45 protein-coding genes and 1 CRISPR repeat array (2 of these 46 only partly in view) are annotated in these 57,671 nt (G+C 69.2%); of the genes, 15 read left to right on the top strand and 30 right to left on the bottom strand.

What is annotated here, in order from left to right:
- Positions 1–537, top strand: partial view of a cytochrome P450 gene (locus tag G6O69_RS18320; RefSeq protein ID WP_172304793.1) — the end only. It extends 792 nt beyond the left edge of the window; only the last 537 of its 1,329 coding nucleotides appear in the window; its start codon lies off the left edge, out of view; its stop codon occupies positions 535–537.
- A 10-nt stretch (positions 538–547) separates the two neighbouring features.
- On the opposite strand, the gene G6O69_RS18315 is transcribed toward G6O69_RS18320, so the two are convergent.
- Positions 548–1,327, bottom strand: coding sequence for a hypothetical protein (locus G6O69_RS18315; RefSeq protein ID WP_176396938.1), 780 nt, complete (start codon positions 1,325–1,327; stop codon positions 548–550).
- On the opposite strand from G6O69_RS18315, the gene G6O69_RS18310 reads away from it, so the two are divergent.
- Positions 1,326–1,469: a hypothetical protein gene (locus G6O69_RS18310; protein ID WP_172304791.1), complete on the top strand. Its 144-nt coding sequence runs from the start codon at positions 1,326–1,328 to the stop codon at positions 1,467–1,469. The two genes, G6O69_RS18315 and G6O69_RS18310, sit on opposite strands and share 2 nt — an antisense overlap.
- Positions 1,470–1,493: 24 nt before the next feature.
- Here G6O69_RS18310 and G6O69_RS18305 read toward each other — a convergent pair whose 3' ends face one another.
- From G6O69_RS18305 to G6O69_RS40315, 8 genes are all read right to left on the bottom strand, one after another.
- Positions 1,494–2,531 carry a hypothetical protein gene (locus G6O69_RS18305; protein WP_172304790.1) on the bottom strand — a complete coding sequence of 346 codons (1,038 nt, stop codon included), beginning with the start codon at positions 2,529–2,531 and terminating at the stop codon, positions 1,494–1,496.
- Positions 2,528–5,431, bottom strand: a complete 2,904-nt coding sequence (cas3u, locus tag G6O69_RS18300; RefSeq protein WP_172304789.1) for a type I-U CRISPR-associated helicase/endonuclease Cas3 — start codon at positions 5,429–5,431, stop codon at positions 2,528–2,530. The genes G6O69_RS18305 and cas3u overlap by 4 nt, the downstream gene beginning before the upstream one ends.
- Positions 5,428–7,128 carry a type I-U CRISPR-associated protein Csb2 gene (gene csb2, locus G6O69_RS18295; RefSeq protein ID WP_172304788.1) on the bottom strand — a complete coding sequence of 567 codons (1,701 nt, stop codon included), beginning with the start codon at positions 7,126–7,128 and terminating at the stop codon, positions 5,428–5,430. The genes cas3u and csb2 overlap by 4 nt, the downstream gene beginning before the upstream one ends.
- Positions 7,129–7,142: 14 nt before the next feature.
- Positions 7,143–8,342: a type I-U CRISPR-associated RAMP protein Csb1/Cas7u gene (cas7u, locus tag G6O69_RS18290; protein ID WP_172304787.1), complete on the bottom strand. Its 1,200-nt coding sequence runs from the start codon at positions 8,340–8,342 to the stop codon at positions 7,143–7,145.
- A 17-nt stretch (positions 8,343–8,359) separates the two neighbouring features.
- On the bottom strand, positions 8,360–8,659 hold the full coding sequence (gene cas2 / locus G6O69_RS18285) for a CRISPR-associated endonuclease Cas2 (RefSeq protein WP_172304786.1): 300 nt from the start codon (positions 8,657–8,659) through the stop codon (positions 8,360–8,362).
- Position 8,660: 1 nt separating this feature from the next.
- A complete protein-coding gene (gene cas1 / locus G6O69_RS18280) occupies positions 8,661–10,328 on the bottom strand; it encodes a CRISPR-associated endonuclease Cas1 (RefSeq protein ID WP_176396937.1) in 1,668 nt (555 codons plus the stop codon).
- A 160-nt stretch (positions 10,329–10,488) separates the two neighbouring features.
- A CRISPR array of direct repeats spans positions 10,489–12,645; the repeat unit is 36 nt; unit sequence GCTTCAACGGGGCCGCCCTCAAACGAGGGCGGAAGG.
- Positions 12,646–12,917: 272 nt separating this feature from the next.
- Entirely contained in the window at positions 12,918–15,203 is a 2,286-nt protein-coding gene (locus G6O69_RS18275) for a heparinase II/III family protein (RefSeq protein ID WP_176396936.1), read from the bottom strand.
- Between the two features lie 20 nt (positions 15,204–15,223).
- Positions 15,224–15,811, bottom strand: coding sequence for a hypothetical protein (locus G6O69_RS40315; RefSeq protein WP_255215811.1), 588 nt, complete (start codon positions 15,809–15,811; stop codon positions 15,224–15,226).
- A gap of 54 nt (positions 15,812–15,865) precedes the next feature.
- On the opposite strand from G6O69_RS40315, the gene G6O69_RS18265 reads away from it, so the two are divergent.
- Positions 15,866–16,402, top strand: coding sequence for a hypothetical protein (locus G6O69_RS18265; protein ID WP_176396591.1), 537 nt, complete (start codon positions 15,866–15,868; stop codon positions 16,400–16,402).
- Positions 16,403–16,528: 126 nt separating this feature from the next.
- On the opposite strand, the gene G6O69_RS18260 is transcribed toward G6O69_RS18265, so the two are convergent.
- From G6O69_RS18260 to G6O69_RS42230, 6 genes are all read right to left on the bottom strand, one after another.
- On the bottom strand, positions 16,529–17,107 hold the full coding sequence (locus tag G6O69_RS18260; protein WP_176396935.1) for a hypothetical protein: 579 nt from the start codon (positions 17,105–17,107) through the stop codon (positions 16,529–16,531).
- Positions 17,061–17,636, bottom strand: a complete 576-nt coding sequence (locus G6O69_RS18255) for a hypothetical protein (protein WP_176396934.1) — start codon at positions 17,634–17,636, stop codon at positions 17,061–17,063. The genes G6O69_RS18260 and G6O69_RS18255 overlap by 47 nt, the downstream gene beginning before the upstream one ends.
- A gap of 264 nt (positions 17,637–17,900) precedes the next feature.
- Entirely contained in the window at positions 17,901–18,650 is a 750-nt protein-coding gene (locus tag G6O69_RS18250) for an ATP-binding protein (protein WP_172304781.1), read from the bottom strand.
- Positions 18,651–18,661: 11 nt separating this feature from the next.
- Positions 18,662–19,255, bottom strand: a complete 594-nt coding sequence (locus tag G6O69_RS18245) for a hypothetical protein (protein ID WP_172304780.1) — start codon at positions 19,253–19,255, stop codon at positions 18,662–18,664.
- Positions 19,252–25,926 (bottom strand): RHS repeat-associated core domain-containing protein, encoded by a 6,675-nt coding sequence (locus tag G6O69_RS18240; RefSeq protein WP_176396933.1) that lies wholly within the window; start codon positions 25,924–25,926, stop codon positions 19,252–19,254. The genes G6O69_RS18245 and G6O69_RS18240 overlap by 4 nt, the downstream gene beginning before the upstream one ends.
- 113 nt (positions 25,927–26,039) lie before the next feature.
- Entirely contained in the window at positions 26,040–27,983 is a 1,944-nt protein-coding gene (locus G6O69_RS42230; RefSeq protein ID WP_172304778.1) for a S9 family peptidase, read from the bottom strand.
- A gap of 445 nt (positions 27,984–28,428) precedes the next feature.
- Between G6O69_RS42230 and G6O69_RS18230 the strand changes: the two genes are divergently transcribed.
- From G6O69_RS18230 to G6O69_RS18220, 3 genes are all read left to right on the top strand, one after another.
- On the top strand, positions 28,429–30,087 hold the full coding sequence (locus tag G6O69_RS18230) for a M66 family metalloprotease (protein WP_172304777.1): 1,659 nt from the start codon (positions 28,429–28,431) through the stop codon (positions 30,085–30,087).
- Positions 30,088–30,095: 8 nt separating this feature from the next.
- Complete coding sequence (locus G6O69_RS18225) at positions 30,096–31,472, top strand: PQQ-like beta-propeller repeat protein (RefSeq protein WP_172304776.1); 1,377 nt, start codon at positions 30,096–30,098, stop codon at positions 31,470–31,472.
- Between the two features lie 100 nt (positions 31,473–31,572).
- Entirely contained in the window at positions 31,573–33,114 is a 1,542-nt protein-coding gene (locus G6O69_RS18220; RefSeq protein WP_172304775.1) for an SGNH/GDSL hydrolase family protein, read from the top strand.
- 60 nt (positions 33,115–33,174) lie between these two features.
- Here G6O69_RS18220 and G6O69_RS18215 read toward each other — a convergent pair whose 3' ends face one another.
- The 8 genes from G6O69_RS18215 to G6O69_RS18180 form a co-directional block, all read right to left on the bottom strand.
- Positions 33,175–35,388 (bottom strand): serine/threonine-protein kinase, encoded by a 2,214-nt coding sequence (locus G6O69_RS18215; RefSeq protein WP_172304774.1) that lies wholly within the window; start codon positions 35,386–35,388, stop codon positions 33,175–33,177.
- A 41-nt stretch (positions 35,389–35,429) separates the two neighbouring features.
- Positions 35,430–36,422 (bottom strand): PEGA domain-containing protein, encoded by a 993-nt coding sequence (locus G6O69_RS18210; RefSeq protein ID WP_255216396.1) that lies wholly within the window; start codon positions 36,420–36,422, stop codon positions 35,430–35,432.
- Between the two features lie 209 nt (positions 36,423–36,631).
- Entirely contained in the window at positions 36,632–36,973 is a 342-nt protein-coding gene (locus G6O69_RS18205; RefSeq protein ID WP_172304772.1) for a PilZ domain-containing protein, read from the bottom strand.
- A gap of 108 nt (positions 36,974–37,081) precedes the next feature.
- On the bottom strand, positions 37,082–38,431 hold the full coding sequence (locus G6O69_RS18200; RefSeq protein ID WP_172304771.1) for a hypothetical protein: 1,350 nt from the start codon (positions 38,429–38,431) through the stop codon (positions 37,082–37,084).
- Positions 38,412–39,848, bottom strand: coding sequence for an SPFH domain-containing protein (locus G6O69_RS18195; protein ID WP_172304770.1), 1,437 nt, complete (start codon positions 39,846–39,848; stop codon positions 38,412–38,414). The genes G6O69_RS18200 and G6O69_RS18195 overlap by 20 nt, the downstream gene beginning before the upstream one ends.
- A gap of 9 nt (positions 39,849–39,857) precedes the next feature.
- Complete coding sequence (locus G6O69_RS18190) at positions 39,858–40,937, bottom strand: SPFH domain-containing protein (RefSeq protein ID WP_172304769.1); 1,080 nt, start codon at positions 40,935–40,937, stop codon at positions 39,858–39,860.
- A gap of 59 nt (positions 40,938–40,996) precedes the next feature.
- Positions 40,997–41,188, bottom strand: coding sequence for a hypothetical protein (locus G6O69_RS18185; RefSeq protein WP_176396932.1), 192 nt, complete (start codon positions 41,186–41,188; stop codon positions 40,997–40,999).
- A gap of 149 nt (positions 41,189–41,337) precedes the next feature.
- Entirely contained in the window at positions 41,338–42,288 is a 951-nt protein-coding gene (locus G6O69_RS18180; RefSeq protein WP_172304768.1) for an A24 family peptidase, read from the bottom strand.
- A 132-nt stretch (positions 42,289–42,420) separates the two neighbouring features.
- Between G6O69_RS18180 and G6O69_RS18175 the strand changes: the two genes are divergently transcribed.
- Genes G6O69_RS18175 through G6O69_RS18165 form a run of 3 tightly spaced genes read left to right on the top strand, consistent with a single transcriptional unit; the run spans position 42,421 to position 44,558 of the window.
- Positions 42,421–43,419 (top strand): hypothetical protein, encoded by a 999-nt coding sequence (locus G6O69_RS18175; RefSeq protein ID WP_172304767.1) that lies wholly within the window; start codon positions 42,421–42,423, stop codon positions 43,417–43,419.
- A gap of 21 nt (positions 43,420–43,440) precedes the next feature.
- Entirely contained in the window at positions 43,441–44,130 is a 690-nt protein-coding gene (locus G6O69_RS18170; RefSeq protein ID WP_172304766.1) for an RsfS/YbeB/iojap family protein, read from the top strand.
- On the top strand, positions 44,130–44,558 hold the full coding sequence (locus G6O69_RS18165) for a 23S rRNA (pseudouridine(1915)-N(3))-methyltransferase RlmH (protein ID WP_172304765.1): 429 nt from the start codon (positions 44,130–44,132) through the stop codon (positions 44,556–44,558). Before G6O69_RS18170 ends, G6O69_RS18165 begins: the two co-directional genes overlap by 1 nt.
- Before the next feature lie 225 nt (positions 44,559–44,783).
- Here the strand turns inward: G6O69_RS18165 and G6O69_RS18160 are convergent, their stop codons facing one another.
- Both G6O69_RS18160 and G6O69_RS18155 read right to left on the bottom strand, forming a co-directional pair.
- Entirely contained in the window at positions 44,784–45,290 is a 507-nt protein-coding gene (locus G6O69_RS18160) for a YceI family protein (RefSeq protein WP_172304764.1), read from the bottom strand.
- Entirely contained in the window at positions 45,287–46,045 is a 759-nt protein-coding gene (locus G6O69_RS18155; protein WP_172304763.1) for a hypothetical protein, read from the bottom strand. The genes G6O69_RS18160 and G6O69_RS18155 overlap by 4 nt, the downstream gene beginning before the upstream one ends.
- Positions 46,046–46,405: 360 nt before the next feature.
- On the opposite strand from G6O69_RS18155, the gene G6O69_RS18150 reads away from it, so the two are divergent.
- Both G6O69_RS18150 and G6O69_RS18145 read left to right on the top strand, forming a co-directional pair.
- On the top strand, positions 46,406–47,155 hold the full coding sequence (locus G6O69_RS18150; protein ID WP_172304762.1) for a hypothetical protein: 750 nt from the start codon (positions 46,406–46,408) through the stop codon (positions 47,153–47,155).
- Positions 47,156–47,447: 292 nt separating this feature from the next.
- Positions 47,448–48,524, top strand: a complete 1,077-nt coding sequence (locus tag G6O69_RS18145; RefSeq protein ID WP_172304761.1) for a glycosyltransferase family protein — start codon at positions 47,448–47,450, stop codon at positions 48,522–48,524.
- Positions 48,525–48,548: 24 nt separating this feature from the next.
- Here the strand turns inward: G6O69_RS18145 and G6O69_RS18140 are convergent, their stop codons facing one another.
- Positions 48,549–49,472, bottom strand: coding sequence for a zinc-dependent peptidase (locus tag G6O69_RS18140; RefSeq protein WP_172304760.1), 924 nt, complete (start codon positions 49,470–49,472; stop codon positions 48,549–48,551).
- A gap of 130 nt (positions 49,473–49,602) precedes the next feature.
- On the opposite strand from G6O69_RS18140, the gene trmA reads away from it, so the two are divergent.
- Positions 49,603–50,697, top strand: coding sequence for a tRNA (uridine(54)-C5)-methyltransferase TrmA (gene trmA / locus G6O69_RS18135; RefSeq protein WP_172304759.1), 1,095 nt, complete (start codon positions 49,603–49,605; stop codon positions 50,695–50,697).
- 7 nt (positions 50,698–50,704) lie between these two features.
- Here trmA and G6O69_RS18130 read toward each other — a convergent pair whose 3' ends face one another.
- The gene (locus tag G6O69_RS18130; RefSeq protein WP_176396931.1) at positions 50,705–51,325 is read right to left on the bottom strand and encodes a hypothetical protein; all 621 of its coding nucleotides are present in this window, start codon (positions 51,323–51,325) and stop codon (positions 50,705–50,707) included.
- A 244-nt stretch (positions 51,326–51,569) separates the two neighbouring features.
- Between G6O69_RS18130 and G6O69_RS18125 the strand changes: the two genes are divergently transcribed.
- The 3 genes from G6O69_RS18125 to G6O69_RS18115 all read left to right on the top strand — a co-directional run bounded on the left by G6O69_RS18125 (position 51,570) and on the right by G6O69_RS18115 (position 54,966).
- Positions 51,570–51,887, top strand: a complete 318-nt coding sequence (locus G6O69_RS18125) for a hypothetical protein (RefSeq protein WP_172304757.1) — start codon at positions 51,570–51,572, stop codon at positions 51,885–51,887.
- Positions 51,888–52,246: 359 nt separating this feature from the next.
- Positions 52,247–53,347, top strand: coding sequence for a histidinol-phosphate transaminase (locus G6O69_RS18120; protein WP_172304756.1), 1,101 nt, complete (start codon positions 52,247–52,249; stop codon positions 53,345–53,347).
- Complete coding sequence (locus G6O69_RS18115; protein WP_172304755.1) at positions 53,344–54,966, top strand: glycerol-3-phosphate dehydrogenase/oxidase; 1,623 nt, start codon at positions 53,344–53,346, stop codon at positions 54,964–54,966. Before G6O69_RS18120 ends, G6O69_RS18115 begins: the two co-directional genes overlap by 4 nt.
- A gap of 204 nt (positions 54,967–55,170) precedes the next feature.
- Here the strand turns inward: G6O69_RS18115 and G6O69_RS18110 are convergent, their stop codons facing one another.
- The 3 genes in view from G6O69_RS18110 to G6O69_RS18100 are tightly spaced (at most 28 nt apart) and all read right to left on the bottom strand, a layout consistent with a single transcriptional unit that may run on beyond the window.
- Complete coding sequence (locus G6O69_RS18110; protein WP_172304754.1) at positions 55,171–56,943, bottom strand: HAMP domain-containing sensor histidine kinase; 1,773 nt, start codon at positions 56,941–56,943, stop codon at positions 55,171–55,173.
- Positions 56,940–57,617: a response regulator transcription factor gene (locus G6O69_RS18105; protein ID WP_172304753.1), complete on the bottom strand. Its 678-nt coding sequence runs from the start codon at positions 57,615–57,617 to the stop codon at positions 56,940–56,942. Before G6O69_RS18105 ends, G6O69_RS18110 begins: the two co-directional genes overlap by 4 nt.
- A gap of 28 nt (positions 57,618–57,645) precedes the next feature.
- Positions 57,646–57,671 carry the end of a protocatechuate 3,4-dioxygenase gene (locus G6O69_RS18100; RefSeq protein ID WP_346017060.1) on the bottom strand. Its footprint extends 949 nt past the window's final position, so 26 of the gene's 975 nt are visible here — the last part of the coding sequence; the start codon falls outside the window, past its right edge; it ends in the stop codon at positions 57,646–57,648.

Raw genomic sequence — 57,671 nt, 5'->3', positions numbered from 1 at the left:
TGGGCCCTCGACGCCGTCCACCGCCACCCGGAGGTCGAGGCCCGGCTGCTCGACGAGCTCGACGCCCTCGGCCCCGACCCCGCCCCCGAGGACATCGCCAAGGCCCCCTACCTCGGGGCCGTGATCGACGAGCTCCTGCGCATGTACCCGCCCGCCGAGATCGTCTCCCGCAAGCTCGGCGAGCCGTGGCACTTCGCCGGCTACGACCTGCCCGCCGGTATCACCGTGATGGCGGCCGTCGCCACCGTCCACTACCGCCCCGACCTCTACCCCGAGCCCGAGCGCTTTCGGCCCGAGCGCTTCCTCGAGCGCAAGCCCGGCCCCTTCGAATACCTGCCCTTCGGCGGCGGCCAGCGCCGCTGCATCGGGGCGGCCTTCGCCCACTACGAGGCGCGTCTGGCCCTCGCGACCATGCTCCGCGAGTGGACATTCGAATTGCGCGAACCGGGGCCCGTGGCCATCACCCGGCGCAACGTGACCTTGGGCCCCAAGACCGGCGTGCGCATGGGCATGGTCGGCCCCCGCTCCGCGCGTTAGCGGCTCGAGCTCAGCCAAAGCAGCAGGTGTAGATCAGGTCGGCGTCGGAGCTCCCGCAGATCTCTTCTTGGAGCGCGCAGGTCGTGAGCTCCGCGCCATCCTCGAAGCAGATGCAGCCCTCGGCGTCACACTCGACCGAGTAGAGGGGATCGCCCTCGCAGTCGATGCTCAGCTCGCACTCTTGCGACTCCTCCCCGACCCCCGCGGCCACGGTGCACACCTCTGGCTCGCAGGCCGCCTCCTGCTCGGCCTGGCAGGGGTAGGGCTGCGGCTCCTCGAGCATCATCTGCTCGACCTCCCCGCAGGTCAGGCCGCCGATGCACTCCGTCAGCGCCTTGCCGGCGTCGAGGCACTCTTGGTCATCGGAGAAGCCCCCGAAATACTCGACGCAGCTCTCGAAGCAATCGATGTTGTCTTGGCCGCAGCTCTCGAACAGCTCGCAGGCCGTGGTGCACAGCGCCTCGGCCTCGGGGTCGATCTCCTCGTTCCCGCCGGTGGTCTCTTCGTCCTGCCCCTCGGTGCCCTCGTTTATCGGGTCACCCGACTCCCCCGGCTCCTCCTCGCCGGTCTCGGTCTCGTCTCCGGTCGTCGACTCCGAGCCCGTGTCGGTCTCGTCAGTCGTCTCGTCAGCGGTCTCGTCGACCTCCTCGCCTTCGTCCTCGGCGGCCACGTCGGGACAGGCAGTCAGCAGCAGGGGGAGCGTCATGGCCGCAATGAAGGGGCCAAGCTTGTGGATCAAGTCAGTGGTCACGGCGGAGTAGTCTCGGCCGACCGCGAGTGGTTCACTCATGCCCGCGCCAACCTTGACGACCTCGACCTCGACCAGCGAGCTCTCCGCGCACTTCGCCGCGACCGGGACCTTGCTGGCCTATCGCATCCCCGCAGATCTCGACCGCGACGCGCTCGCGGCTCGGCTACAGGCGATGGCCTGAGCGCGGCGTGGACCCGAGCTGGGCTCAGTGTCGCGTCGGCCGCGAGAAGGCCCCGTAGCCGCCCTGCTCGGAGCGGGAGATCCGGCAAGTCAGCACCTCCACCCCGCGCGGCAAGCTGCGCAGCGCGCTGGCGGAGGGCTTCTCGCAGACGGCGGGGTGACGCAGCAGCGAGCGCACCAGGTCTTCACCGAGCGGCCGCGGCCACAGCGGATAGCTGAAGCGCCCGTCCTTCCAGCGACCCTCGACCCCGCCCGTGCGGATCCCCCACCGCCTGCCCGCGCTCGAGGGCGCGCTCGACAGCAGCACCAGCCCGCGCAGCGCCAGCCAGTCCGCGCCCGGCGTGCCGAGCTTTTGATCGCTCGAAGGGTCGATCGCCCGCAGCGCGTAGGGACGGTCTTGCGTGGGACTCCAGCTGAACACCTTGAGCTGGCGATCGTTGGGCCACGGCCCAAACACCGCGGCGCGCAGGTCCTCTCGGTCGACCCCGCGCTCGCGGGGCTTGCTCCCGGCCCCGTGCATGAGCTCGTGGGCGATGGTCAAAAAGCGCTGCTGCCCGGCGGTGAAGTGCAGCGCGAAGGGCTTGGCGTTGCCATTGTTGTCGGTGGCCACGTCCGTGAGCACCGCCGCCGCCCAGTCCACGCTGCGCCGCGCCCCTGGCTCGGCCGCGGCGATCCACTCCTGCGCGACGCGTCGAAAGTCCGCGGGCTTGGGCTTGAGGTCCCGGACCTGGTTGCCCTTGTCGTCCGCGTAGGAGAAGGCCAAGAAGGGATCCGGCCCGTCTTCTTCATGGTCACGGTCACGGTCACGGTCATGGTCACGGCCGCGGCCCGCGAGGGCGTCGAGGTCGGCCTGGAGCAGCTCGATCACTGCGTCGCCATCGGCCAGCGCGCTGCACAGCACCGGCACCGGTATCGCCGCGTCGAGCTCGAAGTACATCGCGGGCTCGGGCTCCCCCGCCCGGCGAAGCTGCTCCGTGAGCGCGGCCAGGCAGCCCAGCGCAGCCAAGAAGCCCAGCGGGTCCTGGGCGTCGAGGCCAGTCAGGCGAATCTCGTGGGTGCTCATGACGGCTCCTTCTTCGGTCGCAGCGTTGGCCTGGCGCTGGCGCGATGGTCTCCGAGGCGCAGCAGCGCCTCGAGGTAGGCGAGGCCGTGCCAGCCATAGCGGCGACACAGGCGACGAAAGCGGGCCGCGCAGGCGCTCGTGAACGCGTCGTCGAGGGCCGCGGTCGAGACCTCCGCGGTGATGCCCGCGACCTCGACCCTGACCCGCTGCGGCTTGGGGTCGCGGGTGGTCGGCGCCCAGGGCCGGCACCAGCCGTGGTGGCTGGCCACCAGGTGGCGCACGAGCTCGAGGTCGCTGGCCTTTTGTTGCAGCGCCTCGCTGGCGTCGAGCAGGGCCAGGGAGACCAGCTCGTGGCGCAGCCCCAGCGGCCAGCCGCTGCGCGCCTGCGCCCGCGCCCGCTCGCTTCGCGAGCCAAACTGCTGCGACTTCGCCAGCAGGCCCGAGCCCGCCGCGCGGATCAGGTCTCCCCCGCGCAAGAGCGCCTGAAAGCGCGGATCCGCCTTGCCCAGATCGTGGAGCAGACCCGCGAGGGCGAGGTCTCGGGCGAGCGCCTCGGGCAAGCCTGCCTGCCGCGCGAACTCGCCGGCCCAGGCCTCCACGTCTTCGAGGTGATCCTTCAGCGAGACCTCGAGACCCGTGAAGGACGAGACCGCGTCCTCGCTCGAGACCTCGAGCGCCACACCTTGGGTGGGCTCGACGACCACCCGCCACACCAGGCCCTCCTCCCCCTCGGCGATCGTCAGCGCTCGCGCCTCGGGCGTCGACTCGCCGATCGCCGTCAGCAGCGCTCGCCATGACGCCGAGAGCTCGCCCGCCTCGCCGAGGGCCGGCGCCCGCTCGACCAGGTCGACCAGGTCGACCAGGCCGTCGAGCCAGCGCCCCGCGACCTCGCGCGCAGCCTCCAGCGCCTCCGGATCCCCCGAGCGCGAGGGCGCAGGCAAGCCCTCCCTCAGCGCGGGCGGCAGACAGCGCGCGTCGATGCGCAGCCGAGCTTGCCCGCGCAGCGCGAACAGGGCCTGCTCCGCGACGTCCTCCACGGCTGCGCTCGCGGCGGGGTCCCAGGTCCCGCTGCCCAGGCCCCCGCGGCCCGCCGGGACGACGACCGTATCGCCGACCCCGAGCGTCTCGACAGCCACGCTCTCGAGGCCCTCGGCCGTCCACCGCCACGCGAAGCCCTGCTTGCCCAGCCAGTCGACGAGCTCCCTCCTGGGCACGCTCACCGCCTCCTCGGCGACCGGCGGCAAGAACTCCACCGCCTCCCTCGCCCACTCCAGCTCCCGCCCGCGGGGCTCGGCCAGCGGCGCGGGGACATCGGCCCGAAACACCACCTGAACGTCCCGCTCCTCGTGCTCGCGCTTGCCGTGCAGCCACAGCGCGGGGTCTGGATCTGGGTAGGGCGCCGGTCGGGTCTCCGACCACATGTCGAGGTAGCTGGGGAAGAGCAGCGGGGCCTCGGCGCGCGGGGGCAAGAGCGCCTCGCGTCGCGCCGGGTCCTCGAGCTTCTCGAGCTCTTCGAAGGCCGAGAGTCCAAAGTCGACGACCTTGGCCTTGCCCTCGCTCGACGCGACCTCCTCGAGGTACGCCCAGGTCTCGCGCAGCGCCGCGCCATAGATTGGGTCGTCGGCGGCCTTGCTGCCCAGCTGATCGCTGCATCCCAGCACCCAGGCGGCCGTGTGCTCGTGCCTCCCCAGGCGATTGAAGCGACCAAAGCGCTGGCGCAGCGCATCGAGACTCGCGACCTCGGTGACCAACGCGTCGAAGTCGAGGTCCGCCCCAGCCTCGATGCAGCTGGTTGCGACCACGAAGGTGGGCCTGCGCTCCTGATCGAGCCTCACCCCCGTCGCCACGCTCCGCGCGAGCTCGGCCTCCACGGCGCGACGCTCGAAAGGCCGCATGCGCCCGGTGATCAGCAAGACCTCACCGAGCTTCATCGCCTTCAGGCGAGCCGCGATCCGCCTGGCCGTATCGACGCGGTTGACGACCACGCCGATCCCCCGCGCCCCCCTCTCCTGCACGGCCTGGCGCGCGTGCTGACAGGCGGCCAGCGCCAGCTTCTCGCGGTTGCGCGCGCGCGCGTCCGGCTCCTTGCTGCGCGCGGTCTTGACCTGGACCAGGCTCGCCAATCGCGGGGCATTCAGACGCTTTTCGAGCTCGGGGTGCGCACGGTCGTCATCATCCAGGACAAAACGAGCGCGCGCTGGGTCTCCGCCCGGCGTCGCGCTCATGCGCACCACCCCAAAGCGCCTGCCCGTGTCCTCGCCGCGCGCTGCCCAGCCCGCGTAGCGATCCTCGAGCTGCGCGAGGGTCTCCTCGAAGGCCGTGGCCAGGTGGACCTCATCGAGGAAATAGAGCGTATCCCGAGCGAGGATCCCCGCGTGGATCGGCCGCATGCCCTCGCTGACGCCGTAGCCACGAAAGAGCAGGCGCGAGCCGACCTGATCCACCGTGGACGCGATGATCGTCGGCTGGTCGGGGGCCTGGATCCAGCTGTCGTCACGCGGGATGCCGCCGCGCAGGTGGGCGACGTGCAGCGCGGCCGCCTCGGGGTCCGAAGACAGCGCGCGCAGGCGCTCGGCCACCTTGGCGCTGATCGCCTTGTCTGGATCCGCGGAGTTCAAGGCGTCGAGAGTCTTCTGCGCGAAGCCATCGACCTGGTCGACGATGATCCGCCGATCCACCACCAATGCGATCCGCCGAAAGCCCCGCTGAGGATCCATCGCCAGGTGAAAGAGCGCGATCAACAAAACGGAGGTCTTGCCGACGCCAGTGGGCAAGTCCAGCAGCGCTGGCCAGCCCTGAGCTTGCACCTCGCGCAGCAACCGACGCTGCCAGGGGAAGGGCTCGAAGCCGGTGACCTCGCGCATGAAGGCATCGAAGTCCTCGGGTCGCAACGCGGTCATCGCCCACCTCCAAGCCCAACGCCAAGCCCACCTCCGAGCGGACGAAACAGACCGAGGCCGCGATAGCGCCCCGCCCCGAGCAGCACCGGGCCGCTGACCGGATGCTCGAAGCGCAGCCGGACGTGCATCGGCGGCCGCGGATCGTGGCCCTTGCCCGGGCGACGGCGGATGCTCCGAGCCGCGATCGAGCCGCGAAAGAAGGGCGAAGGACTGAGCTCGATCTCCACCGGCGCCGGCAGCCCGATGCGCTCACAGGCCGCACGGATCGACGCATTCGCCCTGGCCACCGCGCGCTCGCGGTGCTTGCGAAAAGAGCCGGGGTGATGGTCGAGGATCATCGGCGTCGCGCTGGCCCAGACCCTGCTGGCCTTGGTCCAGGTGCGCTCGCGCAGGTTGTGGCTCTCCGGCCTGTCCACGCAGCGCTCGAGCGTCCACACGCCGTAGTCGCCGTCCTTGCCGAGCTTCAGCCACGCCCGCGCCTGCTTGCGCATGCCGTCGTGGGCCGCCTCCCAGCGCGCGATGGCGGCGTAGAGAGGCTCCAGCGCGTCGAGCTCGAGGCCAGCTGGGGGGATCAGCGCGACCCCCAGGAGCTCGCCGTTGCCGTAGCCGCTGCCCACGAAGGGCAAGGGCACCACCGCGAGGTGGTCCCCCTCGAGCGGCAGGTCTCGCTCGCCGTGACCGGAGATCAGCGCTGGCGTCGAATCTCCCCCGTGGCTCATCAACGCCGCGCGGACCGTGTTGGCCACGATCTCCGTGGCCTGCATGGGCAGCCGCGGCCCGGCGACGCGGCGCAGGACCACGAAGTGCCGGGCAAAGCTCGACCTCGAGCGCGGTGAGAGCGGCCGGTGCTCGCGGTAGCGGGCGATCGCGTAGGGCATCACCCGCTGCTCGCCAAAGGGCTCCGCCGCGTGGAGCTCGTCGAGGGCGTCGAGCTGCCCCGGCCGAACCCAGCGCAGGCGCGCGTCGTCCTCGTCGGCCTCTTCGTCTGCGCCGCGCGGCACCCACCTGGGCGCTGGCGCGTCCGCGGTCCAGCACGCCGCCACCATGGAGCTCGAGTGGCCCACGCGGACCAGCGCCGCGGCCAGAGCGTCGAGACCCTCGCGCAGCGCAGGCTCCGGGTCCTCGTCCCAGACGAAGTGGATCACCGGATCGTCGGGCGTGACCGAAGGGAAGGTTCGCTGCTGCTTGGTCCGGCTCGCCGGGAGCACGTGCTCGATCGCGTCTGTGAAGTTCTTGCCGAGCTTCTTGTCCTCGGCCCCGGCTCGCTCATAGGCGGTGCGCAGCGCCTCGTTGGCCTTGGCCAGCGCCTTTTGGGCCTTGTCCGCGGCCTTCTTGGCCTTCGCATCGGGCGTCCCCTCGCCACCAGCGAGCGCCACCAGCTCGCGCTGCGCCGCATGGACCTTGACCCACGCCTTGTGCACCGGCGCCCCGTCGCTGAGCGCCTTGTCATTGACCGGGACGAAGTGCGCCTTGACGTCGCGGCGGGCCGCCTCCGAGAAACACAGCTGCGGCGGCGGCAAGGTCTCGAGCCAGCGCAGGGCTCTGTCTCCCCCCTGCGGCCGACCGCCCTCGTAGTACGCGGCGACCAGCGCCGAGAACACCCGCGCCGGGTGGGGCGGCCACTCGGCGCGCTTGCGATCATTGAACTCCGAGGCCACGTAGCGGCCCGTGAGCAGCTCGAGACGAAGCGCCAGCATCGTGCGGCTCCAACTCAGGCTTCTTCGGCGGTGCCAGCTCGATAGGCTTCGCGGCTGGCCGTGATCAGCTGGATCAGCTTGGGCATCGGCTCGAGGTGGACCTCGTCCTCGGCCCAGTCGACCCCCTGAGCCTTGGCCGCGTTCACGGCCTCGGCGTAGAGAGCGAAGGCCTCGTCCACCGAGATCGAGAGCGCCTCCACGCTGCCCTCGGCGCTGACCAGCTCGAGGCGCGCGGGGCCCTCGGGGACGAGCGAGCAGCGGCTGCGAAAGTCGTAGCCCTCGCGGCGCTGGAGGACGACGCAGAGCACGCCCAGGGCTGCCAGCAAGGTCCGCGCGGCGTCGGTCTGGGCGTCGCTCCAGTCGCCGAAGCGCAGGCGACGGAGGGCGGGGAGCGAGAGCACGGCCGTATGCAGGGCGTAGGTGAAGGTCACGCCGCCCGACTCCTCGTCGCGGGTGGGGGCGATGTTTGAATGGTTGACCTCCGAGGGGCGCTGCTTGGACTTGCCGGACTCGTCGACGCTCCAGTCGTCGGAGTTCTCCTTGGGGATCGTCAGCCGCACGCTCGCGGAGCTCTGGAGCGGGTCGATGCGGCTGGCGACCTTGGCCCCGGCCTCGAAGTCGACGCCGACCACCTCGCTGACCAGCGCGCGCTGGAACTTGTTGCCCATGCCGCCGCGCGGTCCCGTCGAGTCCCAGGCACCAAAGAGCAGCGCCGTGGGACAGTGCGCCAGCATCGAGCGCGCGTCGGCCGTGTTGGTCTCGGTCAGCTGACGGCCCAGTGTCGAAGCGCGGAAAGCCTCGCCCCCGAGGGTGCTGTCGCGCATGATCGCGTCATAGACCCGGTGCGGCGCCTCGAGGGTGCTCAGCAGGCCGAGGTCGGGGAAGTGCGGCCGGAAGTCGACGGCGATCAGCGGCACGCTGGCCTGCCCACGGCGCCGCGCCTCGAGCAGCGCGAGCTCCATGCGGTTGGCCTGCGAGGCCACCGAGTCGAGGAGCACCGTGGGCTTGCGCTCCCCATCGATGACCCGCTGCTCGCTGGCGTAGCGGGTCTCGTGCTTCTTGCCGTCCTGGCCCTCGGCGTAGGTGGGCGGGAAGACCTTGTCGCCGGGGCCACCGGCGGGCTGCAGACGCGCGCGCATGCGCAGGGCCGCGCCGCTGCCTTGTACGGCCTTGGTCAGGAGATCGAGGGAGAGAGGGGTCGCGTCGGTGCTCATGAGTGTGGACTCGTGATTCAGAGGATCAGGGCGCGCTTGGTCTCGACCGCGAGCGGTCGGCCTACGCCTTCGTGCGTGGGGAGCTCGAGCTCGTGGCGCCCGTGGGCGCGGCCGAGGTCGAAGAGCAAGATTTGATCGTGCTCATGGTGAATGACGTGACCGAGCTGGCGGAGGAGCTCGGCCTTTTGGAGGCCATCGAGCTGGGCGAGGAAGACCGAGTACTGCACGGGTTGACCAAAGTCGCGGACGATGCCGTGGACTCTGCGCAGGCGATGCTCGCTGCTTATATCGTAGGTAATCAGATAATGCCTGCGCATGTCAACGTGTCCACATTGCAGAATATTCGTCAATCTCGCCGAGCAAGAACTTGCCGAGTATGCGGACCTCTAGTTCCAGAATTCGGCGATAGGACATGCGGTAGTCGAAGCGGGGGTGGCGGGTCTCCTCGCGCGCTCGCCGTTCGTGGGCGCCAATCAGCTTGCGCCTCCCCACGTCGTTGAGATAGACGGCCGACGAGCCAACGCTGAAGTCTTCGCGCTCGATTCCGCCCGTGGACAACAATCTCAGCACCGCCGTGTCTGCCCAGGCCGGGCGAAATGGCTCGATCAGATCCAGAGCCAAGGCCGGGCGCCCCGGGATCATCGAGTGAAAGAATCCGAGCATGGGATCCAGACCCACGCGGCCGATGGCCGCGATCGCCTCGCGGGCCAGGAGCGTGTAGGCGAAGCTCAGCATGGCGTTGACCCGATCGCGTGGCGGTCGCCGTGAGCGGCCCGCGAGATCGCCTCGCCAGGCCGGCGGGAGCAGCTCCGGGAGCGCACCAAAGTAGGTCCGTGCGGCCTCCCCCTCGTGGCCACGGAGCACCTCGAGGTCGGCGCAACGCTCCGCCCAGCGCAGCGCCGGCTTCATCCGCTCGATCGCAGCTCTGAGCGGGGCGCCATCGTCATCGCCTTGGCGAAGCCCTCGACGGAGCACGGTCCTCTGGTTGCGGATCTTGGCGATGACCAGCCCTCGCGCGACGCTCAGGCAGCGCTGCTCGTCATCGGCCGCGCGGTATTGGGCTCTGCGCATGCCAACGTTGCGCGTGGCCAGGGGCTGGCTGATCCCCAAGAGCGTGCCGGCGCCGGTGTGATGCGAGATCCCGATGCCCTGGCGCAGCAGCCCAGAGAAGGTCTGCGCGGTGACCTGCGACGGCCCGAAGATCGACAAGTGCGAGATGTCCTTGAGCAAGACGCGTACATCTTCACCGTCGCGGGTCTCGATGCGCAAAGCCTGACCATCTTTGCGGACCACCGAGCCGGGGGAGGTCACGTGGACTACGCTGCGCTCGTCTCTGGCGATCGGCAGCCGCCGCGGTGCGGCTTGGTGCTCGAGCAAGGCATAGTGCTCGTCCGGAAGGCAGACGCCATGCAGCGAGCAACCAGGGCACTTCGGGCTGTCGCGCAGCGGCGCTGGAGGTGTCGAGAGCTCGGTGACCTCGCGCGCGCGCCGGATGACCGCGTGCAGGAAACGCTCGAGTTCCTCGGACCACTCGAGGGTCACGGAGGTCCGAGATCGTCGATAGTAGATTCTGCCCTCGGAGACCTCGAGGCCGAGCTCGCGCAGCATCGCCATGTAGAGCCCGAGCTGCGCCGTGTCGGCGGGCCAGATCCCCTCGGGGAGAGCCATGTCCTGCCACTGTTGCGGTCCCGGTCTGGGAGCCTTGCCGTGCTTGGCCTCGACGACGATGGCGCGATTGTCCTCGACCTCGAGGAAGTCGATCTTGCCGCAGACGCCCAGGTTGGACGCGTTCGATTCGAGGGTCCGCGGCAGCTCGGGCCAAGGCGGTGGTTCTGGGGATTGTGTAGACTTGCGCGAGCGTCTGCCTCTACGAGCGGCGCGCTCGTGCTCGGCGCGACCGGTGACGGTATCGGCAGAGTCGACGAAGATGCCCTGGACGTGTTCGAGGTGGAACAGGCGTTCGCAATAGACCAACTCATTGCACATTCGAACGGGGATTAGCTCGGCGTTCGGGTTGGGCGGGATGAACTTGGGGGATTGCATGCGTTGGGCTCGCTGGGGGGAGTGAGCGAGGGGCGGGGATGGATCGAGGGGGGCGGGTGTTTTTTTGTGTGAGGATGCTCCAGGGACGTTGTCGTGGGACGGAAGGATCTTTTCGAACCGCAAGAGCCAGGGCGGAAGGCGGACATGTCCTTCCCCAGCCCCGCTCCGATCGGCGAGCTTCAACGGGGCCGCCCTCAAACGAGGGCGGAAGGACGGGCTACGGCCACGCGAGGGGCCTGTCAAAGCGCTTCAACGGGGCCGCCCTCAAACGAGGGCGGAAGGGCGGGTAGACGAGCAAGGCGGGGACGAACAGGTCGCTTCAACGGGGCCGCCCTCAAACGAGGGCGGAAGGACAGCACCGACTACCCGCCCTTCGCTCCCTACGCTCAGACCGGGCTTCAACGGGGCCGCCCTCAAACGAGGGCGGAAGGCGGACGGGCAGGTGCTCTGCCGCGGCGAGGACGGGGCTTCAACGGGGCCGCCCTCAAACGAGGGCGGAAGGCGGGAGGGACTGGTGGGGAAAACGCAAAAGGGAGTCGGAGCTTCAACGGGGCCGCCCTCAAACGAGGGCGGAAGGGGTGATTCGGTTTTGGCGGGGTGTCTCGGGCAGTTACGGCTTCAACGGGGCCGCCCTCAAACGAGGGCGGAAGGCGCCGCGGCCGAGCGCCGAGCGATCCTGATCCACGAGCTTCAACGGGGCCGCCCTCAAACGAGGGCGGAAGGCAGCAGGTGCCCTCACCACCCGAGGGCGGGATCCTGCTTCAACGGGGCCGCCCTCAAACGAGGGCGGAAGGAAAGTGTACGAGTCCGTCGCCTACCACTCGCCAGCGCTTCAACGGGGCCGCCCTCAAACGAGGGCGGAAGGCACAGGCCCGAGGGTATGACGACAAGTTCAGCAATGCAGCGCTTCAACGGGGCCGCCCTCAAACGAGGGCGGAAGGCTGCCGGCGGAGCCAGCGTGGAGATCGGACTCGAGGTGCTTCAACGGGGCCGCCCTCAAACGAGGGCGGAAGGCCGGAGATCGCCAGCTGGGCAGCCCTGGTGAGGGTGTCGCTTCAACGGGGCCGCCCTCAAACGAGGGCGGAAGGTCGACTATATCAATGGCCGTCGCGGCTCCCGAAAGCTATGCTTCAACGGGGCCGCCCTCAAACGAGGGCGGAAGGTTCACGGCGTGAGCGGCGGGGCTTTCGGGGTATGTCGCTTCAACGGGGCCGCCCTCAAACGAGGGCGGAAGGCCGCAGATTTCTCGGGCGCGCCTCGCACTCGCTCACCGGCTTCAACGGGGCCGCCCTCAAACGAGGGCGGAAGGTCCTCCGCAAGCGCTTAGACGAGGAGGCCGAGGCGCTGCTTCAACGGGGCCGCCCTCAAACGAGGGCGGAAGGCCGAGCCAATCTCCTGCCGGACATCATCGCCCCCGAGCTTCAACGGGGCCGCCCTCAAACGAGGGCGGAAGGGGCCCCGGCCAGGGTCTCGCGCCGCTCCCCCCGCAAGCTTCAACGGGGCCGCCCTCAAACGAGGGCGGAAGGAAACTGTCGCGGATAACGCGACGCTGTTTGGACACTTGCTTCAACGGGGCCGCCCTCAAACGAGGGCGGAAGGCAGCGTCGCGCTGGCGGACCCGGTGCGCGGTTGGGATGCTTCAACGGGGCCGCCCTCAAACGAGGGCGGAAGGACGCCTGCACCGCGAGGGAGTGGTGGCAGAGGTGTTCGGGCTTCAACGGGGCCGCCCTCAAACGAGGGCGGAAGGCTGCAATCGTGTGATCCTGGTCGTCTGCGGATAGCCAGGGCTTCAACGGGGCCGCCCTCAAACGAGGGCGGAAGGCTAAGCTAATGGTGTGTACGGCGCGAGACCTAAGGCTTCAACGGGGCCGCCCTCAAACGAGGGCGGAAGGGCCAGCCCTAAAACTCGCTCCAGTCTGAAAAGTGGGGCTTCAACGGGGCCGCCCTCAAACGAGGGCGGAAGGCCACGGCCCAAAAGCGCATATTCGATGCGGCCACGGCTTCAACGGGGCCGCCCTCAAACGAGGGCGGAAGGAGGCCGATGATGTCGAGGCGGAGCTCGGGCGGCTTCATGGCTTCAACGGGGCCGCCCTCAAACGAGGGCGGAAGGCTGGGAAACAGCGAGGGGTCAGGGACCGGCCTGAGGGGCTTCAACGGGGCCGCCCTCAAACGAGGGCGGAAGGCAACTCTCCTCCTTGATCCCGATGCGGAGCGCGTTCGTGTTGCTTCAACGGGGCCGCCCTCAAACGAGGGCGGAAGGGGCTATTTTCTAACCCCATGAAATTACAAGCTTTCTCAGGCCTTTTGCACGCAGGGCGATTTCGCGCGTGGGTGAACTCCGTTCATGTGTCTCTCTTCAATTTTCAAACAGCCCGCCACACCCACCTCAGACCCCGAATTCGTCATTTTGCACGCAAGACCGGGGTTTGACTGCGTCCAACCCCGCGTGCAACGAACCTACACCTCAATACCCCAACTCGACCCACGCACACAACATGAGAACAATCACAATCAATTCACCCATGCACAAATCTACCCCTCGACCACCGTGATCCCATCAATATCCCCACCATCCACCACCGTCACCGCATCGACCTCCAGCACGCTCCCCCGCGACAACAACACAAAGGCCTCCCCCTCCATCCGCCAAACCACCAGCCGCGCATCGGTGCTCAACAAGCGATCATCCGGCAACAAAAACGGCCCCGGCACATCCGCCTCCCGGCTCATCACCAGATCCACGAAGTCCGGACCAGCCACCCGCCACGCCGCGACTCCAGGCCCGAGATCGAGGGCCGCCACGCTCAGCGGCGCCTCGAGCTCCCCGGGCGCCGCCGCCACGCGATAGGGCGCGACCACGGCCAGGAAGCCCGGCGCGAGCGCGTCGATCACCCCATCGAGCACGGCGTGGTGCCCATGCCCGCTGGTGATCTCGTGAACATGGGGCGCCTCGCCCTCGACGAAGGCCGGCTCCTCCAGGCTCAGGCCAGGCGCGGTGCTGGCCAAGTAGAGCTCGACCCCCGCCAGGCTCCGCTCCCAGCGTGCCCCGGTGCTCGCTAGCTCGAAGCTCCCGCCGGCGTCGTAGCCCGCCCAGCCGCTCACTCGGAAGCGATGCTCCCGAGCCGCGACCGCGCTCGTGCTCAGGGCGTCGGCGACCACGAAGTAGCGCTCGTCGACCATGACCACGGCGCGCTCGACCAGCGTGTCCTGATAGCTCTGCGAGCCCTCGGCGTAGTCGAGGGCCTCGCCGTCGTGGGTCGCGCCCATGAACGCGTCGGCGTCACCAAAGTCCTCGAGCAGGCCCTTGTCGGGGGCCGTGCGCCCGTCGATCAGCACCAGGTTGTGGGCCCAGCTGTCGGCCGTGCGCGCGTTGTCGAGGGGCGAGGGCTTGTAGTAGCCGGGGTCGATGAGCAGGTACTCGCCGTAGGCCGCGACCTGAAACGAGAGGCTGTCCACGTGGTCGTGGAGGGTCTTGCGGACGTCGCCGTGCTCGGCCAGGAAGAGCAGCCAGCGAGCGTCGCGGTCCCAGCCGCTGCGCAGCACGGCCACGCCGCCGGCGTCGAAGAAGCGCGACTCGAAGGCGGGTTCGTGCGCAGGCACGCTGTCGTCGACGTGGACGAGGTGGTGGGCGATGGTCTCGAGCCCGCGGGTCATCGACAGCTCATCGGCGTCGAGCCAAGCCCACAGATACTCGCCGCCCTCGCCGCTGCGCCCGGTCTCGAGCGCGGCGCCAGGGAAGTAGCGCAGGCGCCCGTCCTCATAGGGCGGCCAGTGGCCCGAGGGCATGCGCAAGGCCAGCTGCCAGTCGAGGCCGCGCAGGTAGGGCGGGTGCTCGAAGGCGCTGGTGAAGGTGAAGGCCTCGCCCTGCACGCAGCCGTGGTCGCCCCAGGGATCGGCGTCGTTGCGGTTGATGCAGTCGCGGGTGGCGGACAGGCCCTCGTTGCCGCTCACCGCCATGGCCAGGAAGAACACATAGGAGGCCGAGAAGCCAAACTGGTGATAGTCGGGTCCCTCGGACACGGCCCCGCCTTCGCTCATGTAGTGCCCCTTGGGGCCGAGCAGGTAGTCGAGCTCCGACAAGCTCCAGTCGCGCCAGGCCGCGCCCTCGGTCCGCTCGGGGTAGGCGTTGGCGATATAGGCCATGGCCAGCGCGGTGCGGATCGGGTGGTTGTTTTGCGAGGGCGTCAGGTAGAGCAGGCGCGCGATGTCCTGGACCACGAAGACCTCGTGGATCTGCTCGCAGAGCGCGATGAACTCCTCGATGTAGGGCTCGGCCTCGGCCTCGTCGAGGTAGCCCGCGCCGAGCAGCAGGTCGATGGCGTCGGCGTAGGCGTAGGTGATGTGGAGCAGGCGAATGTTGCTGTCGGTCAGCGGCCCGGTGTCGAGGTCCGCCTGGAACGCGTCGAGGCGCGCGCGGGCGATCTCGGCGTAGTCGGGGTCGTCGAACAACCACGCAAAGAAGGCCGCCCCGCGCACGATCTGGGCGTTGTGGAGCTCGGTGTCGAGGTGCCAGACCTCGGCGTCGGGGCGCTGCGCGGGCGCCTTGTCCACGCGCGCGTGCAGGGCCGCGAGCACGCTGGCGTAGGGCTCTCGCTCGATGCGCTCGAGCACGATGGGCTTGTGCTCGGCGCGGACGAAGAGGTGGGGGTAGTCGGGGTTTGGGGTCGGGGTGTCGGGGAGGTCCGCGGGCGGTGGCTCGCCGGTCTCGCTGTCCGTGGCGGCCTCGTTGGTCTCGGTGCCTCGCTCGCTCTCGTCCGGGTCCGCAGGGGAGCCGTCGTCGGCGCACGCGAGCGCGGCGCTCAGGCTCGCGGCCAACACTGTCCTTTTTTGGGCTCTCCTCAAGGTTTAGTGGATCCAGAATGGGTAGATGTAGGCAGGATACGCATGAATGTCGCCGTAGCATAGAAAGAGCATGGAAACGAGCGAGGCGACCGAGTGGAAGCCGTAGGACCGGCGGGTGATCGTCCGGGCCTTACCGTTGAGGCCCTCGACACGGCCGTTGTCGAGGCGGTCGGGGCGTTGAGCTGGCGCACGAGCGCCGCGCCGCGGGCTCGGGCGCTGTCGTGGAGCTGCTGGATCTGCGCTGCGCTCGGGCCGATGTCGCCGGCTTGCTGATCCGCCCGCGCGCTGGCGCTACCGCCTCCGCCGATGTCGCCTTGTTGGGCTTGGCCGCTGCTGGCGATGCCCTCGGCGGTGCGCGTGCCGACCACGGGCACGGTCATCTCGAAGCCGAAGTCTTGGGGCTCGCTGTCGCTGCTGCTGTCGGGATCGGTGGACGCGGCCGTGGGCATGAAGCCCGAGGGATCCGTGCGCGCCAGCGGCTGGTTGAGGACGTAGGCGTAGCGGTTCCAGCCGCTGTTGCTCAGCGGATCCACCACGAAGGGATCTGCCGACGCCATCCGGCCGGTGTCGACGATGGCAGACATCTGCGGGAATCCGAGCGCGAGCCTGCGCGTAGCGCGGGGCTCGCGACCGGAGATGTGATCGTCTTTGGCGTCGAGAGTCGACCGGTCGGCCCTTATGAGGCCGCACGCGAGTTGATCTCGGCGAGCGTGATCGTGGCCGAGAAGACAGTGATCCGCGCGCGCGTCACCGGTGAGATCCGCTATGCCGAGCACTTCGGGACCAACGCGGGTCACGGCCTGCGCGCAGGGATGGCCGTCGATGTGCCGCGCTCCGTCGTGCTCGGGGCCGGTCGGCCGCAGCCCGCCGAGGGCTACGGCAGCAAGGGGGATCCCGTGGACACCTTCAAGGCCAGCACCGAGACCAAGAAGACCTACAAAATCCACCCGAGCACGCCCTACGACCTTCAGCTTCCCTATCGCACGAAAGAGCTGGAGTGGTACGTGGATCCGCAGCTGGCGACGATGAAGCACATCGGAGAAGACGGGCTGCTCGAACAGATTTCGTTCACCGAGGGCAGCATGCGCGGGGACGTCACGGTGCGAGCGATCGACAACGACCCGATGCAGGGCAAGGTCCTCGTCGGCCGCTGGGACTTCGTGCTGGACGACTGAGCGTCCGCTGGCATGGACAAGCGGGAGCCGCCTTCGTGGCCCATCCGGGTCCAGTCTCGAGAGTGTTGCTCATCGACGGAACTGGAGCTGGCGTTGGTTGGCGTGCTCGTCCCTCCCCTTCGGGGCTCACTTGTTGACTGGGAGTGGAGACAATACGATGGCTGACTGAGGAAACTGCCTCAACGATATTCCTGATTCGTATAACCGCTTTGCTCCGGGCGTATACCTGCAATACCTACAGATCCCCTCCGCACCGTTTTTCTCGTGCCTTTCATTCATCCCAGCCTTGGTGCGTCGCTTGAGGTCGGATGCAATCTTTTTCCAGGTTGGCGTGCTCTCGAGTGTGCTCAGGTGGCTTTCCGTCAGTCCGCGAGGGCCGAGGCTTCCAAGGTTGAGGATGAGGATGTCAGTGTTGGCATCCATGAATTCAGATTGTTTTTTTGCTGAGCAAGATATCTCACATTCACTAAACACAAACTCATCAGGCCATGCTGAGAGCCCCCCCGCCTCGATTGTCTGAGAAGAGATATTTATGACTGAGAATGGAAAGAAAAAGACCGCAGCACCATTAATGTCGTAGCTTTTCAGCCATGACGAAACCATTTCTGCCAATTCTTCTTCTGTTGCATAAAATTGCGATGATATTGATGACATTTCTCTACCTGTCGTATGGCGTGAAGTCTGTAGGAGTCTGGCCAGGACCATTCAGGTCTTCGAGGGCCTCTACTTCTCGCTTGACAGGACTTCCGTCCGCCCTCGTCCTGCCAACGTTTCGCCCGCGAATGTTTCCTTCTGGAGTCCTATATAGGATGTCAGGTCGGCGCCCTGACTTGTGTCCTCCACGAGTATGGATGAGCTGTTCTTTGCGTCCTCCACCTCCGATTATGACATTTCCCTCTTCTTCCAATTTTTTGGCCTCCGAGCGAATTTTCGCGTTGTGGGGCGCGTTGGGATCCGTCTTGGGCCCGCGCTTCTTCCCTTTACGCTTAATGGACCCCGCGATCAAGATCTCCCCTCCTTCGCGCACCGCCTTGCGCTGCCCCGCGCGCTGGATCCCCCAGCGCAGCGCGCCGCCCACCATCTCGACGTCTCCCGAGAGGAAAAACATCGCCAGCTCCACCGAGACGACCACGTACGTCGGCGGGTCTTGCATCGTGGCGATCACGCGTGCGCCTGCCTCCTGCGAGACCTCCAGCCGGCGCCGCTCTTGCGAGGGGTTTTCCGGCCGGACCATGACGTCGGTGAAGCCCTGGAGCGGCGGGGCGTTGAGTTGGCGCACGATCCCTGCGCCGCGGGCTCGGGCGCTGTCGTGGAGCTGCTGGATCTGCGCTGCGCTCGGGCCGATGTCGCCGGCTTGCTGATCCGCCCGCGCGCTCGCGCTGCCGCCTCCGCCGATGTCGCTTTGTTGGGCTTGGCCGCTGCCTGTAGACGATCGCAAGGAACCGCGGGAATTCGAGCGCGGGACTTCGACCCTCTCAAAGCGCGGCCGGAGTTGGAGTCAGCGCTTGCGCCGGGCCTTACGCTTTCGAGTCGAGCGGGCCTTGCTCTCCTTGACGCGGTACGAGGCACCGCGGATCTCGATGATCTCAGCGCGATGGCACAGGCGGTCGATCAAGGTGACCAGACAAGCGGCGCTCTCGAAGACCTGGTTCCACTCGGAGAAGGCCTTGTTGGTCGTCACGACGATCGGCACACCGCGCTCGTAGCGGCGGCGGACGACCTCGTAGAGCAGATCGGCGTGGCGGTCGTCGTAGCGCAGGTAGCCGACCTCATCGAGGACGAGGAGCTTGGGCGCGACGTAGCGCTTGACCCGGGTGCGAAGCGTGGCGCCGTCGAGACCGGACAGGTCGTTGAGCAAGTCGGCGGCGACGCAAAAGCGGACGGAGTGTCCGCGCAAGGCGGCCTCGTAGGCGAGGTTTTGGGCGATCATGGTCTTGCCGACGCCGTTGGGCCCGAGCAAGACGACGTTGGCGGGCTCGGTCAGGAAGTCGAAGTCGAAGAGCTCCTCGACGAGGGCGCGGTCGATCTTGCTGGGGTGCTTCCAGTCGAAGTCGACGATCGGCTTGAAGGCGCCGATCTTGGCCGACTTGATCCGGTACTCGCGGCTTCGCCGAGCCCGCTCGCGCTCCTCGAGGTCGAGGAGCTTGGCGACCCAAGGCTCGCGCCCGAGGGCGTCCCAGGCGGCCAGGAGACCGTACAGGCGCAGCTTGGCCGCGCGCTTGCGCAGCTGCTCGGGCTTCGTCCCCACCTGGGATCGGCCTATCGCAACCTTTTCAAGGAACGTTCGACCTCTTGCTGAAGAGATGGGAAATTCCTCAACTCGAGAAGGATTTCTCGAGCGCGTGGATATTTTGAATTTTCTAGTGCTTCAAGCAAGAGGACCCGGCTGGTTCCATGCTTTTCGTCTTTCAGTAGGTCAATTACCTCGCCTAGGAAACGCTCGTCATACGAAGCGATTTTTGCCAGGGCGACTGCCAGTCCATCCTTGACCTCCTTTTCCGTGGTTCGCTCAAATTTCTCTAGAAGTGTAGCCCAGTGAGTGCTCGCGCTGGGTGTTGCGAGTGCGCGAGCAATGGCCTCGAGGATACGGGGCGGATAGAGCTTGTTGATATGTTTAATGAGAATGGGGATCACCTTAGGGGGAGTCTCGTTGTTCAGCAGATCCCATACACGATTTACGTTGACCCCGACTGTGTGAAGGTCATCGATGATGGGCTTCTGTGCAGCCAGGAGTTCAGCTTGTGTGCGCCTTTGTTTTTCAGCCCTCTCTTCCATTTTCTGGACCCACTCGGGATCGTCATGAAGACTCTCGAGAAAGCTCTTGGCGGTATTTTTTTCACTTTTGTTTGTCATGGGATGAACCGAAGGGTAATGTCTCCGCTTTTTACTGCTTCCCTCAAGGGAGTTGATAGACTCGTCTCTGGGCGAACGTACAGATGGAATTCACGTCCAGTCTTTTGAGCATAAGCCGAGAAGTCCCGAAGCTGGGAGATATAGCTTAGCTTTTTTGTGTTTTTGACTTCGCTGACAATGCTGCTTATGGAATTTTCTGTCATTCCGTCGGGTATTCGGCGGCGTCCGTTGATCTCGATGACTTGCTTTGGTCCGATGTCATATACCTCTCGAACCGCCGCTTCTCCAGCCTGACCGGCGAGAACGGGCTCCTTGCCACCTGTTTTCTTGCGGTTCTTGCGCTTCCAGCGTTTTCCCAGGTTTTCGAGAAGCGTCTCCCCTCCTTCGCGCACCGCCTTGCGCTGCCCCGCGCGCTGGATCCCCCAGCGCAGCGCGCCGCCCACCATCTCGACGTCTCCCGAGAGGAAAAACATCGCCAGCTCCACCGACACGACCACGTGCGTCGGCGGGTCTTGCATCGTGGCGATCACGCGTGCGCCTGCCTCCTGTGAGACCTCCAGCCGGCGCCGCTCTTGCGAGGGGTTCTCCGGCCGGACCATGGCGTCCGTGAAGCCTTGGAGCGGCGGGGCGTTGAGTTGGCGCACGATCCCTGCGCCGCGGGCTCGGGCGCTGTCGTGGAGCTGCTGGATCTGCGCTGCGCTCGGGCCGATGTCGCCGGCTTGCTGATCCGCCCGCGCGCTCGCGCTGCCGCCTCCGCCGATGTCGCTTTGTTGGGCTTGGCCGCTGCCGGCGACGCCCTCGGCGGTGCGTGTGCCGACTACCGGCACGGTCATCTCGAAGCCGAAGTCTTGGGGCTCGCTGTCGCTACTGCTGTCGGGATCCGTGGACGCGGCCGTGGGCATGAAGCCCGAGGGATCCGTGCGCGCCAGCGGCTGGTTGAGGACGTAGGCGTAGCGGTTCCAGCCGCTGTTGCTCAGCGGATCCACCACGAAGGGATCTGCCGACGCCATTCGGCCCAGGTGCGGGTCGTACATGCGGCCGCGCATGTGCAGCAGGCCGCTGTCCGACTGGGCTTCGTGGCCGGTGTAGCCGCGGTTGATCGGGCTGAGCGCGGCGAATTCTTCGGGCAGGGTCCAGTCTTCGGGGTCGCGGGCCTTGCCCCATAGGTCGTAGGACTGGCGGTGCTCGAGCACGCCCGCCTTGGAGCTCAGGGCGTCCGTCGAGCCGAGGTGATCCACGTGGATGTAGTGGGTCGTGCGCGTGGCTTCGAGGTCGCTGTGGGTGTCGACGACGTCGGCGATCAGCCGCTCGGGGCCGGGGATGTAGTAGTGGTGCTCGGTGGTCTCGGGGGTGCGCTGGCGCTGGTAGAGATCCGTGACGTAGATGGTTTCGCGGGGGCCGCCCTGGGCTTCGGCGTAGCGGTAGACCCGGGCTTGATCGGCGTCGTACTCGAACTCGGTGAGCAGGTTGTTCTCGAGGAGCTGCGCGGGGGCGTCGAAGGCGGTGTAGGTGATCTTCAGGGTCTCGCCGGGGGCTTCGCGGGCGAGGAGGTTGCCCTTTGGGTCCCAGGTGTGGGTGCGGCCGTCGGCGTAGGTCAGGCGTCCGTTGGCGTCGTAGTCGTAGGCGCCGCGATCGCTGGCGAAGGCGAGGTTGCCGAGGGCGTCGTAGGCGAAGTGGCGGACGTGCTCGCTGCCGGACTTGGTGGTGGTGGTCTGGATCGGGCGGTGGAGGTCGTCGTAGCTGAAGACTTCGGATTGGGCGCCGAGCAGGTCTTGGCGGCGCAGCAAGGTGCCGTCGGGGTTCCAGTCGTAGCGCAGATCCTGGAGGTCTCCGCCGAGCAGGGAGTGGGTCTGGATCTGCTCGACGAAGCCGCGCAGGGGGTCGTAGCTGCGGGTGGTCTGGGCGCCGTTGCCGAGGCGCTCTGTGCTGATCCGGCCGGCTTGGGTGAGGGACTCGAGGGTCCATAGCGGGGCGTCGTCGGAGCCGCGGCGGACTTCGACGAGGTCGCCGCTTTGGGCGTGGAGGTTGCGGATCCAAAACGGCTCGCTGAGCTCGTTTTCGGGGTAGTGGATCTCGGCGAGGCGGTCGTGCTGGTCGTAGGCGAAGCCCAGGGCGAAGGGCTCGCCGGCGATGACCTTGGTGAGGGCGCTGAGGCGGCCGTGGGGGTCGTAGTCGTAGAGGTCTTCGTGGCCGCTGGGGCTTTGGGTGTGGGCGAGGGCGCCGATGAAGGTGGTGTCCCAGGTCCAGGTGGTCTGGCCGTCGGGGTCGTCGCGGGTGATGAGGCGGCCGAGGCCGTCGTGGGTGAAGGTGGTGAGCTGGTCGTTGGCGTCGAGGATGGCCGCGAGCTCGCCGTGGCCGTTGTAGGCGTAGCTGCGCGGGCCTTCGCTGGGGTCGTGGCTGTGGGTGAGGCGGCCGAGGTCGTCGTAGGCGAAGGACTTGATGGTGGGCGGGGCTTCGCCGGCGGGGAGGTCGAAGCCTTTGTGGGGCTCGATGCAGTTGGGGCGGACTTGGGTGAGCTGCTCGAAGCTCGAGTAGTCGAAGCACAGGCGCTCTTCGTCGGGGGAGCCGAGGGCGCGGACGCTCTCGACGAGGCGCAGGGCGCCGTCGTAGCGCAGGCGGGAGGCCGTGCCGCCGAGGTCGTGGTGGAGGACTTCGTGGCCGGCGTAGTCCCAGCGCTCTTCGCTGAGGTCTGGGAGGAGGTGGCGGACGAGGCGGTCGTCGTGGTCGTAGAAAAAACGCTCGTAGCCGTCTGGGAGGGTGCCGACGAGGGTGGGGAGGGACTGGGCGATGTGGTGGCCGGCTTGGTCGTAGCGGCTGTGAGTGACGCGCTCGAGGCCGTCGGCGAAGAGGGCTCGTTCGTGGATGATGCGGCCGAGGCGGTCGAGGGCGAGGCTTCGGTGGCCGTGGCCTTTTGTGGTTTGGCGGAGCTCGAGGACGGGGGCGTCGGGGTCTTGGTCTTGGAGGGCGGCGTAGCTGAAGGTGATGTCGTCGCCGCGGGGGTCGTCGCCGGCGAAGTGGCGCAAGGCGGTGACGTGGCCGAGGCCGTCGTAGTTGGCGACGAGGCGGAGGTTGTTTGGGTCGCGGGTCTCGGTGAGTACGCCAAGGCCGGGGTGCCAGCGGAGCTGTGTCTGGTGGCCGAGGGCGTTGGTGGTGGTGATGGGGAAGACGCCGTGGTCGTCGAACTTTGTGGTGTCCGTGCGCAGGATGCCGCCAGTGTCGATGGCGGCGCGGGTGACTTCGTTGCCGTGGGCGTCGTAGGCGTAGCCGGTGACGAGGCGCAGCTCGGCGTCGTTTGGTTGGGTCTCGTGGTGGAGCAGCGCGCCGGTCTCGGGGTCGTAGGCGGCGATGGACTCGCGCGTGCGGACGGGGATGCCCGGCTGCTCGAAGCTCAGGACGGTCTTCGTGGGCAGGCCCAGGAGCCAGGTCTCGGCGTCGTTTTGGTAGCTGGTCTGGGTGCGGTAGGTGAAGGTCTCGCTGCCCGTGGAGGTCGTGCGCGTCCAGTGGGTGGGGTTGCCGAAGTCGTCGAGGGTGAAGACGGTGTGGACCTCGCGGGTGATGCGGTGGTCTTCGTCGAGCGCCGTGAGCGCGCAGAAGTCTTCTTCGCAGGCGTCGAGTTCGTAGCGGCTGGCGAGCGTCTGGGCGGCGTAAGGGAGGTAGCTGCCCGGGCCCGTCGAATGGACTTTCAAGCTGTGGCTGGTGACGCGGACGACGTGGCGGCCGGTCTCGGGGCTTCGGCGGTCTTCAGCGACGAGTGAGGGCATGCCCGCGAAGGGGAAGGCGTGGAGGTCGTCGTCGTAGCTGGGGTCGAAGCGGACGAGTCGGCGGTAGACGGGGAGCGCGTCTCGCCACTCGGTGGTCTCGTGGAAGCGAAAGCCCAGGCTGCGCTGGGCCTCGCGGTCTCGCCGGGCGGTGCCGTAGCGGTGGGTGAAGGTCTGGGGGGCATCGCTGATGCCCGAGTCCACGCGGTGGGCCTCGACGAGCAACCGCGGGCTTCGGTCGCAGCGGGCAGGGTAGAGGCAGGTGACGCTATCGAGCTCGGCGTCGGCGTACTTTTCGGGGGCGTCGATGTCCGCGCTCGCGCGGTAGTCGACCTCGATGCGCGCGCCCAGGCCGTTGGTGATGGCCTTCAGCTTGTCGGGGACCTCGCCGGCGTGGGTGCGCAGCTGCCAGCTGCTGCCGAGGAACACGCCTGGGTCGTGCAGGCCGTCGCCGTCGAGGTCGAAGGCGCCCACGCTGTGGACGTTGGATGCGAATTCTTGAACGGGGCTGTGAAAGACCTCGGCGTGCTCGTGCAGGACGCCTTCGCTGTCGAGATTGAAGATCGACCAGTTCCAGGTGTCGTCGTTCGGATCGCTGACGGGGGAGAGCAGATCCAGGCGGCCGTCGGCGTCGTAGTCGAGCACGCCCGCGGCCAGGAAGCGGCGAAAGCCGCCTTTGCCGGGCTCGGGGCTGAGCAGCAGCCAGCCGCCGTCGACGAAGCCTGCGCCGGTGTTGCGCCACAGACGGATGCCGCCCTGCTCCGCCCAGGGCGGATCCGTGACGACGATCGTCTGCATGAGCACGCCGAGGTCTTCGGCCGTGTCGCCGGAGACCAGCTCATAGCGGAGGATGTCCGAGAGGCCGTCGCCGTCGATGTCGAGGATCTTGTCGAGGCCGAAGCCTTGCATCGAGCGGGGGAAGTCCTCGTCGAGGTAGGCGTCGTTGTAGTGGGCGGTCAGGCTGGGACGCCAGCGCTGCGCGAGGTCGGGCGGAAGGCCGGTGTCCTCGAGCGAGAGGCTCCAGTCGCCGGGGCTCAGGCGCAGGGCGTGGTAGTTGGACCACTTGGATGAAGGGATCCAGGCGCCGAGCTGCGCGTCCCAGGTGGGGATTACCAGCAGCGAGGCGAGGCCATCGCCGTCGTGGTCGAGGGCGAGGAGCTTGTCGTAGACCGAGCAGGGCTCGCCGGTGTCGACGACCTGCTCGGGGGAGAACGTCTCGCCAGGCAGGTTGGGGGTGAAGTGCCAGGTGCCGGTGCCGAGCTCGGGCTCGTCGAGGGCGTTTGGCAGCGGGTCGCCAGCGCAAAAGAGCAGGTCTCCGAGGCCGTCGCCGGTCTGGTCGTGGGCGGTGAACTGCCAGATGGGAGAGACGCCGGGATCGAACTCGACTTGCTCGACGCCGCCTTCGGGGCGGGCGAGGGCGAGGTAGAAGGCGCTGCCGGCTGGCGGGGCGCCGCCGAAGTAATTGATGGAATCGCCGAGGCCGACGGCGTCATCACGGCCGTCGCCGTCGATGTCGGCCGCAAAGAGCGGCGGCGTGGCCGGGGCGAGGTCGTCGTAGCTGGGGCCGGCGAGCAGGCCGGAGATGGGGTCTTCGTGGACGAGGTAGTGACCCAAGCCGAGGCATTGCGCGAGGTCGTCGTCGCGGGTGCTGCATGGGGCGACGGCCGTGTCGGCGTTGGGCTGAGAAGTCCACAGCTCCCAGCCGCGACCTTCGGGGGCGGGGGTGTTGGACTGGCCGACGGCGAGCAGGAAGTCGCTGCGGCCGTCGCCGTTGGCGTCGAGGATGGTCTGGGCGAGGACGCGGGGAGCGAGGGTGTTTGGCGTGTCGGACCAGATGCTGGCGAGGTAGGGCCAGGCGTATTCGATGGCGAAGTTCGTCTGCTCGGGGACGGCGTCGAAGTCGAGCTCGCCGGCGGTCCACGCGAAGGTGGTGTCCGGCCGGCAGACGCCTTGCGCGTCGCACTGACGGACGGCGTGGAGGAGGCTGCGGCCCGTGATGGAGGGGGTGTCGTAGTCGAGTTCGTAGCGGTGAACGAGCTCGCCCTCGGCGAAGGTGCTCAGGGCCGCGAGGCGCTTGGTCTGGCGCTGCGGCGCGCCGAGGCGCCAGCCCTGGGCCGGGTCTGGGCGGTCTTCCCATTCGAGGCGGACGTGGCGGGTGAAGGCGTGGAGCGTGGTGTGGCCGCCGTACTCGAGGCTGGTCAGCCAGCGCTCGACGTCGGCCTCTCCGTCTTCGAGGAGCTCGGTCTCGTTCGTGTAGTTGAGGGCGTAGACGTTGCCGAAGCGGTCGCGGCGCTCGGCCAGAGACCAGCTGGCGAGGCCGCGCGGATGCAAGGCGACGGCGTCCCGACGGCAGCCGTAGAGGTCGATGGTGCCGTCACTGCGCCGGACCTCGAAGCCGAGACCACCGTGACAAGACTGCTTGCTGCTCTCGGTGAAAGCGATGGCGCGGACAGACGAGAGGTCATCGCGCTTGGGCCGGTAGCGGGCGCCGGGCTGGAGGTGCTCGCCCTCGACGAGGCGCAGGCGCTGCCCATCGAGGCAGAGCGCGTCCTCGTCATCGAGGTGGACACCGCGAAAGTAGCCGTCATCAGCGAGCGTCCGCGGACAGCGGTCGATGGCCGAGGCCCCAGAGAGCGCCCAGCCAACGCCGAGCCCACCGTCCCCGCGCTGGCTGTCGTACTCGAGGGAGAGGCTTGGCGCAAAGCCACGGGCAGCCGGCGGAAGCGCGAGCGGAACGCTATAGCGCGCAGCCCCGCGATCATCGACCACAAAGGTCCCGGGCAGCGTCCCGACGGGTGCAGACGCGGTGAGCTGGGGCGCACTCTCAGCCAGCGGCCCCGCGAGGGTCAGGCGTTGGACAAAGCTCGCCGCCAGCGACGTCGCACCAGCCCGCGGCGGCAGCACGAGCAGCACGACCAGACCGAGAAGCGCGAGCAGCGAGTTTTTACGGGCTCGACTCGGCTTCGCAGCGCGCATCGCCCAAGCATCGCCGATCTCCCCACGAAGATCAGCAACAAAACACCCGCTCACCCGCGATTCTTCACATGCGTATCAAACCAATCCAAGAACCGATTCGAAAAATCCACACCATGCACATTCTCGCGGATCCCATGCCCCTCCCGCGGATAGACCACCAATTGCGTCACGACCCCGAGCCGCAGCAACGCACGATAGAGCTCCGTGGACTGGCCCAGGGGGACGCGGCTGTCGGCGGCCCCGTGCACGATCAGCGTCGGCGTCTTCGCGCCCTCGATATGCGCCAGCGGTGAGCGCTGCCAGGGCAGCTCGACGTCGTCCCAGGGCCACAGCTTCCAGTGCACGAGCGAGTTCTCGTGCTCGATCTCCGTGGTCCCGGTGAACGAGATCCAGTCGGTGATGCCCGCGGCGACCATGGCCGCCCTGAAGCGATCGCTGTAGGTCGTGGCCGCGAGCGCCGAGAAGTAGCCGCCGTAGCTCCAGCCGCCCATGCCCACGCGCTCGCCGTCGACGATGCCCTCGGCGACGAGGTGATCGATGCCGGCGAGGACGTCCTCGAATTCGGCGCCGCCGAGGTCTTGGTGATCCGCCATGGCGAAGCTCGATCCACGCCCGGCGCTGCCGCGGTAGTTGGGCATGAAGACGGCGTAGCCGCGGGCGGCGAAGAGCTGCGCGGGGTAGGTGGGGCGAGAGCCCCAGCCGTCGAGGGTGACGCCTTCGGGGCCGCCGTGGGGGAGCACGGCCAGGGGGTAGCGCGTCCCCGCTTGGTAGCCGACGGGCAGGATCAAGATGCCCTCGAGCGCGAGGCCGTCCTTGGCGGTCCAGCGGACCACCGACTGCTCGCCGAGCTTGCGCGTGAGCAGGTCGGCGTTGGAGACGCTCAGCCGGCGCAGGCTCTTGCCGCGCAGGGTCCCGGCGAAGAGCTCGCGGGGGTGCGTGGCCGTGTCGCCGGCGCAGGCGACGACTGGCGCCCTGGCCGGTCCGCCGAGGTCGAAGTCGTGGCAGATCGGGTCGTCGGCGAGGACCCGCGTGGGCTCGCCGCCAGCGGCGGGCAGCCGCCAAAAGACGGTCTCGGTGCCCTGATCCGCGAGGACCAGCAGCTCTTCGTCGCTGGTCCACGCGAGCCCGGCGCCCGTGGCCTCGCGCGTGGGCGTGAGCGCCTGGGCCTCGCCGCCGCCAGCGTCGACGACGTGGACGATGCCGGCCGTCGAGTCGTTGATGTTCGCGGCCCCCAAGAAGGCCACGCGATCACCTTGGGGCGACCACGCCATCGCGCCGAGCTTGCCCTCGGTCTTGGTCAGCGCCTGAAAGTCGCCGCCCGCGGCGGCCACGGTGTAGAGCGCCGAGTACATGTAGACGTGGTCGACGGCGGCGCTCTCGCTGGCGCGCACGGCCAGGCGATCGCCCTTGGGCGACCACGCGAAGTCGATCACGTGCTTGTCGGCGCCGAGCTCCGTGGCCGCGTCCTTGCCCAGGTCGTGGACGAAGAGCCGGGTCTTGGTGCCGCCGGCCTCGTCGACGATCCAGTCGCGCCCGGTCTCGCTGGCCTCGCGCTCGGCGTCGGTCTCGCGCGCGCTCGTGAACGCGATCCGATCGCCCTTGGGCGACCATTCGAAGCTGGACACGGAGCTCGACGACTCGAACGAGACCTCGGCCTCGCCGCCGTCGATGGGCATGGCGTAGACCTGCGCGTGATCGTCTCCGGGGCGATCCGAGATGAAGGCCAGGCGCCGGCCGTCGGGGGACCAGCGCGGGCTCCGAGAGCTCTTGCCGGCGGGGGTCAGACGCCTCGGTGCGTGGGTGCCGGCGACGTCGGCGATCCAGATCTGTCCCCGCGCGCCCCCAGGCTCATCGAGGGATCGGGGTGCCCACAGCAGATAGGCGACCCACTTGCCATCGGGCGACAGCTCGACGTCCGAGACCTGACGCAGGCCCACGAGGTCCTCTGCCGTCAGGGCTTCGCCGCGCGGGGTCGCCTCGGCCTCGCGACCCACGACAAGGTCGCGGGAGCCTCGGAGGCGTGGGCGCAGGCGCCGAGCAAGACAGTGGCGAGGACGGGGACCAGCCTAGGAGCCCGTGGTGGAACCCAGCGCGGCTCCTGGCGCCGGGTTTTTCGTCGAGGGCGCGAAGCCAAAACGCCGCTGTACCGGGCGTACTGCCAGTTTTGGCGACAAAGCCCTCGGCGAAAAGACCAAGCGAGGTGTCGTGTTGGGTTTCACCACGGGCTCCTAGGAGCCATGGGCGGGAGAATAACGAAAGCAGGCGCAGATGTTCGAGGGCTCGGCGTGCACTCCGCGGGCTCTCCCTCGGCGCCCGGGCAAGCCCGCGCACGGAACATCTGCGCCGGGCTTTCACGCGCCGCGGAGGCCCCAGGGGTGGTAAAAGTGCGCTATGCGACGTTGGTCTCTACCCTGCACGACAGCCCTCGCGCTGGCCTCGATGTCGGCGTGCTCAGACGACTCCACCGCCGGCGACGACGCCCTCGAATCCACGGGCGGCGACGAGATCGACTCCACCGCCGGCGAGGGCGAGTCCGCTGGTGAATCCGCCGGCGAGTCCGGCGGGGGCGAGGGGGAGTCTGGCGGGGGCGAGTCCGGCGAGGACACGGACGACACCGGGGGCAGCGCGGAGCCCTTCGTGCCCTTCGACGAGGCCGACTGGGCCCACGGCGACATCAGCATCGAGCGCGTCGAGGTCAACCAGGGCGTGGCGATCACCGTGGTCGAGAACGGCGAGCTCGTGCCCGCGGACCAGCGCCCCGGGCTGGTCAAGGATCGCAACGCGCTCATCCAGGCGTTTTGGAGCGTGCCCGCCAACTGGCAGCCACGGCCGATCCTCGCCAAGCTCCACGTGCGCGAGACCGACGGCACGCTGCGCACCTACGAGGTCACCAAGACCATCGAGGGCGAGCCCAGCCAGGGCAGCCTCGCTGGCGCGCTGACCTGGCAGCTGCCCGCCGACAACTTCCAGGGCAACCTCGAGTTCTTCATCGAGCTGTGGGAGGCCGAGGACCCCGGCAGCGTCGCGGCGTCGAGCGCCTCGCCCTCGACGCCGAGCGGCGGCATGCAGCCGATCGGCGTGACCGATGAGCCCATGGAGGTCAAGCTGTGGATGGTCCCGGTCCAGTACGCCAACGGCAACTGCGTGCGCGATACGACCGAGACGCTCACCGAAGAGTTCGACACCTTCACCAACTACTTCTTCTCGCAAAACCCGATCCACACCCTGAACGTAGCGATCCACGAGGAGCCCCTGGTCGTCGACTTCGAGGTCACCACGCTCTCGCAGATCAACAACATGTTGGTCACCAGGCGCTTTCAGGACTTCGCGGATCCCAACGAGTACTACTTCGCGCTGCTCGACGCGTGCACCGGCGGCATCGACGGCGCCGGCGGGCTCTCGCCAGGCACCCCCATGCCCCTCAAGGGCCTCGGCGACCTGCGCGTGTCCACCGGCCTGCTCGCGAGCGTCGAGTGGTCCAAGGGCGCCTTCGTCCACGAGCTCGGCCACAACCAGGGCCGCCCGCACTCGCCCTGTGGCGACCCCGACGGCCCCGATCCCAACTACCCCTACGACGGCGCGACGATCGGTGTCTATGGCTTCGACGTGCTCACCGGCCAGTGGTACCCGCCCACGCGCAAGGACTACATGAGCTACTGCACCCCGACTTGGGTCTCCGACTGGACCTGGGCCTACGTGCACGAGCAGGTCCGCCAGCTGACCTCGTGGGACTACGAGGGCAAGTCCGGCGACGAGGACTTCAACGAGATCCTCCACGGCTGGGTCCACCCCTCCGGCGAGCAGAGCTGGTGGACCTCCGCCGGCGAGCTGCCCCCCGAGATGCTCAGCGTCGCCGAGAGCGTGGCCTTCTACGACGGCGAGGGCGAGCTGATCGCCGAGCAGCCCGCGGCCAGCTGGGTCCTCGACGACGACAAGACCCGCTACTTCATGGCCGAGGTCCCCGACTCGGAGCTCGACCTCGTCGCCGAGATCGTCCGCGTGTCCAAGGACGTGCCCAGCCTCGTGCCCCGGGCCGAGGTCGTCCGTCGCTACGACAGCCAATTCCTCGCGCCCAGCCAGGCCCCCGCCTCCGAGTAAAGCTCTCCATGACCAAGACTGACTTGTTCACCCACGCACCCACCTGCGCCCTCGCGGCGCTCATCGCCCTCACCGGCTGCTCCGACGACGCCGCCGGGACGGAGGGCGACGGCGGGACCGACACCGGCTCGACCTCCGGCGGCGACGAGATCGACTCCGAGTCCGGCTCCGTAGACGAGTCCGGCTCCGCAGACGAGTCCGACTCGAGCGACGAGTCCGACACCGGCGAGGCCGAGACGCCCTGCTCGCTGCGCTGGGAGGCCCTGGCCATGAAGACCAACGGCCAGACCCACGCGGCCTACGACGTCGACATCGCCGACGACGGCACGATCGTCACCGTGGGCCTGGTCGGCAACGACGACAACGACGCCTGGATCGCGGTCTACGACGCCGAGGGCGAGCTCGTCTGGGAGGAGACCATCGACAGCGGCATGGGCAACGACTACGCCGAGGGCGTGGCCTTCGACGCCGAGGGCGACGTGGTGTTCGTCGGCAGCAAGGCCAGCGCGGCCGACAAGGAGCTGTGGATCGAGCGGCGCAGCGTCGCCGACGGCAGCGTGATCTGGTCGATGAGCGAGCCCAGCGATCACGGCGACAACGAGCCCGGCGACATCGCGCTCGCCCCCGACGGCGCGCTGCTCGTCGCCGCTGGGGTCTACGCCGCCGCGCAGGACCGGGACATCCAGCTGCGCAAGATCGCCGTCGCCGACGGGTCCGAGCTGTGGACCAGCAGCTACTCGGGCGAGCTCGACGCCAACGGCTACTCCATCGATCAGGTCACCCAGCTCGCGGTCGCCCCCGACGGCACCGCCTACGTCGCCGGCTCCCAGGCCGTCGACTACCAGACCCGCGAGGGCGTGCTCGTGGCCTTTGGCCCCGACGGCGGCGAGCCCAGCTGGGCCGTGTCCCCGCGGGCCTCCGGATCCGCGCACACCCACTACGGCACCGTGGCCGCCGCGGGCCCCGAAAACGAGGGCTACTTCGTGATCCGCCAGACCGGGGCCAACCCGCGCTCGTGGATCTACCGCGTGTCCGCCGACGGCCAGGTCGAGTGGGAGCTCGAGGACGAGCTGTTCGAGTTCGCGCCGACCAGCAACTGGATCTTCGCGGGGCTCGACGTCGCCGAAGACGACAGCTTGACGATCTCCGGGCGCCTGACCAATGAAGAGGTCGGCCAGTCCCTCGACTGGTCCGAGGTCTTCGTGGCCAACTTCAGCCGCGCGGGTGAGGGTGAGTGCATGGAGACCCACACTTGGGACAACGACCGCATCGTCCCGGCCTCGAGCTACGGCTACGGCATGGCCGAGGGCCCCGACGGCGCGGTGGTCGTCGGCGAGGTCATCAACGGACCCGAGAACTACCTCTACATCGCCGCTTTCAAGTAAGCGTAAAGTAGCGAGGTCGCGGGCACATCGCGCGACGCGACCTCGCTATACTCCGGGCATCGACACTCTAGATGAATGCCCTGGCGCGGGTGAGCCTCCCATGCTCGCCCGCCTCGCCACCTTCGCGCTCGCGACTTCGCTGCTGGCCGCGGGGCCCCTCGCCTGCGTCGTCGACTTCGAGGTCAGCATCAGCGATGGCCTCGACGATGATCTCGGCGAGACCAGCCTCGACGGCGAGAGCGGCCTCGACGATGACCCCGGGGATGGCCCCGACGATGACACGGGGGTCGATACGGACCCCCGCCCCGACATCCCCGACGACGAGGGCTCGGACGAGGCCGACTCCGACACGGACTCGGACACCGGGGGCGAGACCGAGGGCGGCGACGAGAGCCTGCCCCTCTACCCCGGCGGGCGCGTGCACTCGCCGATCACCGCCCCCGTGGTCGCGGCCCTCCAGACCCTGCGCGCCGCGGCCCCCGGCGCCGCCGAGGACCTGTTCATGAAGGTCGGCGCGTCGAGCACGGTCAGCACCAACACCTTGTACTGCTTCGCCCAGGGCCCGGTGGATCTCGATCTCCACGAGGGCGCCCTCGGGTCCACGCTCGACTGGTTCCTGGCCGGCGAGGCCGTGGACACGACCCCCTTCGACCGCGAGACCCTCGCCGCGCAGGTCGGCAAGACCGCGAGCTGGGCGCTCTCCGGCGACCCCTCGCCCCTCGAGCAGGAGCTCGAGGCCCTCGCCGCTGGCGACCCCGACGCGGGCCCGAGCCTCGCGCTGGTTCACTACGGCACCAACGACATGCAGCAGGGCCTGACCTACGCCTCGGCCCTGCCCGGCTACTACGCCAACATGAGCGACCTGCTCGATCTGCTCACCGAGCGCGGCGTGGTCCCGGTGGTGTTCGGGCTGTCGCGGCGCCTGGATCAGGATAGCGCGGACCTGTGGGTACAGAGCTACAACGCCGTGGCCCGCGGCCTCGCCCAGGCCCGGGCGCTGCCCTTCGTGGATCTGCGCGAGGCCCTCGAGCACCTCGACGGCTACGGCATCTCGGGCGACGGCCTGCACCTCGAGGCCTACGCCGAGGGCGCCTGCGTGCTCACCGAGGACGGCCTCGGCCACGGCTACAACATCCGCAACCTGATCGCGCTCGAGTCCCTGGCGCGGGTCTCGGCGGCCCTGCTCGAGGATCAGCCCCAGGCCGAGGACCAGGGCGCGGCGAGCCTCGCCGGCGAGGGCAGCATCGACGCGCCCTTCGAGATCCCCGCCCTGCCCTTCGCCGACGCCCGCGACAGCGCCGCCGGGCCGACCTTCGAGCTCGACGTCTACTCGGGCTGCGGCTCCACGGCCGACGAGTCCGGGCCCGAGCACGTCTACCGCCTGGAGCTCGCCGAGACCACGGCGATCCGCGCCATCGTCCTCGACCGCGCCGGCGTCGACGTCGACCTCCACCTGCTCGACGGCCTCGACGTCGCCGACTGCCTGCTGCGCGACGACACGATGATCGAGGCCACGCTCGAGCCCGGGACCTACTTCTTGACCCTCGACACCTACGTCAACGGTCAGGGCGTCGAGCAGGCCGGCGACTACGACTTCGTGATCCTCGAGTGCGAGGCCGGGGACACCGACTGCTTGCTCTGAATGCTCAGAGTCTGTGAATTTCCCCGCACGTCGTCAGGTGCGGGAAAGATTCACAGACTCTCACTCTTTGGCCTTCATGCGCGCCTCGAGCCAGCGCCGGCGCTCGCCCCCCAGCGAGCTGCCCAGGCGCTCCGCCTCGGTGTAGCGCTCGAGGCCGCAGCGATAGTCGATGGTCTTCACGCAGGCGTCCCCGGCGTAGACGTGCAGGCGCGCGCGCTTGGGCCTGAGCTCCACGGCGCGCTCGATGAAGCTGCGCGCCTGACGAAATTCGCCGCGATCGAAGTGCAGCTGGTAGAGGCCGATGAGCGCGTCGACGTTGCGGCGATCCCCGCTCAGGGCGCGGTTGAACAGCCGCTCCGCGCGACCGTCATCCCCGCCCTCGTAGGCCTCGCGCGCGGAGACGACGAGCGACTCGGCCGAGTCGCGCCCCGGCTTGGTGAGCTCGCCCTTCGCTCCGCTGGCCCCGCCCGTCTCTGCGCCCGTCTCACCGGTCTCGCCCGTCTCACCGGTCTCGTCCGTCTCACCGGTCTCCTCGGCCTCCTCGGCCTCCTCGGCCATGCCGGACCCGGTCAGCGCGGCAGCCTCGGCGCCCTCCCCCGCGTCCCCGTCCGGGCTCGCGAGGCTGTCGAGCAGCAGGCCGATGTCCTCGGACTGGCGCCTGGACAGGGCCTGCTCCCTGGAGAGCGCGGCCAGCTTGTCGTTGCGGCGGGCCTGATCCGTCTCGGCCAGGGCCGTCAGGGGCTCGAGCGCGACCAGCTGCCCGGGGGTGAAGGTCCCCGCCTCGGCGCGCGCGCGCAGCTCGACGAGCTCCTTGGGGCTCAGGCCCGCGCGGGCGTCCGCGACCTCGTGCTCGGGCTCGAAGATCAGCGCCTGCGCGTAGAACTCGCGCGCGAATTCTCGGCCGCCCTCGTGATCCCAGTAGGTGTCGCCGAGGCCTGCGAGGGTGGCCGCGAACTCCTCGCGCAGCTGCGTGCCCACGCGGGGCGCCTCGGCGTAGTCGAGGGTCTCGAGCGCGAGCAAGACCCGGTAGGCCGTGTCGGCCTCGGGGTCGTCGGCGGTCGGGTAGATCCAGCGCGCGTGGGAGGCCGAGGCCCGAGCTCGGTCGCGCAGCGCCGCGACCTCGCGGTTCTCCTCGGCCACGGGCTCGCTCCCGGTCGAGTCCAGCCACAGGGCGGTCGCGCCGGCGACCGCGACCGCGCCCAGGAGCGCGGCCCCGAGCAGCCGCCGCTTGATCTGGGCGCGCTGCTCGACGCTGCGCAGCTCCGACAGGCCAGCCTCGAGGCGCCGAGTCTGGCGCTCGTCGGGCAGCCGCGGCGCGGGCAAATCGTCCCACTCGGTGCGCATCCCCAAGCTCAGCTGGAGCTCGATCAGCGCGGCCTCGAGCGCGGCGGCCGAGCGGAAGCGGGCCTCCGGGCGCTTGGCCATGCAGCGCAAGATCAGCGCGTCGAAACCGGCCGGGAGCTCGCCCTCCATCCGCGTCGAGGGCGGGCGCGCGAGCTCGTTGATGTGCGCCTCACGCTGGGTCCGCTCGCTCCTCCCGGAGAAGGGCAGCTTGCCACAGGCGAGCTCGTAGAGCGTGACGCCGAGGGAGTAGATGTCCGTGCGCTCGTCGAGCTCGAGGCCGCGGAACTGCTCCGGCGACATATAGGCCGGTGAGCCGCCGCGCTTGCCCGAGTTGCCGCCCGAGCCGTCGAGCAGCGCGGCGAGGCCAAAGTCGACGAGCTTGACCTGCTCGCGCTTCTTGGCGTCTCGGCCGAGCATGATGTTCTCGGGCTTGACGTCGCGGTGGATGAAGCCCTGATCGTGGGCGTCCTGGAGGCCCTTGCAGACCTGGCGGGCCAGGCCCAGCAGCCGCGCCGGCTCGAGCCTCCCCAGGCGCTGGCGCTCGGCGTAGAGGCTGGGTCCGTCGACGAGCGCCATCACCAGCATCAGCCGACCGTCGGGCAGGGCCTTGAAGTCCACGACCTCGACGATCCACGGCGAGCCGAGCCGCCCGATGGTCCGCGCCTCCTCGCGAAAGCGACGGGTGCGGACGGGGTTGGCCCCCGAGTCGAGCAGCTTGGCGGCGAAGCGGCGCTCGATGTCCAGGTGGCGGACCTCGAAGACCACCCCCATGCCGCCCTGGCCGAGCCAGCGGATCAGCTGCAGGCGCGTGCCGGGGATCGTGCTCCCGGGGGTCAGCTTCACTGGACGCGAGGCGTCAGCGTCAGCGTCGGCCGCCGCCTCGCTCGGCTCCGACGCGGCCCGCGGCTGCTCGTCGGGCTGCGTGCGCACGAGCGCGGCCCGCATCGAATCCCCTGCGGACGCGCTCACTGCTAGAAGCGCCCCCTCAAGCTCAAGGTCCCCCCCTGCTCCCCACCCTGAGACCAGACCACCAGGCCGACACCCGTTGCGAAGCTGCCCGCGCCGAGCACCGCCAGGACCACGCCCAGCGGCCGCGTGGTGTAGACGTAGCGACAGTCGCCCTCGGCGTCGACGTCGAGGCCCGTGCACCGCCCGGCCACGGGCTTGTCGTGCAACGCGATGAGCACCGAGCCGGCCACGCCCATGGCCACGCCCAGCCCCAGCGAGCTCCAGCCCGGCCAGCTCGGCCGCTGCGCGGCGACCGGCAGCAGCGTGATGTGGTGCCGCTCCTCGACGCCACCGACGACGCTCAGCTCGCGCGACTGGGCCTTGTAGCCGCGGGCCCCGAGCTCGAGCTCGTGGCTGCCGATGGGCAGCTCTCCGGTCCAGGGCGTCGACCCGCGCCGGCCGCCGTCGATGCGCACCCAGGCGCCGTCGGGATCGCTGGTGATCTGCACGCGCCCGGGCGCCGCCTCGAGCCGAGCCAGGCGCTCGCACAGCGGCCCGAGGTCGCTGGCGATCTGCGCCTCGAGCTCGACGAGGCTGCACAGCTCGCAGCTCGAGTCGACGATCAGCGGGCCCTCCAGCGCGGGGTCGCGGGCCTCCCAGTGGAGGGTGTAGCTGCGGCTCTCGCCGTCCACGCGCAGGCCCAGGCTGCGCGACTCGGGCCCGCAGCCCGCGGTGCAAGGCCGCGGCTCACAGACCTCGTCGAGGCTGCGCTCGAAGCTCTCGCGCACGGACTCTCGCTCGCGCTTGGGCAGGGCCTCGCCGACCTGCACGCCGACGAGCGCTCCCCCGAGCTCGCCCTCGCGGCCCAGCTCTGCGTTGGCCTCTGCCCCCGGCTCGGCAGCGAGCGCGGTGTCGGACGCCCGGGTCTCGACGCCCGCCCGAGCCTCGACCGCAGCAGCCCTCACCATTGGTGGGGCCGCGAGCAGCGTGGTCAGCGAGATCGAGATCGGAGTCATCACGGCGTGTCTGCCCTATTCGGTGTCGACAGCGCCGCGATCCGATGAAAGTTTTCCCGGCCGCTCGGCAGCATCTTCGCTAACGATCCGGTCGTGCCAGCCATGCGCCTAATAGTTTGACAGTCTGTGACTGCACGAGCCAGCATGGACGCATGCATTTCGCGTAGTCCCGGGCACCCTTCTCCTCGGCCCAACTACCGGGTCAGGCCTCAAGGCCGCGTCGCGTAGGCCACAAAGCCGCGCAGCCGCGTCCTCGTGCCGAGATCCATGGGCTGAAGCTTCATCCCCCAGATCTTGCGCTCCCCAGCCACATCCCAGTCCGTCGCCCGCACGACCCTGGCGTCGACCTCCGTCCAGGCGGCGTCTCGAGAGCCCAGGCGAAAGCGGACGCGGACGATCCCCGCCGGCGGGCCCACGGTGGTGACCAGGGCCAGGCCGGTGCGAGAGATGTCGAGCAGACGACAGGGCAACACGCGGCTGCCGAAGTCGATCATTCCCACGCCACGCAGCTCGACCCGTGGCTCTCGTCGGCGATCTACCCCGCGTGCCATGACTCGAGTCTAGGCCGCCGAGCCCCAGAGCCCCAGCGAGAATCGACGGGGATCTGCGAGGCGCGAGCGACTCCCCTCCCATCCGAGGGGAATCGATGTTCCATGGATCTAGCGATCGACTCGAACTTTGCGCGGCCAGACCTGGCGCCGACCGCCGCCGTCGGCGCCCAGCTGATAGAGGCCCTCGCGCCCGATCTCGAACACGTAGCCGTCGACCTCGGCGCGCTCGCTCGGCGCGCTCGCCTCGAACGCAGCACCGACCTCGAGGGCCGACCAGCTGCGACCGAGGTCGTCGCTGCGCATGCGCAGCGGACCCTCGTAGCCCTGCTGCTCGACCATGATCACGCCAAAGCCAGGCTCGACGGCGACGGCGTCGACCGGCCCGTAGTCGTTGGGCGCCGGCTGGCCGTGCCGAGGTGAGCGTTTTTCCCAGCTGTCGCCCCCGTCCTCGCTGACGAAGAGCTCGCCGCCCTGGCAAAAGTCGGCGGCCTCGGAGTAGCAGCACTCCTCCCACGCGATCAGCCGGTCCCCCTCGGCCCACACCGCGACCAGGCCGCGCTTCTCGAGGTCGGGGATCTCGATCAAGGCCCAGCTCTCGCCCGAGTCGTCGCTGCGCCACAGCCCCTCGGAGCCGCGGCTCATCCATGTCTGGCTCTCGCCACACAGGCCGCCGTCGGCGAGCCACAGCTGCCCCTGGCCGTCGCTGGTCACGCTCGCCACGTGGGCGAGGTCGCGGGTGTGGCCCTCGCCCGCCTCGTCGATCTCCACTACTTTCGCCGCGCCCAGCCACTCGGCCTCGAAGCCGCACGGCCCGCCCTCGTAGACCAGCAGCTGGCCGTCGGCGAGCCACTCGACCACGTAGACGTTGCCGGTGATCGCGGTCTCTGCCATCCAGCAGCCCTCGAAGACCGGCGCCGAGGCGATCGGACCCCAGTCGCCCAGGGCGAAGTCGTAGCGCTGCACCGCCTGGGAGCCAAAGTAGAGCCCGCCGCCCTCGGGGTCGAGGGCCGACCAGCTGAGGTCGACCTCGGGGACCTCGACCACGAGCTCGAGCGCCTTGGGCTCGGCGCAGGGCACCCGCCACAGCCGCCCCTCGAGGCCGGTCTGGGTCATCGACCACCACGGCTGCTGGCTGCCCACCGCGAGCAGGATCTCGTCCTCATCCCAGGGCAGGATCTGTAGGCGAACTCGCCGACGATCGACCCCATCGTCGAGGCGCAGACGCGTCGACATCTCGCCGATCACGATCAGGTCGCCGTCGATCTCTGCGACGCAGGCCGGCGTGGCCTGGCTCGGCATGCGCCGCTGCGCCTCGGGCTCGTCTTGCTCCCCCGACGACTGCGCCGCCGCGGCGCCCCCGGCGGGCTCGTCGATCTGCGCCGAGGGCCGCGAGCAGGCGGCCGCGGCCAGACCCAGCGCAGTCAGCAGACCCGCGCGCTCACTGACCCATGAACGCACGGGCGAAGTCCCGCAGGCGCAGCACCGAGGGGATGCCGTCGTCGCTTTGGAAGGTGAGCTCATCGGCGAACTTTACGTTGGCGGCGGCCTTCCAGGCCACAAAGGCCCGGCCCGCGGGGGATCCGAGCAGCTGGTTGAGGCTCGCCTGGTACTCACCGACGACCTCCGCCACGAGCGCGTCGCCCTCGGCCTCGAGGCGCGCCGCGACGCCCTCGGCCTCCGCGCGCACGCGCTTGTCGTAGGCCAGCGTCTCCGCCTCGATGTTCTTGATCCCGAGCAGGTAGTTGTCGCCGTACTCCCCGGCCTCGCCGCCGAGAGCCTTGGCGGCCTCGAGCTGCAAGGCCAGCTTCTGCGCCTTCGTCAGCTGCTCGAGGCGACGCCGCGCCGCGCCCGGCTCGAGGTCCTCGGACTCGGCGACCAGGGCCTCGAGCTCGGCGAGCTCCGCCTCGCTCAGCTGCGGCGCCTCGGGCAGCTCGACGCCCTCTCCCTCGGCCCCCTCTCCCTCGGCCCCCTCTCCCTCGGCCCCCTCCCCCTCGGCACCCTCCCCTTCGGCGCCCTCTCCTCCTGCGCCCTCGTCACCTTCGGCGATCTCCCCGTCCTCTCCCGGCGCGCCCCCGCCACCCAAGACCAGCTCCCCCGAGGGCTTGATGGCCAAGAAGCCCACCTGATAGGCGCGGTCGACCCGGGCGAGCTTGGCGACCCAGTCCTGTCCCCGCGCCTTGCCCAGCGCGATCGTCTTTTGCTGGAAGTTGTCGAGCTTCTGCTGCTTGTCGGCGACCTCCTTGCGCGCGCCGTCGAGCAGCTTGTTTTGCGCGTTGAGCTGGATCTGCAGCAGCTGGCTCTCGTACTCGTCGCGAAAGAACACCGCGCGCATCAAGATCGCGTCGGCCTCGACGTGCAGGGCCGCGAGCTGCTCGTTGAGCACGTCCAGGGCCGCGTCGGAGACCGCGTTGCGGCGATCCGTGTCGTAAAAGTCGCTGCTCTGAAGATCCGCGAGGTGCTGGCGGAGCACGCCCACCGTGGTCTCGCGGGTCAGCCGCTGGAAGCGGTAGCCGCTCTGCCCGTCCGAGACATGGTTGCCGGCGCTGACGATCTCCCAGGCCTCGCCGGGGCGGATCCGGTAGGGCACGGAGATGTCGAGGGTGACGATATTGTTGTCCTTGGTGCGGATCTCGAGGGCGTCGTTGCCCAGGAAGTCGAGGAATTGATAGGTCCCCGGGAGCGTCACGATCTTGTGCAGGCCGATCACCTCGAGCTGCCAGCCCGGGTCGAGGTCCTGCTCGACCACGCCGGCGACGTTGCTGCGCCGCACCCCGACCTCGCCGAGCTCGACGTTGGCGATCAGCAGGCCGCGGATCACCAGCAAGACCAAGAAGACCAGCACGAACACGCGACAAATTTTGTTGAGCGCTTGCATGGCGGCCTCCTACTGCTCGAGCACGACCTTGCTCGGGCTGGCGTCGCTGGCCCAAGGCTCGATGTTGATGGTCACGCCCTCGAGGCTCTCGCCGAGGCGCTCCATGACCCGCTCCACGGGCTGGCTGCGGAAGGCCTCGATCTCGGCCCGCTGCGCGCGCAAGTTGGCCGCGAGCTGGCCGTCGAGCTCCTCGGCCTTGCGCCTGGCCGCGGCGAGCTTGGCCTGGCCCTCGCCGATCTTCTCGATCTTGTAGGTGTCGGCGGCGCGCTTGGTCTTCTCGTAGTCGGCGACGGCCGTGGCCAGCTCCGACTCGAGCTCGGCGCGGCGCTCCTGAATTTTTTTGTTCTCGTCGCGGTCGACCTCGGAGAGCTGGCGCTCGCGGTCGGTCGCGGCCCGCTCGAGGTTGGACTTGATGACCTCGAGCTCGTTGCGCAGCCGGTTGCGCTCTTCGATCAGGTGCTCGTACTGCGAGTTGAACTTTGGCCGCGGCGTGACCATCTGGGTGACGACGACGCCGTGGGGCTTCAAGAAGGCGTTGAGCCGGTCTTGAGCACGGGTCGCCGCCGCGCCGTAGTTGCTCGGATCCGACACGGTGATCGTCGACTCGCGGCCGAATTCATCACGCAAGATCGCGCGCGCGTAGGGTTTTATCCATGCCCTGTAGCGATACTCGGTGCCAGCGTCTCGGGCGACGGTCACGGCCTCGTCGCCGAGCACCTGGAAGATCAGCGTGGTGTCCTCGAAGTGAAAATTCGCGCCATCGCTGGCGCGCACGGTCAGCTTCTCGACGTGGAGGTCGTCCTCGCTGACGTCGCCCTTCATCTGGAAGGTCTGCGGGCTGGCGTCGAGGACGTGGAGGCTCTGGATCCCAAAGGGCAGACGAAACACCCAGCCGGGCTGGGTCACCGCCGTGGACGAGCCGGTGAGGTTGTTGACCCGCACCGCCACCTGCCCAGGCTCGATGGTGGTGAAGGACATGAACACCATCGCCACGAGGATCACCGCGCTCGCGGCGATCCACAGGTACTGAGTGACATCTCCCGCGCGCGCACGTAGCTGCGTCACGTTGTCGAGGTTGAAGTCGGCCATGACGCGCGCACTCTAGCGCGTTACGCCCGCAGTCTTTCGCCCTCAATGATGTTTCGAGCTCAGATCTCGAACTCGACGACCGCGCTCCCAGACTCCCGCTGCGCGGGGCGGTGCGCCGGCCGATGCTCCGTTCGGGGCGGAGGCGGCGCGTGGATCCGCCGCTCCTCCTCCCAGCTGCGTTCTTCCTCGGGCGTCGGCGTCCGCTCGTGACGGACCCACCGAAATCGCTGTGGTCGTATACGCGCTGCCATGCTGACCTCGCTCAAATCATGACCCGAGTCGGGGCGTCGTGCCGCAGGAAGTCACGCAACCTTTGCATGTCGGCCACTGGCGGGTTCTCAGCGCCGAGGCGGGACGCCACATGAATCACCCTCACGCGCTCACCCTCCGGGGGCGCCGCTCACACACCCATCATCCAAGCGAACAATCCATCGATCTGCCGACGCAAGAGCACGAACTCGAGGGCAGCGAGCGCCAAAAAGGGACCAAAGGGCACACGCTTGCCCATGACCCCCGCGTCGGGGTCCTCTTCGCCCAGCTCGGGATCGTCGCCATGAATCTCCTCGAGCTCGCTGTTCGCCGGCTTGCGCCCCGTCAGCAGCATGGGCACCGAAACAATCAAGCCCTGGAGCGCGCCGGCTCCCAAGGTCCAGGCGATCGCCATCGGCCCGCCAAAGATCCCGACCATCAGCAGGAGCTTGCCGTCACCCAGGCCGATCGCCTCGATATCGCGCAGTTTCAGGTAGATCCAGCGGATCGCAATTACCAGCGCGAGCCCGCTGACGCCCGAAACAATCCACGGGATCGTCACGGCGTCGAGGCGCTCGGGCCAGCCGATGACCACGATCAGGCCGACGACCGAGACCCCGAGCACGACCTCGTTGGGGATGATCCACGCGTCGAGGTCGGTGAAGGTGATGATCACCAGCGACAGGCAGAACAAGAACCATATTTGCCAGGTGATCAGGCCCTCGACGCCGCCACCTTCGAGCAAGGGGGTGATCACGTAGAGCATGTAGAGCGCGAAGCTCAGCAGCCCGGCGACGAGCTCGACGAGCAGATAGCGCAAGGCGAAGGGCGCCCCGCAGTGACGGCAGCGCCCGCGCAAGATCAGGTAGGAGAGGATCGGGATGTTGTCGTACCAGGCGATCGCCGTGCCACAGTCGGGACAGCGCGAGCGCGGGCGCGAGACCGACTCCCCCGCGGGCAAGCGATAGATCACCACGTTGGCGAAGGAGCCCCACAGCGTCCCCCAAACGAACGCGGCCACGCGCAGCCAGGGGCTGAGCAACAGCTCGATGATCGTGGGATCGACCGGAACGGGCAAGACGGCGGGAGCGCTGCCGAGCACCGCCCAAGTGTGACACGGCTGGGAGCCGGTGGTGAAACTCTCGCCCGCGCGACGTTCTGCGCACGGCCCCCGACTCCCCCCGCGCGGCTCCCCCCGTTCACAGCACCCCAAGAGCGGTTATCCTCGCTGCGCATGGGGCCCAAGACCCAGCCTCGACGCCGCGGCGTCTGCCCGGCGCTGCTCCTCACCTTCCTGGCCGCCGCGTGCAGCGAGGGCGAGGACCTCCAGGATCTGCGCGCCATCCCCGAGACCCTCGCCCGGGATCCCGCCGCCGACGCCGAGGCTCGACTCGAGCGCTTCTCGGGCGCCCAAGATTGGGAGGGCCTCGTCGAGCTCCTCGCCGTCGACCACGCCCTCGCCCGCGAGCTCCTCGGCCCGCACCGCCTGCGCTACACCGCGAGCTACCGCTCGGCGCCCCTCGGGATCGAGGCGGATCCCAAGTCCGGCGCGCTCCCGCCCGTCCCCGTGGGCGATCCGATCTACGAGGCCTTCTCGGTCGACGAGCAGCTCGAGCTGACCTGGGCCGCGGCCCCCGGCGAGGCGCCGCGCTTTCACCTCGACCAGCGCACCGGCCCCGAGCGCGGCCGCGAGCTCACCGTCCTCGACGAGCGCGCCTGGAGCCGCGTCGATCACTACGGCTGGTACGCCATGCCCCTCGACGGCCAGCTGTGGCAGGTGTGGCTCGACGACGCTCAGCACGCGGCCCTCGACCTCGTCGCGCTCGCGGGCCCGGCCGCGGAGATCGACGGCGTCGAGGCCCTGGAGATCGACGGCCGCCCGGTCCTGCGTGTGAGCCTGCGCCCGAGCGAAGCTCACTCGGAGCGGGTGGTCGAGGCGCCGACCCCCTGGCGCGGCGACGCCGACATCGAGCTGCGCAGCGGCGAGCTGACCCTCGATCGCGCCACCGGCCTGTGGCTGGCTGCCAGCTTCGAGATCCGCTGGACTCAGGTCGTCCCTGGGGGTTCTGGCGGGCCGCGGCGCATCCAGGGCGAGGTCCGCTTCTCGGGCAGCGTCGAGCCCCTCGCCGAGGCGCCCAGCGTCGAGGCCCCCGCCGCCGCCAGCCCCCTGCCCGAGCGCGAGCGTCCCGAGCTGCTCCGCGCGCGCCTCCTGGACGGGCTTGCCGGCCCTTGAGCGCCCAGCTATAGCCCCCCGGTGCAGCAAAAGCAGACATGGACGCGCGCCGACTTGCCGCGACCCCTCGCCCTCGCCCTCGAGGCAGCGATCGAGCGTGGCGCGCGGCTGCCCGTGATCCTGCGCCTGACTGAAGTCGCCGGCTACACCGACTGGGCCCTGCTGCTCTCCGCTCGCTCCGATCGTCAGGTGCGCGGCGTCGTCGAGGGCGTCGTCGAAGCCATCGCCAAGGCCCCCGCCGCGCCCGAGGACAGCGAAGAAGACGAGGTCGAGCTGCTCGGCAGCGACGGCCTCGACCACTACCTGTGGTCGCTGCTCGACTACGGCGACTTCCTGATCCACGTGTTCTACCACCCCGTGCGTCGCCACTACGACCTCGAGAGCATGTGGAGCGACGCCCCCCGAGTCGAGCTCGAGCTCCCCGCCGAGCTCCTCGACGCCAGCGACCTCGACGGCCTCGCGGCGCCGGACCCCATGCCCGACTTCCGCGGCGACATGAACTTCGGCGGCTTCGACGACGAGTTCGTCGACGAGGACCTCGACGACGAGGACTTCAGCGACGACGACTTCGGCGACGACGACTTCGGCGACGACGACGAGAGCCTGTTCGAGGACGAGGACGAGGACGAGGCTGGGGTCGTCGCGCCCGCCAACGAGCGCCCTCGCCCGACGCCGGCGCCCGCCAGCGACGACGATCTCTTCGAGCCCTGATGCGTCTGCGCCTCCTCGCCGTCGGCAAGCTCAAGCAGCCTGGCCTCGAGGCCCTGGTCGAGGACTATCGCAAGCGCTCGCGCAGCTTCCTGCCCATCGAGGCGCTGTGGCTGCGCGACATGAACGCGCTGCGTTCCCGCGCTCGCGCCCAGCCCGAGGCCCCCAAGGTGCTGCTCGACGAGCGCGGTGAGCTGCTCGACAGCGAGGGCCTCGCGGCCTGGCTCGGCGACTGGCGCGACCGCGGCGTGCGCTGCGTGGACTTCATGATCGGCGACGCCCACGGCTTCGAGGACAGCGACCGCGGCGAGGCCGAGCGCGTGCTCGCCCTGTCACGCATGACCTTGCCCCACCGCCTGGCCCAGGTCCTGCTGGTCGAGCAGCTCTACCGCGCCGGCACGATCCTCGCCGGGCACCCCTACCATCACTAGAGCGGCGACCGGTTTGAAGGCGCGCCGTCAGGTGCGTCTGGGCGGTTCCGTGGCGAGGAGCTAGTGTGCGCGCCAGAGGACTTGAAGGGTCTCAGGCGCCGGACCGCCGGTTGCTGACGAGGCGCGAGGAGGGAGTTTGTCGGGCACAAATGACTGACGAGCAACGAAGTCAGCGGCCGGTGCTTCAAGCCTGGGGCCCTTCAAGTCCTCTGGCGCGCACACTAGCTAGAGCGCTGGGTCGAGGTCGAGCTCGACCCGCACGCGGTCCTGCAGACGGATCGCCCCGGCCAGCGCCTTGTAGGGCGGGATCCCAAACTCGCTCGGGCGCAGCTCGACGCTGGCCCGGACGCGGCCCGAGCCAGGGTCGCGCGTCGCGTGGATGGTCAGCGAGCGCGCGACGCCGTGGAGCGTCAAGCTGCCCTCGACGCGCAGCCCCTCGCCCTGCTCGCGCAGCGTCCCCTCGAAGTCGACGCTGGGGAAGCGGCGGACGTGCAGGATCTCGTCGCGGATCGTCGCGACGATCTTGGCGCGATCGCGGCGGCCGAGGGCCTCGGGGTCCAGGCGCCCCGCCGACATCACCCCGTCGACGACGATCGCGGCCGGGTCGAGCTTCGCGTGCACGCGCTCCCCCGATCGACCCACACACGGACCGCCGACGCTCAGGCGCAGGTCGTGGGCCACGCGCGAGAGCAGCCCGGTTTTGTAGGTGAAGAGCTGGACCTGGTGCGTCATCCCTCGCCCTCGCAGGCGCTGAGATCGGCGCTGTCATAGGCGACCTCGATGCAGCCCAGCACTGCCTCGTGGGTCGCGGCGCTGCGCGTCTCGGCCTCGGCCAGGAGCGTATCCACACAGCCCTCGAGCAGGGGCTGAAAGTCCGCGAGCGCCTCGGCGCTCAGTCCAGGGACCTCGGCGAAGGGCTCCATGCTCGAGACCGCCAAGATCCGCATGCACGCCGCCGACTCCCGCGGCGCCGCGGCGACCGCCCGCACCCCCGCGGGGTGCTGCGTCTCACAGGCGAGCGCGGCCTCGGGGGAGCGCGCGGCGTAGATGCACGCCGAGAGCTCGGCCCAACCCTCCGGTGTGCGAAACGCCCTCGCCGTGTCCATGTGGGCCGGGCAGCTGCGCTCGGGCTCGGCGTCGGCGAGCTTCGCCACGGCCAGGCACAGATCCACGAGCTCGCCGATGGCCTGCGGCGCGACGACGTCCAAGTACGCCTCGTCCTCGTCTTGCGCCGGCGTCTCCCAGGGCGTGGGCGCGGGCCTCGACGCGAGCTCGGACTCGTAGCCCGTCGCCATGTCCAGGCTCCCGCCGTAGCCCATCGAGGCGCTCGAGTCGGGGGCCTCCGTGCCCCCAGCCGAACGACAGCCCGCGGCGACGGCCAAGGCAGCGACCAGGCCAGCGACCAGACCCGCGCGAGCGCTGGCGTGCCAGGCCGTGCGTCCCCGCGGGGGTGCGGGCCTGGGGAGGACGAGAGATCGTGAGCTCACGAGCGCGAGTGTAGCCGATCGCCACAGACCGCGTGAGCGAGACCCGAGCCGTCCTCGCTCGCGCGCCCTCTCGACCTCCGATCTCCAGCCCCAACGACTGATCGAAAGACAGCCGCGCGCACGCACGACCCGCAAGCCAACACACGCACACGAGCACAATCAAATCCAATCACCCATCGCCTCGAGAACGGGCCGCTCTCCGGGCGCAGCCCAGTGGGGAGGCGAGGCACATATCCACAGTCCAGGCACGCAAAGACAATTATGGCAATTCACGAACTGCAACATTAACAAACCACTGGACTTAACATTCGCCACTGCTACCTTGGCGCGCATGAACGCTAAAAACCAAATGATGCACAGATGAGCAACAACGTCTACGCATCGTACAACGGCTCGCAGCTCGGCTTCACCGTCCGCGACTTCGCGCTCAATCAGCGTTCCTTCTCGAATAACGGCGTGAGCGCCAGCAGCATCGCCGCCGGCACCAACGGCGACGTCTACCTGACCGCCGCCAACCACATCTATCACTACAAGATCGACGGCACCCTCGTCCGCGACATGACCTTCCCCGACAAGGGGATCATCTACTCGAGCGTGGTCGTGCGAGGAGACCGGGTCTACGCGACCTATACCGGCTCGCAAAAGGGCGTGACCGTCCGCGACCTCAGCCTCGAGCAGCGCTCCTTCTTTGCGACCGGGGTCGAGGCCAACGGCGTCGCCGCGGGGCCCAACAACGACGTCTACATCGCCGCGGGCAACAAGATCCTCAACTACAGCACGGGGGGTCAGCTGATCAAGGACATGACCTTCCCCGTGTCCTCGATCAACTACACCGACATCTCCGTGCTCGGGAACACCGTGTTCGCGGCCTACAACGGCTCGCAGCTCGGCTTCACCATCCGCGAGCTCGACCTGAGCCAGCGGGCCTTCCACAACATTGGTGTCAACATCGCTGGCATCGCCGCGGGCCCCAACAATGACGTCTACCTGACCTCCGCCAACAAGATCCTCAACTACGGGACGAACGGCAGCCTGATCAAGGACATGACCTTCCCCGTGTCCTCGATCAACTACACCAGCGTCGCGGTCATCTTCGAGACCACGACCTGAGCCCGCGCCGGGCTCCCTCCTCGGCGCGCCGAGCTGAGCCAGGCCGCGCGGCCGTCGATACCCCCTGGCCATCGCGCCAGCCCGGGCTCGACGGCCGCGCGCGTGCGAGTGCGCTCCCGGGGCACCTGGGAGCAGGCGGGCGATGTGATTGCGCCCACAGCAGCCCGCGAGTGGCTGCTGCGGCGAGCTGACGCCCGCTGACTCACGAACACCGCGCGAGCGCACACGACGAGCCCTGCTGCGGCCGGACCGCCCGGACCGCCCGTGCTATGGTCCGCGGCCGCCGAGGACCATGGCGCGGATCGTCTACGCACTCACCTCCCAAGGCCGCGGGCACAGCTCGCGAGTCACGGCCATGGCCGAGGCCCTCGAGGCCCGCGGCCACGAGCTGCTCTTTTGTGCTGGCGGCGGGGCTGGTCAGCTGCTCGCCGAGTCGGGGCGGACCGTGGTCTCGGTCCCGGTCCTGCGCCACAAGATGCACAACAACCGCATCCGCCTGTGGACCAGCTTGGCGTCCATGGGCCTGGTGACCGCGCGCACGCACAAGGTCATCCCTGCGCTCGTCGAGCGCTTCCGGGCCTTCGACCCCCAGCTGCTGATCACCGACTTCGAGAGCTACTCGGTCCGCGCTGCCCGGCGCATGGGCCTGCCGCTGATGTGCTTCAACCACCAGCAGGTGCTGACGCACACCCGCTACGAGGTCCCCCCGCGCTACCTCGCGGACGCGGCCTTGGCCCGGCTGGTGGTCAACATGGCCGCGCCGAACAACGCCGAGCACGTGCTCGTGAGCTCCTTTTTCTATCCCCCGCTGCGCGACCCGGCGCGCTCGTCCCTGGTCGCGCCGATCCTCCGCCGGGCGATCCGCGAGATCGAGCCGCAGACCGGCGAGCACGTGCTCGTCTATCACAACGACCCCACCGGCCTGCACGGGCTGCTCGAGGCCATGGCCGCGCTCCCCGAGCAGCGCTTCATCGCCTACAACTTCGAGCCCCCGGCAAACGCCGCGGCCATGCCCAACATCCAGTTCGTGGCCGCGGAGGTCGAGGGCTTCCTGCGCGACCTCGCCGCGGCCAAGGCGGTTGTCTGCACCGCCGGGTTCACGCTGATCTCCGAGGCCCTCTACCTCGGCAAGCCGCTGCTGGTCATGCCCAACGAGGGCATCTTCGAGCAGACCCTCAACGCCCTCTACCTCGAGCGCGACGGCCTCGGCGAGGCCATCTACCACCGCGTGCCCGAGGCCGCGGATCTCCGCGCCTTCCTCGGCCGCCTCGACCGCTACACCGGCCGCCGCCCGACCCAGCTGCGCTGCGGAAACGACGACGCCGTGGCCTGCATCGAGGCGGTGCTCGAGCGCCTCGGCGCACGCTGAAGCCAGCCCCGAGCTGGCCCGCGCTCAGTGAAACTTCCCCGGCCTGCGCCGCGGGGGCTTGCTCGCGGGATCCTGGCCAAAGTACTCGCAGAGCATCTCGTAGAGCTCCGCGTCGCTGTTTTGCAGGGCCCGCGGGCGCTCGAAGAAGGCCTCGACGGCCACGGCGAAGAACTCGGCCTCGTTGGTCCCCGCGTAGTCGCGCAGCACGTGGGGGTAGCGGTGGCGGCGGAGCCGGGCCAGGCGGTCGGCGATGATCTCCGTCCACGGGGCCGCGCTCGCCCACTGCGCGCCCACGGGGTGACCGTCGGCGTGGCCGTCGGCGAAGTCGAGCACGTGGGCGAGCTCGTGGAGCCCGACGTTGTGCCCGTCTCGCCGGCGAAAGCCGCGGCGGAGGTCTCGCTCCGAGTAGAGGATCGGCCCCTGGGCGTGGACCATGCCGGCGATGTCCTCTCCCTCGTGACCCTCGGCGTGATAGTCCTCGTCGAAGGCCCGAGGGTAGACGACCACGTCGCGCAGCCGCGGCCACTCGAAGCGCGGCATGCCGTGGCCGAGGATCGCCGCCGACGCGGCGATCAGCAGGCGGGTCTCGTCGCCCAGGGGTAGGCGCGCGTCCTCGGGGCCGGTGCCGTAGATGCGCTGCTCGGCCAGGAAGATGCGCACGTCGTCTTCGAAGCGCCGCCGGTCCTCGCCCGCGTCGAGCTCGCAGTAGAAGGCGACGCGGCGCTCGAGCACCCGCCGCCAGTCGTCGGGGAAGGGGGTCGAGACCAGGCGCCGCCGCCGGTAGTAGCGCCAGGTCATGCCCAGGTACCACAGCGCGCCAGCGCCGACGCCGAGCACGGCCACGATGATCGGCGCGCCCTCGCTGGCCAGGCTCGCCAAGCCGGCGGCGATCAGCACGGCGGCGACCACCGCGTGGACCCGGATCTTGGCGGCGGGCCAGACCTGCACCGGGCGAGGATAGCCCCGCGCGGCCCGCCAAGCTCGGTCTTCCCCGCGAGCGCGGAGCGAGCGCGATGCGGTCGGCCCGAGGAAGGGGTTTATCATCCGCCCTTCGGCCGCTGAGGGCGGCGAGGACCCCATGACCGCGAAGCTCGTCGACCCCCAAGCCTACCCCGAGCTGCTCGCGGCCAAGTGCGCCGAGGTCCAGGCCCTGCTCGCCCCCTTCGACCTGCCCCCACCGACGATCGTGCCCTCGCGGCCGAGCGGCTACCGCATGCGCGCCGAGTTTCGGGCCTGGCACGCTGGCGAGCGCCTGTTCTACGCGATGTTCCCCCCCGGGGAGTCCAACAACCCGATCGAGATCACCGACTTCCCCGTGGCCTGCGCGACCATCCAGGCGCTCATGCCCCGGCTGCTCGTCCGCCTCCAGACCGGCGAGCTGCGCCGCCGGCTGTTCCGCGTGGAGTTCCTCAGCACCCTCGCCGGCGACACCTGCGTGACGCTGATCTACCACCGCAAGCTCGACGACGCCTGGGAGGCCGAGGCCGCCGCGCTCGCCGAGGCGCTCGAGATCTCGATCGTCGGGCGCAGCCGCCGGCAAAAGCTCGTCGTCGGCCGCGACTACGTGACCGAGCGCCTGGTCATCGACGGCCGCGCCTACCACTACCGCCAGTACGAGCAGGCCTTCTCCCAGCCCAACGCCGAGGTCAACACCAAGATGATCGAGTGGGCCTGCGCCGCGGCCCGCGAGCTCGACGGTGACCTGCTCGAGCTCTACTGCGGCAACGGCAACTTCAGCTTGCCCCTGGCCGCGCACTTCGACCACGTGATCGCCACCGAGGTCGCGCGGGACTCGACTCGGGCCGCCCTGCACAACCTCGAGGCCAACGCCGTGACCAACGTCGAGCTCGTGCGCCTGTCCGCCGAGGAGGTCACCCAGGCCCTGGCTGGGGTGCGAGAATTCAAGCGCCTGGCCGGGCTCCCCCGCCCACTGGGGAGCTTCGACCTGCGCACGGTCTTCGTCGATCCGCCGCGCGCGGGCCTCGACGACGCGACCTTGGCGATGGTGTCCGCCTACGACACCATCATCTACATCTCCTGCAACCCCAAGACCCTCGCCGCCAACCTGCGCAGCCTGAGCGAGACCCACGAGGGGGTTCGCTTCGCGCTATTCGACCAATTCCCCTACACCGAGCACATGGAGTGCGGCGTGGTCGCGAGGCGCCGTCGTTAGAGATCTACTAGAGGTCTTCGAATGACGTCGAGGGCGTGACGGTGGTCTTGGTCGACTTGGTCGACTTCGTGGACTTGGTCGAGCGACGGCGGCGCTTCTTGGCCTTCTCCGCGGCTTCCTTCTCGGCGGCGAGGCGCTCGGCCTCGGCCTTCTCCGCGGCGATCCGCTCTTCCTCGGCCTTCTCCGCGGCGATGCGCGCGGCCTCGGCCTTCTCCGCGGCCAGGCGCGCAGCCTCGGCCTCCTCGGCGGCGACGCGCGCGGCCTCTTCGGCCTCGTCGACCTCGGCGGAGGCGACCGCGAGCCCAGCGGCGGCTTGGGTCCCGGTCTCGACCCCAGGGTTGCCGAGGACGACCAGCGCGGCGATGGCGACTGCGCTGACCGAAGCGGCGAGGATCGCGACGATCTTGACCGTATTGCTGGATTGGGCCTGTCCGCGGGCAGCAGCGGCGGCCGCCGCGTCTGCGGCCATCGAACCGGTGGACGCGATGTGGACGCTCGGATCGGGCTCTGGCTCGGGAACGAGCTGAACCGCGCTCTCTGCGGCTGGGGTCATGGCCAACTCATTGGCTAGTTGACCCAGAAGATCGTCGAATTCGGCCTCGGCTTGCTTTTGTGCGGGCGCACTCATGATGACAACTCCAACGGCAACAACACGTAGTCGATCTATCACAAAATTCAAAAGCGTCGAGGCGCGTGCTCGCAATGGAGCCATCGCCAAATCGCCATGTTTCGAGTTGCCACTGGATAGAGTCGTCGCCGCCCGCCGGTCACTCGCTGATCTTTCGCGGCCGACTTCGGGGGCATCGTCGCCCTCGAAAATCCTCGCGCGCGCCGGGGTTGCGCATGCTCGCCGCCGACACAGCTTTGCAGCCGTGACGAACCCCGACCGCCGACACAGCACCCCGCGCGCCTCGACCACCGCGAAGCGGGCACGCGGCCGCCGACGCCCGGGAAAGCTGGCGATCTTCGCCCTGCTCTTGCTGCCCCTGACCTTGCTGCTACACGCGCCGCTGCTGGCCATCGTCCCCGGCGCGCTGCTGACCGTGGCCGGCCTCGAGGCCCTCGACGATGCCGGCCATGATCGCAATGTCGCGCCCCCGGCACTCGTCGCCGCCGACGACATCGAAGAGCTCGCCCGGGTCGCCGCCGCCAGGCCGATCGCGTCCCAGAGTCGGCGCGTGTCCCTCTAGAGCGGCGAGTTCGGGAGAGCGGCGAGTTCGGGAGAGCGGCGAGTTCGAGCGCACGCGCCTCGAGCTGCGCAGCAGACGCGAGCGATCGACGAGGCGCGCGCAACGTCAGCGCGCAGCTCCGCGCGAGGCTTCGCGGTGAAGACCGTTCACGACCTCCGCAGGTGCGCGGGTGCGTGCGCGGCGATTCATCACTCTCTCCGCAAAGCCCCACAAACACACGCGCGCGGTCAATTTGACCGTTGTCACTCGCAGCGCTCGGCGCAGCGGTTCAGGGTTTCGCTGCAAAGTGCTTTCATGGCGCCGCCTCGCCCGACCGGGCGTCGCCAAGATCAGGAATGTACAGCCCGAAGCAAGACCGTGTGAACGCGCCCGAGGGTGTCGAGCTCCCGCTCAACCTCGGCCTCAACGACGGGACCTATGCGCCCCAGCGCTGCCTCGAGGTGTTCAAGCGCTACACCTCGCGCACCGACCTGCGCAACTACGGCACCCCCGACAACGCGCCGCTGCGCCAGGCCATCGCCAAGGTCGACGGGGTCGAGCCCGACAACGTGTTCTTGCACAACGGGACCGGGCCGATCCTCAAGCAGGCGATCCCCTACCTGCTCAAGCGCCGCGTGCTCGACTCGCCGCGCCGGATCCTCCGCCACGCGGTCAGCCGCGCCGGCTTCCCGATCATCACCCCGCGCTTCACCTACTCGAAGGTGCCCAAGAAGGCGGCCGAGGGCGGCATGCACGTCGACATGCTGCCCCTCGATCCCGGCGACGACTTCCGCTTCGACGTCGATCGCCTCGAGCGTCGGCTCGAGCGCGGGCCGGGGTTGGTCTACATCGTCAACCCCAACAACCCCACGGGCAACGTGCTCGTCACCCGCGACCAGATGATCCCGCTGTTCGAGCGCTTCCCCGAGGCGCGCTTTTGGATCGACGAGGCCTACGTGCAGTACGTCGACCCCGAGCAGCACGGGGTGTTCTCCTCGCTGGTCCCCCGCTTCCAGAACCTGATGGTCAGCCGGACCTTCAGCTTCGCCTACGGCCTGGCCGCCGTGCGCATCGGCTACCTGCTGGCCAAGCCCAGCTTCGTCCACGACCTCGAGAAGCAGATCACCGACTACCGCCTGGGCACGCTGCAAGAGCAGCTCGGCGTGGCCGCGCTCGAGGACCCCGACCACCTGCCCTTCGTGCGCGAGGTGACGGCCAAGGCCCGCGAGCAGCTCTACGCCGGCATCGCCGAGCTCGACGGCATCCAGGCCTTCCCCTCGCAGGTCAACTTCATCCTCTGCCGGTTCACCGACGGCCGGCGCGGGGCCGAGCTCAAGGCCAAGCTGGCCCAGCGCGGGATCCTGATCAAGATCTTCGAGCCGGCCTGCGGCTTCAGCTACGACCCCTACTTCCGCCTGACCATCGGCCTGCCCGAGGAGAACGCATTCTTGCTCGAGCAGATGGCGGAGGTGCTGGGGTGAGCGCGCCCAAGCTCGACACCCTCGATCGCCAGGCCACCCTCGAGGCCATGGCCAACGAGCAATTCGATCTCGTGGTCATCGGCGGCGGCATCACTGGCGCCGGCATCGCCCGCGACGCCGCGTTGCGCGGGCTGAGCGTGGCCCTGATCGAGGCCGCCGACTTCGCCTCGGGGACCTCGAGCCGGTCCTCCAAGCTGATCCACGGCGGGCTGCGCTACCTCGAGCGCGGCGAGATCAACCTGGTCCGCAAGACCGCGCTCGAGCGCAAGGAGATCTACAAGCTCGCGCCGCACCTCTCGGAGCCGCGCTGGATGGTCATGCCCATGGGCGGGCGGACCAAGCTCTATAGCCTGCGCCTGGCGGTGACCACCTACGAGCGCCTCGGCGCCGTCGAGTCCCGCGACATCCACCGGGCGTGGAGCGGCTCGACCCTCGCCGACGAGGAGCCGGCCCTCGACCGCAAGCGCTTCCCCCACGCCCTCGCCTACCGCGAGTACCTGACCGACGACGCGCGCCTGGTCATCGCCAACATGCGCGCGGCCGTGGCCTCGGGCGCGCGGGTCATCAACCACGCCCCGGTCGTCGGCCTGCTGCGCAGCGGAGACCGGGCCACCGGCGTCGAGCTGCGCTGCGCCCTGACCAACGCCGAGGTCACCGTCCAGGGCAAGGTCATCGTCAACGCCACCGGGCCGTGGGTCGAGGCGCTCCAGAAGTACGAGAACCCCGACGCGGCGCCCCTGCTCCACCTCAGCAAGGGCATCCACATCTCGATCCCCGCCAGCAAGCTGCCGGTCCGCAACCTGCTGGTCCTCGACACCGCCGACAAGCGACGGATCTTCGCGATCCGCCGCGGCGAGGTCGTCTACATCGGCACGACCGACACCACCTACGAGCCCGGGGCCGAGATCTGGCCGCAGATCACCCGCGAGGACGTCGAGTACCTGCTCGAGCCGATCCCCCGCCACTTCAACACCGGGCCCATGGGCCTCGGCGACGTCGTCGGCGCGTGGGCCGGGCTGCGCCCGCTGATCGCCGATCCGACCAAGAAGAACCCCTCGGAGCTGTCGCGTCGCGACGAGCTGCTGACGGGCCCTCTGGGCGTGATCTCCGTCGCCGGCGGCAAGCTGACCGGCTACCGCGGCATGGCCCGGCGAGTGCTCGGCACCGTCGCCGAGCGCCTCGGCCGCGAGCTGCCCACAATCAGCATGGAGGAAGAGGGCCCGCTCCCCGGCGGCGACTTCGACGGCGACCTCCCTGCCCTCGCCGCGGGCCTGGCCGAGCGCCACGGCCTCGACGAGGTGACCTCCGCCCGCCTCGCCCGGCTCTTTGGCGCCGAGGCCGAGCAGGTCCTCGCCCAGGGCGCCGAGCCGCTCTTCGAGGGGGCCACCTGCGTCAGCGGTGAGGTCCGCTGGGCCGTCGAGCGCGAGGGCGCCGCGACCCTCGAGGACATGCTCTACCGCCGCACCCGCCTGCCGCTCTACGGTCTGAGCGCGGCCGCGGCCATCGAGCCGCTCGCCGACGCCATGGCCGCGGTCCTCGGCTGGGACGCGGCCCGGCGCGAGCGAGAGCTCGAGGCTGCGCGCGCGCGCCTGGCCGACGACCTCGCCTTTCAGCGCTGAGGCGACCCCGGCCGCCCGCGCGCCGGGTGCCACCACGGGCTCCTAGGAGCCCGTGGTGAAACCCAACACGACACCTGGCTTGGTCTTTTCGCCGAAGGCTTTGTCGCCAAAACTTGCAGTACGCCCGGTACAGCGGCGTTTTGGCTTCGCGCCCTCGACGAAAAACCCGGCGCCAGGAGCCGCGCTGGGTTCCACCACGGGCTCCTAGACCGCGACATCTTCGGGCGTGGCTCGATCCGCGATCAGATCGACGCGCAGGCCGCCCTGGTCCGCGCGCCCGAGCTCGAGCGCGAAGCCGTGGCGCGCCGCGACCCGAAACACGATCGCCAGGCCGAGGCCCTGGCCGGTCGGCGCCCGCGTCCTCGCCTCGTCTCCCCGCGCCCCCCGCTCGATCAGCCGCTCGAGCTGCTCTTCGGGCACGCCTGGCCCGTCGTCGATCACCCGCACCCGAACCCGCTCCTCGGCCAGGCGCTCGAGCAACACGGCGACGTGGCCGTGGGGGCGGTTGTAGCGGATCGCGTTGTGGACCACGTTGCTGACCGCCTGCTCGATCATCGTCACGTCCCCACGCACGAACACCGGCTCCTCGGGCTCGCTGGCGTCGAGGGAGATGTCGCGCTGCTTGGCGATGGTCCGGTGCCGCGCGATGACGCGGTTGATCAGCGCCGAGAGATCGACGGGCTCGTCGAGGCGCATGGGCTCGCTGGCGTCGAGCTTGGCGGCGATCGCCAGGTTGGAGAGGATCGAGCCGATGTAGTGGACCTCGTCCATGGCCGCGCTCACGGTCTCCCGCTCGCAGCGCTCGCCGGCGCGCAGCTGCTCGTCGAGGGTCGTCATGTGATCCGCGAGCACGGTCAGCGGCGTCATCACGTCGTGAGTGGTGTTGGCCACGAACTCGCGCAGCGCCAGCTCGCGGCGCTGACTCTCGGCGAAGCGGTTGCGGACCTCGCGGGCGGCGGCAGAGAAGGCGCGCGAGAGCTCGGCGATCTCGTCGCGGCCGTCGAGCTCGACGGGCTCGGCGAAGCCTGCCGAGGCCGAGCGCTGGACGAGGTCCGCGAGCCGACGGATCCGCCGCAGGATCGGCCCCGAGGCCACGAGCACCGCCGCGAGCATGGCCAGGACCGGGAGCAGCCAGATCGGCTTGGCCGGCAAGATCGCCCCGAGCCAGCCGGCGGAGGTCGTGCCCTGGGCGAGGATCACCGCGCACGGCCCCTCGGACCACGACATCTTCACGAGCACCAGGACGTCATCGTTGAGCAGGGTCTCGTCGACGCTCACGAAGGAGCGCTCCTCGAAGCCCGCGAGCAGCTCGGGATCGAGAGGCGGCGCCTCGGGATCGAGCGAGCCCAGCTGCGCGTCGTAGGGGAAGAGCACCGGCGGCTCTCCGTGGGGTCGATCCGAGAACAGCTCGGTGAGGATGTCCTTGAGCCCGCCGAGGCCCTTGCGTCGCTGCTTGCGCTCGGGTGGCCCGTCTCGAAAGGGGCCGGGGCCGTCATTCCTGAGCAGGTCGTCGTAGTCTTCCCGATCCCCGCCCGGCGGACCGTCGTGGTCCGCCGGTCCATCGTGATCTCGCCAGTCGTCGTCGCCTGGCGGGCCGTCGTGATCTCGCCAGTCGTCATCGCCTGGCGGGCCGTCGTGATCTCGCCAGTCGTCATCGCCTGGCGGGCCGTCGTGATCCGGCGGGCCGTCGTGATCCGGCGGGCCGCCACGGCCTCGCCGGCCGTCACGATCCGGCCCAGGTCCCTCGCGCATCGGCCCCTCGTGGATCAGCGGGACCACCGGATTGCCGCCCCAAGCCCCGGGGTCCGCCTCACAGCGCCTGCGCTCCTCCGACACGTGCAGCCGCGTCGAGCTGGCCAACAGGCGCTCGGCCGCGTCATGGCGAAAGCGAGCGTCGACGACGTAGAGCCCGATGATCAGCGGGCCAGTGACGGTCAGCGTCGCCAGGGCCAGGCGCGAGCGCAGGCGCAGCTTCAAGGCTCCTCCTCGCTCTTCCTTCCCAGGCGATAGCCGATCCCCCACACGGTCTCGATTGCGACCGCGTCACCGAGCTTCTTGCGCAGCCGCGACGCGTGGACATCCAAGGTCCGCGCCGAGCCCTCGCGCTCCGGATCCAGCACGTTCTCCACCAGCCACTCGCGGGTCAGCGCCTGACCTGGCCGCCGAGCCAGGGCGGTGAGGAAGGCGAGCTCCGTGGGCGTGAGCGAGATCAGCTCGTTGCCGATGCGGACCTCCGGGACGGCGAGGTCCATGCGCAGCGACCCGTGCTCGATCACGTCGCCGCGCTGGAGCGCCGGGCGACGCAGGCGGGCCCGGACGCGCTCGATCAGCTCGTCGGGCCAAAAGGGCTTGGTCATGTAGTCGTCGGCGCCCAGGCGCAGCGCCTGGACCTTGTCACGGCTGTCGTGACGGGCGCTGAGTACCAAGACCGGGACCTCGGAGCTCGCCCGCAGATCCTGAAGAATCTCCATGCCCCCGACCTCGGGGAGCATCACGTCCAAGATGACGAGGGCGACGCCCGCGAGCTCTTCTCGCTCGATGCGTCGCCCTCGTCGCCACCAGGCGACGGTGTAACCGGCTTGGCGCAGGCGTTCGACCACCTGACGACCCAGCTCGAGATCGTCCTCGATGAGTAGGATCCCTTCACTCACCGCCTGAGCCTCGCACAATCGCTAACGATCAGGGAGGAGGCTCACCGCCACCTT

The organism is Pseudenhygromyxa sp. WMMC2535 (genome assembly GCF_011083025.2).
Note: the sequence above shows the minus strand (reverse complement) of the source record. Positions and strands in the feature narration are given on the sequence as shown.

Coding starts and splice junctions, on each gene's coding strand:
- G6O69_RS18255 (WP_176396934.1), bottom strand. CDS start 17,636: ATGGTCCGGCCGGAAAACCCCTCGCAAGAGCGGCGCCGGCTGGAGGTC.
- cas3u (WP_172304789.1), bottom strand. CDS start 5,431: ATGACCGCGTTGCGACCCGAGGACTTCGATGCCTTCATGCGCGAGGTC.
- G6O69_RS18310 (WP_172304791.1), top strand. CDS start 1,326: ATGCCCGCGCCAACCTTGACGACCTCGACCTCGACCAGCGAGCTCTCC.
- G6O69_RS18315 (WP_176396938.1), bottom strand. CDS start 1,327: ATGAGTGAACCACTCGCGGTCGGCCGAGACTACTCCGCCGTGACCACT.
- csb2 (WP_172304788.1), bottom strand. CDS start 7,128: ATGCTGGCGCTTCGTCTCGAGCTGCTCACGGGCCGCTACGTGGCCTCG.
- G6O69_RS18245 (WP_172304780.1), bottom strand. CDS start 19,255: ATGACAAACAAAAGTGAAAAAAATACCGCCAAGAGCTTTCTCGAGAGT.
- G6O69_RS18225 (WP_172304776.1), top strand. CDS start 30,096: ATGACCAAGACTGACTTGTTCACCCACGCACCCACCTGCGCCCTCGCG.
- G6O69_RS18185 (WP_176396932.1), bottom strand. CDS start 41,188: ATGGCAGCGCGTATACGACCACAGCGATTTCGGTGGGTCCGTCACGAG.
- trmA (WP_172304759.1), top strand. CDS start 49,603: ATGACCGCGAAGCTCGTCGACCCCCAAGCCTACCCCGAGCTGCTCGCG.
- G6O69_RS40315 (WP_255215811.1), bottom strand. CDS start 15,811: ATGTCTGCCATCGTCGACACCGGCCGGATGGCGTCGGCAGATCCCTTC.
- G6O69_RS18205 (WP_172304772.1), bottom strand. CDS start 36,973: ATGGCACGCGGGGTAGATCGCCGACGAGAGCCACGGGTCGAGCTGCGT.
- cas2 (WP_172304786.1), bottom strand. CDS start 8,659: ATGCGCAGGCATTATCTGATTACCTACGATATAAGCAGCGAGCATCGC.
- G6O69_RS18230 (WP_172304777.1), top strand. CDS start 28,429: ATGTCGGCGTGCTCAGACGACTCCACCGCCGGCGACGACGCCCTCGAA.
- G6O69_RS18260 (WP_176396935.1), bottom strand. CDS start 17,107: ATGGTCCTGGCCAGACTCCTACAGACTTCACGCCATACGACAGGTAGA.
- G6O69_RS18130 (WP_176396931.1), bottom strand. CDS start 51,325: ATGAGTGCGCCCGCACAAAAGCAAGCCGAGGCCGAATTCGACGATCTT.
- G6O69_RS18305 (WP_172304790.1), bottom strand. CDS start 2,531: ATGAGCACCCACGAGATTCGCCTGACTGGCCTCGACGCCCAGGACCCG.
- G6O69_RS18195 (WP_172304770.1), bottom strand. CDS start 39,848: ATGCAAGCGCTCAACAAAATTTGTCGCGTGTTCGTGCTGGTCTTCTTG.
- G6O69_RS18165 (WP_172304765.1), top strand. CDS start 44,130: ATGCGTCTGCGCCTCCTCGCCGTCGGCAAGCTCAAGCAGCCTGGCCTC.
- cas7u (WP_172304787.1), bottom strand. CDS start 8,342: ATGAGCACCGACGCGACCCCTCTCTCCCTCGATCTCCTGACCAAGGCC.
- G6O69_RS18175 (WP_172304767.1), top strand. CDS start 42,421: ATGGGGCCCAAGACCCAGCCTCGACGCCGCGGCGTCTGCCCGGCGCTG.
- cas1 (WP_176396937.1), bottom strand. CDS start 10,328: ATGTGCAATGAGTTGGTCTATTGCGAACGCCTGTTCCACCTCGAACAC.
- G6O69_RS18190 (WP_172304769.1), bottom strand. CDS start 40,937: ATGGCCGACTTCAACCTCGACAACGTGACGCAGCTACGTGCGCGCGCG.
- G6O69_RS18150 (WP_172304762.1), top strand. CDS start 46,406: ATGAGCAACAACGTCTACGCATCGTACAACGGCTCGCAGCTCGGCTTC.
- G6O69_RS18210 (WP_255216396.1), bottom strand. CDS start 36,422: ATGACTCCGATCTCGATCTCGCTGACCACGCTGCTCGCGGCCCCACCA.
- G6O69_RS18220 (WP_172304775.1), top strand. CDS start 31,573: ATGCTCGCCCGCCTCGCCACCTTCGCGCTCGCGACTTCGCTGCTGGCC.
- G6O69_RS18145 (WP_172304761.1), top strand. CDS start 47,448: ATGGCGCGGATCGTCTACGCACTCACCTCCCAAGGCCGCGGGCACAGC.
- G6O69_RS18160 (WP_172304764.1), bottom strand. CDS start 45,290: ATGACGCACCAGGTCCAGCTCTTCACCTACAAAACCGGGCTGCTCTCG.